Source organism: Streptomyces sp. NPDC001415 (genome assembly GCF_053597395.1).
On sequence record NZ_JBSFIE010000013.1, the window covers coordinates 111,247 to 167,637 of the forward strand.

49 protein-coding genes and 2 pseudogenes (2 of these 51 cut by a window edge) are annotated in these 56,391 nt (G+C 70.6%); 26 read left to right on the forward strand and 25 right to left on the reverse strand.

What is annotated here, in order from left to right; genetic code table 11:
- From ACWC2B_RS19625 to ACWC2B_RS19645, 5 genes are all read right to left on the reverse strand, one after another.
- Positions 1-1,272 carry the 5' portion of an alpha-L-fucosidase gene (locus ACWC2B_RS19625; protein ID WP_450718163.1) on the reverse strand. The gene continues 708 nt to the left of window position 1, outside the view, so 1,272 of the gene's 1,980 nt are visible here — the first part of the coding sequence; the start codon lies at positions 1,270-1,272; its stop codon lies beyond the left edge, outside the window.
- Between the two features lie 119 nt (positions 1,273-1,391).
- The gene (locus tag ACWC2B_RS19630) at positions 1,392-2,507 is read right to left on the reverse strand and encodes a ricin-type beta-trefoil lectin domain protein (protein WP_450718165.1); all 1,116 of its coding nucleotides are present in this window, start codon (positions 2,505-2,507) and stop codon (positions 1,392-1,394) included.
- Between the two features lie 84 nt (positions 2,508-2,591).
- On the reverse strand, positions 2,592-4,748 hold the full coding sequence (locus ACWC2B_RS19635) for a right-handed parallel beta-helix repeat-containing protein (protein WP_450718167.1): 2,157 nt from the start codon (positions 4,746-4,748) through the stop codon (positions 2,592-2,594).
- A 162-nt stretch (positions 4,749-4,910) separates the two neighbouring features.
- On the reverse strand, positions 4,911-6,356 hold the full coding sequence (locus ACWC2B_RS19640; RefSeq protein ID WP_450718169.1) for an arabinofuranosidase catalytic domain-containing protein: 1,446 nt from the start codon (positions 6,354-6,356) through the stop codon (positions 4,911-4,913).
- Positions 6,357-7,126: 770 nt separating this feature from the next.
- Positions 7,127-7,882 (reverse strand): FadR/GntR family transcriptional regulator, encoded by a 756-nt coding sequence (locus ACWC2B_RS19645; RefSeq protein WP_450718171.1) that lies wholly within the window; start codon positions 7,880-7,882, stop codon positions 7,127-7,129.
- 426 nt (positions 7,883-8,308) lie between these two features.
- Between ACWC2B_RS19645 and ACWC2B_RS19650 the strand changes: the two genes are divergently transcribed.
- From ACWC2B_RS19650 to ACWC2B_RS19670, 5 genes are all read left to right on the forward strand, one after another.
- Entirely contained in the window at positions 8,309-9,694 is a 1,386-nt protein-coding gene (locus ACWC2B_RS19650) for an ABC transporter substrate-binding protein (RefSeq protein WP_450718173.1), read from the forward strand.
- 14 nt (positions 9,695-9,708) lie between these two features.
- A complete protein-coding gene (locus ACWC2B_RS19655) occupies positions 9,709-10,605 on the forward strand; it encodes a carbohydrate ABC transporter permease (RefSeq protein WP_450718292.1) in 897 nt (298 codons plus the stop codon).
- Positions 10,595-11,563 carry a carbohydrate ABC transporter permease gene (locus ACWC2B_RS19660; RefSeq protein WP_450718175.1) on the forward strand — a complete coding sequence of 323 codons (969 nt, stop codon included), beginning with the start codon at positions 10,595-10,597 and terminating at the stop codon, positions 11,561-11,563. The genes ACWC2B_RS19655 and ACWC2B_RS19660 overlap by 11 nt, the downstream gene beginning before the upstream one ends.
- A gap of 121 nt (positions 11,564-11,684) precedes the next feature.
- Positions 11,685-13,676 carry a hypothetical protein gene (locus tag ACWC2B_RS19665; RefSeq protein ID WP_450718177.1) on the forward strand — a complete coding sequence of 664 codons (1,992 nt, stop codon included), beginning with the start codon at positions 11,685-11,687 and terminating at the stop codon, positions 13,674-13,676.
- 26 nt (positions 13,677-13,702) lie between these two features.
- The gene (locus ACWC2B_RS19670; RefSeq protein WP_450718179.1) at positions 13,703-14,464 is read left to right on the forward strand and encodes a class I SAM-dependent methyltransferase; all 762 of its coding nucleotides are present in this window, start codon (positions 13,703-13,705) and stop codon (positions 14,462-14,464) included.
- A gap of 125 nt (positions 14,465-14,589) precedes the next feature.
- On the opposite strand, the gene ACWC2B_RS19675 is transcribed toward ACWC2B_RS19670, so the two are convergent.
- Complete coding sequence (locus ACWC2B_RS19675; RefSeq protein ID WP_450718181.1) at positions 14,590-15,282, reverse strand: maleylpyruvate isomerase family mycothiol-dependent enzyme; 693 nt, start codon at positions 15,280-15,282, stop codon at positions 14,590-14,592.
- Between the two features lie 153 nt (positions 15,283-15,435).
- Here ACWC2B_RS19675 and ACWC2B_RS19680 point away from each other — a divergent pair, with 153 nt between their 5' ends.
- The 4 genes and pseudogenes from ACWC2B_RS19680 (at position 15,436) to ACWC2B_RS19695 (ending at position 17,836) form a co-directional block, all read left to right on the forward strand.
- Positions 15,436-16,020 (forward strand): DUF2975 domain-containing protein, encoded by a 585-nt coding sequence (locus tag ACWC2B_RS19680; protein ID WP_450718183.1) that lies wholly within the window; start codon positions 15,436-15,438, stop codon positions 16,018-16,020.
- Positions 16,020-16,244: a helix-turn-helix domain-containing protein gene (locus tag ACWC2B_RS19685; protein ID WP_450718185.1), complete on the forward strand. Its 225-nt coding sequence runs from the start codon at positions 16,020-16,022 to the stop codon at positions 16,242-16,244. The genes ACWC2B_RS19680 and ACWC2B_RS19685 overlap by 1 nt, the downstream gene beginning before the upstream one ends.
- Before the next feature lie 274 nt (positions 16,245-16,518).
- Positions 16,519-17,406: pseudogene (locus ACWC2B_RS19690) on the forward strand (AMP-binding protein); the annotation flags it as partial.
- Positions 17,407-17,509: 103 nt separating this feature from the next.
- Positions 17,510-17,836, forward strand: a complete 327-nt coding sequence (locus ACWC2B_RS19695) for an AMP-binding protein (RefSeq protein WP_450718187.1) — start codon at positions 17,510-17,512, stop codon at positions 17,834-17,836.
- Between the two features lie 23 nt (positions 17,837-17,859).
- Here ACWC2B_RS19695 and ACWC2B_RS19700 read toward each other — a convergent pair whose 3' ends face one another.
- Positions 17,860-18,795, reverse strand: a complete 936-nt coding sequence (locus tag ACWC2B_RS19700; RefSeq protein ID WP_450718294.1) for an eCIS core domain-containing protein — start codon at positions 18,793-18,795, stop codon at positions 17,860-17,862.
- 327 nt (positions 18,796-19,122) lie between these two features.
- Complete coding sequence (locus ACWC2B_RS19705) at positions 19,123-20,169, reverse strand: glycosyl hydrolase family 18 protein (protein ID WP_450718189.1); 1,047 nt, start codon at positions 20,167-20,169, stop codon at positions 19,123-19,125.
- Between the two features lie 71 nt (positions 20,170-20,240).
- Between ACWC2B_RS19705 and ACWC2B_RS19710 the strand changes: the two genes are divergently transcribed.
- The gene (locus ACWC2B_RS19710) at positions 20,241-20,702 is read left to right on the forward strand and encodes a type II toxin-antitoxin system PemK/MazF family toxin (protein ID WP_450718191.1); all 462 of its coding nucleotides are present in this window, start codon (positions 20,241-20,243) and stop codon (positions 20,700-20,702) included.
- 10 nt (positions 20,703-20,712) lie between these two features.
- Here ACWC2B_RS19710 and ACWC2B_RS19715 read toward each other — a convergent pair whose 3' ends face one another.
- Positions 20,713-21,564, reverse strand: coding sequence for a TIGR02452 family protein (locus tag ACWC2B_RS19715; protein ID WP_450718193.1), 852 nt, complete (start codon positions 21,562-21,564; stop codon positions 20,713-20,715).
- Between the two features lie 136 nt (positions 21,565-21,700).
- Between ACWC2B_RS19715 and egtA the strand changes: the two genes are divergently transcribed.
- Genes egtA through egtD form a run of 4 tightly spaced genes read left to right on the forward strand, consistent with a single transcriptional unit; the run spans position 21,701 to position 25,963 of the window.
- Positions 21,701-22,954 carry an ergothioneine biosynthesis glutamate--cysteine ligase EgtA gene (gene egtA, locus ACWC2B_RS19720; RefSeq protein WP_450718195.1) on the forward strand — a complete coding sequence of 418 codons (1,254 nt, stop codon included), beginning with the start codon at positions 21,701-21,703 and terminating at the stop codon, positions 22,952-22,954.
- Entirely contained in the window at positions 22,951-24,249 is a 1,299-nt protein-coding gene (gene egtB / locus ACWC2B_RS19725; RefSeq protein WP_450718197.1) for an ergothioneine biosynthesis protein EgtB, read from the forward strand. The genes egtA and egtB overlap by 4 nt, the downstream gene beginning before the upstream one ends.
- Positions 24,249-25,001, forward strand: coding sequence for an ergothioneine biosynthesis protein EgtC (egtC, locus tag ACWC2B_RS19730; protein WP_450718199.1), 753 nt, complete (start codon positions 24,249-24,251; stop codon positions 24,999-25,001). Before egtB ends, egtC begins: the two co-directional genes overlap by 1 nt.
- Positions 25,001-25,963 carry an L-histidine N(alpha)-methyltransferase gene (gene egtD / locus ACWC2B_RS19735; protein WP_450718201.1) on the forward strand — a complete coding sequence of 321 codons (963 nt, stop codon included), beginning with the start codon at positions 25,001-25,003 and terminating at the stop codon, positions 25,961-25,963. The genes egtC and egtD overlap by 1 nt, the downstream gene beginning before the upstream one ends.
- A 53-nt stretch (positions 25,964-26,016) precedes the next feature.
- On the opposite strand, the gene ACWC2B_RS19740 is transcribed toward egtD, so the two are convergent.
- Positions 26,017-26,463 (reverse strand): nitroreductase family deazaflavin-dependent oxidoreductase, encoded by a 447-nt coding sequence (locus tag ACWC2B_RS19740; protein ID WP_450718203.1) that lies wholly within the window; start codon positions 26,461-26,463, stop codon positions 26,017-26,019.
- A gap of 253 nt (positions 26,464-26,716) precedes the next feature.
- Between ACWC2B_RS19740 and ACWC2B_RS19745 the strand changes: the two genes are divergently transcribed.
- Together ACWC2B_RS19745 and ACWC2B_RS19750 are read left to right on the forward strand one after the other, a co-directional pair.
- Positions 26,717-27,205 carry a DUF2243 domain-containing protein gene (locus ACWC2B_RS19745; RefSeq protein ID WP_450718205.1) on the forward strand — a complete coding sequence of 163 codons (489 nt, stop codon included), beginning with the start codon at positions 26,717-26,719 and terminating at the stop codon, positions 27,203-27,205.
- 17 nt (positions 27,206-27,222) lie between these two features.
- Positions 27,223-28,047, forward strand: a complete 825-nt coding sequence (locus ACWC2B_RS19750) for a cytochrome c oxidase assembly protein (protein ID WP_450718296.1) — start codon at positions 27,223-27,225, stop codon at positions 28,045-28,047.
- Here ACWC2B_RS19750 and ACWC2B_RS19755 read toward each other — a convergent pair.
- The 3 genes from ACWC2B_RS19755 to ACWC2B_RS19765 form a co-directional block, all read right to left on the reverse strand.
- Complete coding sequence (locus tag ACWC2B_RS19755; protein ID WP_450718207.1) at positions 28,027-29,388, reverse strand: NAD(P)/FAD-dependent oxidoreductase; 1,362 nt, start codon at positions 29,386-29,388, stop codon at positions 28,027-28,029. The two genes, ACWC2B_RS19750 and ACWC2B_RS19755, sit on opposite strands and share 21 nt — an antisense overlap.
- Positions 29,389-29,600: 212 nt before the next feature.
- A complete protein-coding gene (locus ACWC2B_RS19760; RefSeq protein WP_450718209.1) occupies positions 29,601-30,092 on the reverse strand; it encodes a peptidylprolyl isomerase in 492 nt (163 codons plus the stop codon).
- A gap of 84 nt (positions 30,093-30,176) precedes the next feature.
- Positions 30,177-31,430 (reverse strand): extracellular solute-binding protein, encoded by a 1,254-nt coding sequence (locus ACWC2B_RS19765; RefSeq protein ID WP_450718211.1) that lies wholly within the window; start codon positions 31,428-31,430, stop codon positions 30,177-30,179.
- Between the two features lie 242 nt (positions 31,431-31,672).
- Between ACWC2B_RS19765 and ACWC2B_RS19770 the strand changes: the two genes are divergently transcribed.
- Entirely contained in the window at positions 31,673-31,894 is a 222-nt protein-coding gene (locus tag ACWC2B_RS19770) for a dodecin (RefSeq protein ID WP_450718212.1), read from the forward strand.
- Between the two features lie 8 nt (positions 31,895-31,902).
- Here the strand turns inward: ACWC2B_RS19770 and ACWC2B_RS19775 are convergent, their stop codons facing one another.
- Positions 31,903-32,391, reverse strand: a complete 489-nt coding sequence (locus tag ACWC2B_RS19775) for a phosphatase domain-containing protein (RefSeq protein ID WP_450718213.1) — start codon at positions 32,389-32,391, stop codon at positions 31,903-31,905.
- 80 nt (positions 32,392-32,471) lie between these two features.
- On the opposite strand from ACWC2B_RS19775, the gene ACWC2B_RS19780 reads away from it, so the two are divergent.
- From ACWC2B_RS19780 to ACWC2B_RS19795, 4 genes are all read left to right on the forward strand, one after another.
- Complete coding sequence (locus tag ACWC2B_RS19780) at positions 32,472-33,494, forward strand: LLM class flavin-dependent oxidoreductase (protein ID WP_450718214.1); 1,023 nt, start codon at positions 32,472-32,474, stop codon at positions 33,492-33,494.
- Positions 33,495-33,549: 55 nt separating this feature from the next.
- Positions 33,550-35,892, forward strand: coding sequence for an ATP-binding cassette domain-containing protein (locus tag ACWC2B_RS19785; protein ID WP_450718215.1), 2,343 nt, complete (start codon positions 33,550-33,552; stop codon positions 35,890-35,892).
- Positions 35,893-36,048: 156 nt separating this feature from the next.
- Positions 36,049-37,797: a carbohydrate binding domain-containing protein gene (locus ACWC2B_RS19790; protein ID WP_450718216.1), complete on the forward strand. Its 1,749-nt coding sequence runs from the start codon at positions 36,049-36,051 to the stop codon at positions 37,795-37,797.
- A gap of 250 nt (positions 37,798-38,047) precedes the next feature.
- The gene (locus ACWC2B_RS19795; RefSeq protein WP_450718217.1) at positions 38,048-38,728 is read left to right on the forward strand and encodes a hypothetical protein; all 681 of its coding nucleotides are present in this window, start codon (positions 38,048-38,050) and stop codon (positions 38,726-38,728) included.
- 75 nt (positions 38,729-38,803) lie between these two features.
- On the opposite strand, the gene ACWC2B_RS19800 is transcribed toward ACWC2B_RS19795, so the two are convergent.
- The 3 genes from ACWC2B_RS19800 to ACWC2B_RS19810 are packed head-to-tail and all read right to left on the reverse strand — an operon-like array spanning position 38,804 to position 42,247.
- Complete coding sequence (locus ACWC2B_RS19800) at positions 38,804-39,559, reverse strand: succinate dehydrogenase/fumarate reductase iron-sulfur subunit (protein ID WP_450718218.1); 756 nt, start codon at positions 39,557-39,559, stop codon at positions 38,804-38,806.
- Positions 39,556-41,541, reverse strand: coding sequence for a fumarate reductase/succinate dehydrogenase flavoprotein subunit (locus ACWC2B_RS19805; protein WP_450718219.1), 1,986 nt, complete (start codon positions 41,539-41,541; stop codon positions 39,556-39,558). Before ACWC2B_RS19805 ends, ACWC2B_RS19800 begins: the two co-directional genes overlap by 4 nt.
- Before the next feature lies 1 nt (position 41,542).
- Positions 41,543-42,247, reverse strand: coding sequence for a succinate dehydrogenase (locus tag ACWC2B_RS19810; protein WP_450718220.1), 705 nt, complete (start codon positions 42,245-42,247; stop codon positions 41,543-41,545).
- An 83-nt stretch (positions 42,248-42,330) separates the two neighbouring features.
- Between ACWC2B_RS19810 and ACWC2B_RS19815 the strand changes: the two genes are divergently transcribed.
- Positions 42,331-43,233: a LysR family transcriptional regulator gene (locus tag ACWC2B_RS19815; protein ID WP_450718221.1), complete on the forward strand. Its 903-nt coding sequence runs from the start codon at positions 42,331-42,333 to the stop codon at positions 43,231-43,233.
- A gap of 69 nt (positions 43,234-43,302) precedes the next feature.
- Here ACWC2B_RS19815 and ACWC2B_RS19820 read toward each other — a convergent pair whose 3' ends face one another.
- From ACWC2B_RS19820 to ACWC2B_RS19840, 5 genes and pseudogenes are all read right to left on the reverse strand, one after another.
- A complete protein-coding gene (locus ACWC2B_RS19820) occupies positions 43,303-43,686 on the reverse strand; it encodes a hypothetical protein (protein ID WP_450718300.1) in 384 nt (127 codons plus the stop codon).
- A 73-nt stretch (positions 43,687-43,759) separates the two neighbouring features.
- Positions 43,760-45,142, reverse strand: a pseudogene (locus tag ACWC2B_RS19825) (peptidoglycan DD-metalloendopeptidase family protein); the annotation flags it as partial.
- 361 nt (positions 45,143-45,503) lie between these two features.
- Entirely contained in the window at positions 45,504-47,678 is a 2,175-nt protein-coding gene (locus ACWC2B_RS19830) for a putative bifunctional diguanylate cyclase/phosphodiesterase (protein ID WP_450718223.1), read from the reverse strand.
- A complete protein-coding gene (locus ACWC2B_RS19835) occupies positions 47,675-48,487 on the reverse strand; it encodes an SAM-dependent methyltransferase (RefSeq protein WP_450718225.1) in 813 nt (270 codons plus the stop codon). The genes ACWC2B_RS19830 and ACWC2B_RS19835 overlap by 4 nt, the downstream gene beginning before the upstream one ends.
- Before the next feature lie 256 nt (positions 48,488-48,743).
- Positions 48,744-49,700 (reverse strand): SCO0930 family lipoprotein, encoded by a 957-nt coding sequence (locus tag ACWC2B_RS19840; protein ID WP_450718227.1) that lies wholly within the window; start codon positions 49,698-49,700, stop codon positions 48,744-48,746.
- A gap of 227 nt (positions 49,701-49,927) precedes the next feature.
- Between ACWC2B_RS19840 and ACWC2B_RS19845 the strand changes: the two genes are divergently transcribed.
- The 3 genes from ACWC2B_RS19845 (at position 49,928) to ACWC2B_RS19855 (ending at position 52,012) form a co-directional block, all read left to right on the forward strand.
- Positions 49,928-50,476 carry a hypothetical protein gene (locus ACWC2B_RS19845; protein WP_450718229.1) on the forward strand — a complete coding sequence of 183 codons (549 nt, stop codon included), beginning with the start codon at positions 49,928-49,930 and terminating at the stop codon, positions 50,474-50,476.
- A gap of 24 nt (positions 50,477-50,500) precedes the next feature.
- Positions 50,501-51,262, forward strand: coding sequence for a bestrophin-like domain (locus ACWC2B_RS19850; protein WP_450718231.1), 762 nt, complete (start codon positions 50,501-50,503; stop codon positions 51,260-51,262).
- A 195-nt stretch (positions 51,263-51,457) separates the two neighbouring features.
- The gene (locus tag ACWC2B_RS19855; RefSeq protein WP_450718233.1) at positions 51,458-52,012 is read left to right on the forward strand and encodes a hypothetical protein; all 555 of its coding nucleotides are present in this window, start codon (positions 51,458-51,460) and stop codon (positions 52,010-52,012) included.
- A 148-nt stretch (positions 52,013-52,160) separates the two neighbouring features.
- Here ACWC2B_RS19855 and ACWC2B_RS19860 read toward each other — a convergent pair whose 3' ends face one another.
- Positions 52,161-52,643: a hypothetical protein gene (locus ACWC2B_RS19860; RefSeq protein WP_450718235.1), complete on the reverse strand. Its 483-nt coding sequence runs from the start codon at positions 52,641-52,643 to the stop codon at positions 52,161-52,163.
- Positions 52,644-52,975: 332 nt separating this feature from the next.
- Here ACWC2B_RS19860 and ACWC2B_RS19865 point away from each other — a divergent pair, with 332 nt between their 5' ends.
- On the forward strand, positions 52,976-53,635 hold the full coding sequence (locus ACWC2B_RS19865) for a class F sortase (protein ID WP_450718237.1): 660 nt from the start codon (positions 52,976-52,978) through the stop codon (positions 53,633-53,635).
- 12 nt (positions 53,636-53,647) lie between these two features.
- Here ACWC2B_RS19865 and ACWC2B_RS19870 read toward each other — a convergent pair whose 3' ends face one another.
- Together ACWC2B_RS19870 and lysX are read right to left on the reverse strand one after the other, a co-directional pair.
- A complete protein-coding gene (locus tag ACWC2B_RS19870; RefSeq protein WP_450718239.1) occupies positions 53,648-54,493 on the reverse strand; it encodes a polysaccharide deacetylase family protein in 846 nt (281 codons plus the stop codon).
- A gap of 128 nt (positions 54,494-54,621) precedes the next feature.
- Positions 54,622-56,391, reverse strand: the 3' portion of a protein-coding gene (gene lysX / locus ACWC2B_RS19875; protein ID WP_450718241.1) for a bifunctional lysylphosphatidylglycerol synthetase/lysine--tRNA ligase LysX. 1,497 nt of this gene lie beyond the right edge of the window; 1,770 of the gene's 3,267 nt are visible here — the last part of the coding sequence; its start codon lies off the right edge, out of view; the stop codon is at positions 54,622-54,624.

Below are 56,391 nucleotides of genomic sequence, written 5' to 3' on the forward strand. Positions count from 1 at the left end.
CCGGACGTCCTGCGGTTTGCCTGCCACCGGTCCGCTGAACGCGCCTCCGCCCATCTTGGTGGGGCCCTCGCCATAACTGGCCCAGGAGCGGGTCGCGTAGACCGCCTCTCCGAAGCGGCCGAGCCAGTCGCCCATGGCGAGCAGGATGGACTGCTGCCCTGAGGGGATGGTGCCGTCGGCCATCGGGGCTATGTTCAGCAGCATGCTGCCGCCCTTGCTGACCCGGTCGATCAGCGAGTGGAGCAGTGCCTGCGTCGAGTAGTAGCCGATGCCCACCGTGTAACACCAGCTGGACGAGGAGATGCTGTCGTCGGTCAGCCAGTACGGGGTGAGCAGGCCCGCCGGGCCGCCGCGTTCGAAGTCGAAGACCTCGCCCTTGTTGTCGAGGCCGTCCTTGTAGGTGGCGACCACGTCCTTGTTCCACGCGATGGCCTGGTTGTAGTAGTGCGCGAGGAACTGGAGCCGGTCGGACTCCTGCACCCGGCCCAGGTCGAAGTCCTGCCACACCAGGTCCGGCCGGTAGCCGTCGATGACCTCGACCAGCTTGTCGTACCAGAGCTTGTTCTCCGCGGCCGAGCCCTGCTGGCCGAAGAGGATGCGCAGAGCCGGGTCCGACTGGTTGGGCACATGGTCGTAGAAGCCGTTGAAGTGGTAGGCGTGGTGCAGCGAGGCCATGAACTTCAGGCCCTGCCCACGGATGGCCTGCGCGTGCAGCCCCACCAGGTCGAGTCGGGGTCCGCGCTGGACCGAGTTCCACGGATTGGCGCGACTGTTCCACATGGAGAAGCCGTCGTGGTGCTCGGCGACCGGGCCGGCGAACTTCGCGCCCGCGGCCTTGAACAGCCGCGCCCACGCGTCCGGATCCCACCTGCCGCCCCGGGACGCCAACTTGGGGGCGAACTGCACGTAGTTGCCGGCCTTGTCGCGGGCGCCGTCGATGAAGTTGTTGTACGGCCATGCCGAGGGGTCGCCGTAGGTGGCGATGTGATGCTTGTTCTCGTTCGAGCCGCCGATGTACATGTTGCGCGGATACCACTCGTTCCCGAACGCGGGAACGCTGAAGACGCCCCAGTGGTAGTAGATGCCGAACTTGGCGTCCTGGAACCAGGCCGGGGCCGGTGGGTGCTGGTCCACGGAGGGCCAGCTCGCGGTGTAGCTTCCGGGGCCGTCGGTCGCGGCGGCCTCAGGGGCGAAGCGCAGTAGGCCGAAGGCGGTGGCCGCGCCGGCCGCAGCGAGCAGCCCGCGCCGGCTGAGCGGCAGGGAGGAGGACATGTGGGAACCTCTCGGGAGAGACCTGTGGGGCTCATCGGGGGGAGACACGTGGGGGCCCTATCGGGGGAACTGGCGGCGGTGATACGGGAGTTGGTGGTGGCCAGCCCGTCACCACCGGATCAGTCGCGCGTCCACTTCTGGTTGCTGCCGCCGTTGCAGTCCCACAGGACCAGTCGCGTACCGTCGGTGGTGGAGCCACCGGGGTCGTCGAGGCAGCGGCCGGAGACCGGATTGCGGTAGCCGCCGTTGTACGCCTGCCACTGCTGGTTGGCGCCGCCGTTGCAGTCCCAGATCTCGATCTTGGTGCCGTTGGCGGTGCCGCGGGCGGAGGCGTCGAGGCACTTCCCGAGCGCCCGCAGCGTGCCGTCGGAAGGCGCGGACCACACCTGCGCGTCGGAGCCGTTGCACGACCAGATCCCCGCGGCGTTCCCGTTGGCGCTGCTGCCGCCGTTGACGTCCAGGCACTTCCCCGCGACGCCGGCGCGCACCTGCCCGCCCGCGGACACCGGCGGCTTGATCCAGCCTGCCGCGTCCGCGGCCTGGATCCCCGCGTTGAAGGCGTCCGCCATCTTGCTGAAGCCGCTGTCGTTGGGATGGAGGGCGTCGGAAAGGTCCGCGACGGTCAGAGCGCTCATGTCCACCAGGCGTACGTGCTTGCCGGCGGCCTGCTCGGCCTGGACGATCGCGGGCAACTTGGCGTTGAACGCGGGCCGGCTGGCCTCCTCGGAACCGCTGGTGGAGATGATCAGGGTGCCGACCAGGATGGTCGCGTCGGGCGCGGCTCTGGTGATCTGGTCGATGAGCGCATGGAGCCGGTCGGTTGCGGTCGGGACCTGGTAGCCGCCGTTCAGATCGTTGGTACCGATCTCCAGGGTGACCACGTTCGGCCGGTAGCGGGCCAGTACTGAGTCCGCGATGCCGGCTATCTGGTCGATCCGCCAGCCGGAGTGGCCTTCGTTGTCCGGGTCGGACATGGTGCCGCCCCGGCCCGAGCCGACAAAGTCCAGGGCGTGTCCCTCGGCCGCCAGTTGGTTCCACAGGAAGCCCCGGTAGCTGTTCCCGGACGCGCTGCCGACGCCCCAGGTGATCGAGTCGCCCAAGGGCATCAGCCGCAACGCGGCGGGCGCGGCCGCGGACGGTGCCTTGCCGCCCGTGGCGGCCGCCGCGGGCAGCGCACCGCTCAGGCCGAGCGCGGCCGTCAGCACCGCGGTCAGGGGTGCCCAGTACTTCTTCATCAGTGTTCCTCACTGGTGGGGGGCAGTGGGTGTGGTGAACGAACCGCCGGTCGGCGGTGCGGGCGCGTGGGACGCACGAGCCGGTCAGCGCGGGGTGAAGTCCTGGTTGGTGCCGGCGGTGTTCTTGCGGGGCCGTTGGTCGAGCTGCCGGCCGAGGTTGCCGCCCGCGCCGTACACGTCCAGACAGAGGCTGTCGCTGCCGGTCACCAGTCGGTGGTGGCCGGTGGGGAAGCCACCACCGCCCGACGACCGGAGGCCTGCCCGCTGGATGACCTCCTTGGCGCCCTGGGGCCAGTTGGTGCCGCTGACCTGGACGTTGCCGGTGAGGGCGTTGTTGTGCGGAGGCCCGGTGGCCACGTATGTGTTGCCGCCGTTGTACCAGTTGTCGGAGAAGGTGCTGTCGTCGGTGTGGTTGTTCGCGTTGGCATTGGTGAGCGCCCAGTTGCCGGCGCCCTGCACCACGTTGTGCGACACGGTCAGGTACCGGGAGCCCTCGTCGAGGTACAGCGCGGTGGTGTGACGGTTGTCGTACATGTAGTTGTCGGAGATCACCGAGCCGGGGGCCGCGGACAGGCTGTAGATGCTGCCGCCGTCGAACATCGAGTTCTTGGTGTTGAAGACCAGGTTGGAGGAGACGGTGTTGTTCTTCAGCGTCGTGGGAGTGCTGTAGACGGGCTGGTAGTTGTACGTGCCCCGGTTGACGTAGTCCTGGCTGCCGCCCGGGTCGTTGGCGCCCCAGCCGATGTCGATGCCGTCGTAGGGAAGGTGGTCGCACTGGTTGTGGGTGATCGTCGCGTTCGTGACGTAGGTGGACAGGATGGCCGCGGTCTCTTTGTAGTCCGTGCCCACGCCGCTGACCCGGTTGTTGCTGATGACGATGTTCTGGTTGGTCATCCGCGGGTTGCCGGGGTGGTGCGCGTCCGGCTGGATCCCGCCGACCTGGATGCCGCTGCCGGCGTCGTCGGTGAACGTGTTGCCGGTGATGGTGATGCCGTTGGCGCCGAGTCCGGTGCGGGAGGCCGTGGCGGCGCCGTCGTTGCCCACGCCCAGTCCGGCCTGGCCGAGTTCGGAGAACGTGTCGCCCGAGAAAGTGATGTTGGTGGCGGCGGAGACCTGTACGGCCGCGGGCATCTGCGTCCAGCGGTTACGGGTGGCCTCGAACTGCGGGCATCCCGACTTGCAGTTGGTCAGCCAGTCCGCCGGCATCGCGTAGGCACCGGTGATGTGCGCGCCGCTCTGCTGGTCCGCGTAGCCGTCGGATCCGCTCGGGCCGAGCCAGGAGGTTCCGGTGAACCGGAAGCCGGTGAACCGCAGACCGGTCGCGGGCGAGCCGTAGCTGCCGCTGATGCCCAACAGGCTTTGCAGCCGCGGCAGTTCGATGTCGAGGCTGCTCGGATTCTGCCCCGGCTGGGCCCGGTAGTACAGGTCGCCGGTGGAGGAGTTGAGGTACCACTGACCGGCCTGCCGCAGGAACGCGTAGTTGTTCTCCAGGTACATCGTGCCGCCTGCGAACGGCGCGTTGATGGTGTCGTATCCCCAGGAGTTGTTGTTCCACGCGGGCTGCTGCATGGTGATGGTGCTGCCGCTGATCGACCGGACCGGCGCGTAGCGGTCGGTGAAGGAGTTGAGGCTCTCGACTTCCATGTGGTTCTGGTCCGAAAGGCCGGCCAGGTAGTTGAGAGCGGGGTTGGTGATGGTCAGGCCGGACCGGGTGAAGGTGAAGTCGGAGCGGGACACCTGGATCGCCGCCCGGGGTGCCTCCTTGCCGTTCACGTACAACTGGCGGGTGTTCACACCCGTGCCGACGTGGACCGACCAGACGTTGTTCGTCTGATCCTGTACCTGCCAACCAGTCACCTGCTTGGCGCCGGTCACGACCGGCCGCTGCCCGGGCATGGCCTGGTAGGAGATGGTGTGGCCGTTCTGGCCGCCGTCGCCGGAGCCGAAGGTGAGCGGCTTGGACTGCCGGTAGGTGCCACCGGCCAGGTGGACCACGACGTCCGCATCGGCCGAGAGCCGGTGCGCGGGCTGCTGCGCCTGGGCGATGGTGGCGAACGGTTTCCGGGCGCTGCCGTTCCCGCCCGGCGCCGCACCCGGAGCCACGTACAGGGTGGCGGCCGCTGCCTGGCGTTCAGCCGGTACGGCGCTCGCGGCCCCGGCCGTGGCGACACTTCCGGCCAGCAGCGCGAACAGGGCCACCGGGACGGCCCAGCGGCCGCGGAGCACTCTGGGTCTGGACATCGTCATCCTTCAGTAGTGGCGCGAGAGGTCCGGTGGCCGGGCATGCGGGTGCCCTCGGCCGGTGGCGAGTGTGGCCGGTGGCCGGGCGTGCGGGTGCGCGCATCCGTGGCGGGTGCGGCCCGTGGCCGGCGGTGGGCCGGCCACGGACTGGAGCCGGTCAGGTCAGTTGAGGCGCCATTGCTGGTTGGACCCGCCGTTGCACGGCCAGAGTTGAGCCAGGGCTCCGTTGGCCGTGGAGGCGCCGGTGACGTCGAGGCAGAGTCCGGACTGGATGCCGGTGACGGTGCCGTCGGAGTTCAGCTGCCATTGCTGGTTGGTCTGGCCGTTGCACGGCCAGGTCACCACCTTCGTGCCGGCCGTGGTCTGGTTGTCGTACGCGTCCAGACACATCTGGCTGCCGCCGCTGTAGACGGTCAACTGGTTGGCGGAAGTGCGGGACCAGGTCTGGTTGGCGCTGCCGCTGCAGCCCCAGATCTGCACCTGTGTGCCGGCCGTGGTGGACGCGCCCGGGACGTCCAGGCACTTGCCCGCGCCCACCGCGTGCAGCGCACCGGTGCTCGTCCCGCCGGAGGAATTGCTGTATCCGGCCGCGGTGATGTTGGCCTGGACCGCGTTCTCGGTGGTGTCCGACGGGTAGCCGGTGGTCATGACGCCTTCGTAGAAGGTGCCTTGTGCGCCCTTGCTGTTGTCGCCGCCGATGCCCAGGATGATGGCGCCCTGTTTGCGCATCGGGTTGTAGCCGGCGGCGTTGGGACGCGGCCCGTCGTAGAAGGTGGACAGGCCGCCCGACTGCGCGTTGCCGCCGCGGATCGCCCAGTGGTTCGCGCCGCCCTTGATGATGGCGGTCGTGTACCGGTGGCTGATGGTCGGGTCGCCCGCGTTGTAGCGCTGGTTCACCCCGGAGAACAGGCCGTTCTCCAGGTCGGCCATGATCCAGGGACCGTTGCCCGAACCGTAGCCCCAGACCTTGATGTTGCCGAAGTAGATGGCTTCCATGGTGCCGTTGCCGTCGTCGTGGCTGTCCGTCTCGGCGTTGCCGTAGTCGAAGCAGCAGCCACCGTTGTAGTGCGTGCCGTCGAGGATCGCGTACATGCCCTCGGGGTTGTCCCCGGTCGCGACGCCGTTGGTGTGGTTGTTCCGGTATCCCGTGCCGGGCGCCACGAAGACGCCGTACGCCTTGTGACCGCCCACCACGGTGGGCGCGGCGGTCGCGTTCGCGAGGTTGTCGGGACCACCCGCGGCACCGCCCCCCGGCGCCTGGGTGAGGTGGTTACCCCGGCCCGACTGGTCGTAGATGATCGTGATCAGGCAGGACGTCCCCGCGCAGAACGAGTCCTGCGCGGCGGCGTCGGCATACCCGCCCGCGCTCAGGACACCGATGTTCCGGGTGGTGTTGTCCGAGGAGCGCCGGACCTGGTAGAGCGGCCCGTTGTACGAGGCGTACAACGCGCGCGTCGTGCTGTGCGCCGCGACGCAGGGCGTACTGCCGGCCGCGTAGATGTCGCACGGCCCGGACGTGGCCGCCCGCGCCGTGCCGGACGTGGCCGTGGCGCCGGCCAGCGCGCCCACGACAAGCGCGGTCGCGGCCCCTGCCCGGGCGAACGTCATCAGCCGAGAACGCGGCGAGCGCACCGGGGAAGGGACATGTGCCGGATCCGGCACCTCGCCCGGCCCGCCACGGCGCCGTAACGCAGCGAACAGCCGTTGGAGGCCACCGCGCCCGGACAGCATGTGGCCTCTTGTACGTGGGGTTTCCATCCCATCTCCCTACCGTGCCGGCGTAACCCAGTCAGTTTGTGCTGGCGGCGCCCTTGGTGCGGAAGCGCTTGAACGTTCCGTGATTGCAGTGGGATTGCAGAGAGGTTTCGGGAGGAGACGGTGCTCCCGATTCCGCAGGTCTGTCAAGGGTTGGGAGCCTACTGTTGCGATCCCTCGCGGAATCGGTTCGACGGCCGATTCCCCCGGAACGGGGGCAATCGCCGCGCCCGGCCGACCCGGCGCGGCGGCGGCGAAGTGGCGGGGGGATGGGTTGCGCGGGGTGCGTTTCGAGGGCCGGGTGCCGGCCCCCCGGGTGCCCTGCCACCATGCCGTTGAGCTGGCACGCAGCCGCCAACTCGCGTCATCCGGGGGCCGGTTCGGAACGCACTCGCCGAATCGGCGGGCCTCAGTCCGCGCGTCGGCGGCGCCTTCGCCTCACGGGCACGTCATTGACCCCGCGCTCCCCCGGTCTCGGCATACAATCGAAGCGCTTGCACGGAATCGGTTCGTCTCATGCCTTCCGGTCGTGCGTGAGACTCGGAATTCGCGATTCCTCCCCCTCCTGAAGAGGGTGACCGCAGCCCGGCGCCGTTTCCCGCGCACTCATGACGCTCGGGGCATCAACCGAAGACGCGCTGCTGGATCTTCTTGCGGTAGTCCTCAAGGGTGTTGTCGATGTGGGTGGCGGCCGCGCGCGCGGCGTCCTCGGGGCGGCCGTCCCTGATGGCGTGGAAGATCGCGTCGTGTTCCTCGATGGCGGCCGCCCCGTGCCCGCCCAGCGTGCCGCGCAGCGCGATGACGCCCGACTGGCTCTGCAGTCGCCGTGCCTCCTGCACGGCCACGGCCAGGAAGGCGTTGTGAGCCGCGGCGGCGATGCCGGCGTGGAAGGCGTCGTCACCCTGCTCGAACAGCTCGACGTCACCGGACTCGAAGGCACGGCGGCAGGTGTCGGCGGCCTTCTCGATGGCGCGCAGCTCGACGGGGGTTGCCCGGACCGAGGCCAGTCGGCTCGCCTCGGTCTCCTGGACTCTGCGGAATTCGAAGAGCATGAAGAGATGGTCGAGGTTGGTCGGCAGGAAGAACCCGCCGAACCGGCCGGAGCCCAGCATGCCGGGGTCGTCCGCGACGTAGAGCCCCCGGCCCTTCTGCGCGCGGACCCGGCCGAGCGCGGAAAGAATCTTGATGCCTTCGCGGACCACGGTGCGACTCATTCCGAGCCGTCCGGCAAGGTCCAGCTCTGTGGGCAGACGGTCGCCCGGACGCAGATCCATGGACGCGATGAGTTCGAGCAGTTGCTCCGCGGCCACCTCGTATCCGGGCCGGTACGGAGCCTCCTCCTCGTTGCCGCCCGCCGTTCCTCTCGCTGTGCCCGTCACGGAAGCCTCGCTTCTCGCTAGTCCTCGCCGACCATGGATCTGATACATCCTCTCGCCGAGTCCGACAACGAACAAGGAACGGACAAGGGTTGAGGAAATAAGCCTATACATCTCCAGGATGAGGATGCCTTTGTCGTCCAGCAGCGAAGGGGCTTGAGCTCGGCATTTGCTTGACGCCCAGCCTCATGGAGTGGAGAAATGGGGTGAAATGGCGGTCGGGATGGCCCGGATGCCGACGAAAATAGGTGTGCCCATGCCCTTGACCCGGCCCGTGGACTGGGAGCCTAATTGCCGCCGGGAGGCCCGTACTTCCGTCGTCGGCCCAGGCGGCAACGGGTGAGGTGAGGTGATGTGTATGACTCATCCCCGGCTTCCCCTCCTTTGCTGCCCCTGCCCATGGACACCCCGACGGAGCGGAGAAGGCTCATGATCAGAGCGGTTGGCACCGGTGGCGGCCCGAACAGACAGGGCGGTCGCCGTCTCCGGGGCACTGTGGCGGTCTCCTGCGCGGTGCTGCTGGCCCTAGTGAGCGCCGCCGCCTGTTCGAGCGGCAACGCGAGCAGGGGAAGGACGACCACGAAGGACGGATTCAAGCAGGTCGCCCAGGACAGCGGCGGCGCGCTGACGGTGTGGGTGGACTCGACCCGGCTGGCCGCGGCGAAGCTGTACCAGAAGCAGAACCCCGGGGTGAAGATGGACATCGTCACCTTCGACGGTGACGCCAACGGGTCCAACTATCTGCAGACCAAGGTCCAGTTGTTCAACCGCACCGGCAAGGGCTGGCCCGATGTGGTCTTCAGCTCGCAGAACAACGAAGTCACCTGGGCCGTCCAGGCCGGCTTCACGGCCCCGCTCGACAAGGGCCTCATCCCCGCCTCGACGCTGGACAAGTTCGCCGCCGGCTCCAACGACGTGTGCACCGTGGGCGGCACGCTCTACTGCCTGCGCAACGATCTCTCGCAAGGCGTCCTCTGGTACAACAAGAAGCTGCTCGACACGTTCGGCTACCACGTGCCGACCACCTGGGAACAGTACGCCGACCTGGGCAAGAAGGTCGCGTCCGAACACCCCGGCTATCTGGTGGGCGACGCGGGCGACGCCTTCGCCCCGGAGATCTACCTGTGGGCGAGCAAATGCGGTGCCAACCGGATCACCGGCCCGAAGGCCGTCTCGGTGAACACCGCCGGCACCGAATGCACCAGGATGGCCGAGCTCATGGACGGCCTGATCGCGGACAAGTCGATATCGACCAGCGGCGTCTTCAGTACCGACTTCGGCAAGAACAAGGCGGACAAGGTACTGCTGATGCCCGGCCCGGCCTGGTTCGGCGGCGCCCTGTTCAAAGGCACCTTCAAGACTCCCGCCGGCCGGATCGCCGCGGCCCCGCCGCCACAGTGGAAGGGCGACTCAAGTCCGGCCACCGGCAACGTGGGCGGCGGTACCTGGCTGCTGTCCGCGCACTCGGCGCACATCAAGGCCGCCACCGACTTCCTGACCTGGGTCACCACCTCCGACGACTACCAGGGCAAGGTCGCCCCCGGCTATCCCGCCTACGCCCCGGCCGCCGCCACCTGGCTGGCCGCGCAGAAGTCCGGCGGCTACTACGCCGACGACATCACCAAGCCCCTCCAGGACGCCGCCACACAGGTCTGGTCCGGCTGGGGCTCCGGCCAGTTCAGTCAGGAAGCCATCTGGGCGGCCACCGTCAAGCCCGGCCTGACCGCCGGAAAGTCGATCGTCTCTCTGCTCCCGGCCTGGCAGGACGCGATCGAGAAATACGCCCGGTCCGACGGATACCAGGTCTCCAAGTGACAGCGCCCGCCCGCGTGATCGGCTTTGCCGGGGCCCGTGCGGGCCGCGCTCCCCGACGAAGCCGGACCACTTACCTCTTCGTCGCGGGATACGTCATCCTGCTGGCCGCCTTCGGGATCGTGCCCACCGGTTATGCCATCTACTTCGCCTTCACCACCAGCGACGGCGCCTTCACCGGATTCGACAACTTCGCCGCCTCCGCGCGGGACTTCCGCTTCCTGCCGGCTGTCGGACACATCGCCCTCTACCTGGTGTTCTGGCTCGCCCTGCTCGTGATCCTGGTCGTCGCCCTGGCACTGCTGCTGCACCGGCTGGCCTCACACGGCGCCAGCAGGGCGCTGCGGTTCCTCTTCTACATTCCCGGCGCCCTGGCGGGCGCGGCGAGCGTGATGATCTGGCTGTTCATGCTCGACCCCACCGTGAGCCCGGTCAGCTTCCTGCTGAGCCGCCTCGGCTACGCCACCTTCGGCGAAGTCATCGCACCGGGCCATCTTCCCCTGCTCTTCGCCCTCATCGCGTTCTGGACGGGAGCGGGCGGCTGGATCGTGGTCATGTACGGGGCACTGAACAACATTCCCACCGAGGTACTGGAGGCCGCCCGGATCGACGGCGCCGGCGCGTGGCACACCGCCTGGCACATCCAAGTGCCCATGCTGCGCAAGTGGATCGTCTACATGGTGATCCTGTGCTTCGCGGGCGGCACCCAGTTGTTCGTCGAGCCACAACTGCTGTCCCAGGCCAGCGTGGGCGTGGCAGGGCGGGACTACTCGCCCAACCAGCTCTCGTACGACTTCGCCTTCCAGATGGACAACATCAACGGCGCCGCCGCCATCTCCGTCGAGCTCCTGGTCGTCGGGCTCGTAGTCGCCACGGCCTTCGTCGCACGGTCGGGGTTCTTCGATGCCGAATGACATCAGGCCGTACGCCACCGCCCGGCCCTCCGCCGCCCCGCCACCGGCACCTGACGCGGCGGCTCCGCGGACCCGCCGTCGTCCACGCCCGGTCCGGGGACCGACGGTACCCCGGCTGCTCACCGCTGTGGTGCTCGGGCTGTTCCTGCTGTTCTTCGTTCTGCCGTTGCTGTGGCTGGTGCTGGCCGCCACCAAGACGGACGAGCAGCTGGTCCACGGCAGTCCGCTGTCCTTCGGCTCCTGGCACGCGCTGCGCACCAACTGGGAGGCACTGACCGGCTTCCAGGACAACGCGCTCCTGCTGTGGCTGCGCAACTCCGCGCTCTACTCCGGCCTCGCCCTGGTCATCACCCTGTGCGTCGCCGTGCCCGCCGGTTACGCCCTGGCGATGACCGAGTTCCGGGGCCGGCGCACGCTGCTGATCGCCACGCTCATCGTGATGCTGATGCCCAACGCCACCCTGGTCGTGCCGCTCTTCCTCGAAGTCAACGCGGTCCACCTGATCGGGTCCATGTGGTCGGTCGTCCTGCCGTACTCCTTCTACCCGTTCGGCGTCTATCTGACCTACATCTATTTCAGCACCGCCGTGCCCAGGGACCTGCTGGACGCGGCGCGCATCGACGGGTGCTCGGAATTCGGGGTCTTCCGGCACATCGCCCTGCCGCTCGCCACCCCGGTCGTGGCGCTGGTCGGCTTCTTCAGCTTCGTCGCCAACTGGACCGACTACTTCCTGCCGTACGTGATGCTCCCCGAGAGCGGCCAGATGCCCGTGCAGGTCGGTCTCGGCACCCTCCTCGACAGCGTGCCCTCCTTCAACCCGACCGTCGGCGCGCTCGCGGTCGAGCGTCCACAACTGGCCCTGGCCACACTGGTGGCGATCATCCCGGTCCTGGTGGTGTTCCTCTTCTCCCAGCGCTTCCTGATCGCCGGAATGCTCGCCGGATCCACGAAGTCCTGATCCGCCAAGTCGTGGCCTGCTGTGGCGTCTTGGACCACCAAGTCCTGGTCCGCCACGGTCTCGTACCCGCCCCGCCGCCGGCCGTTCTTCCCTGTCGCAGTGCCCACGAAGGAGACCCCGTATGTCCATCACCTCTGCCGGAACCGGGCCGTCACCGTCGATACCCGGCGTCACGGCCTCGGTTCCGCTGCTTGAGCCACCGGGCTGGGCCATCGCGCAGCGAGACCTCTTCAGCCTCCTCGACCACGCTTGGCGGCGGTTCGCGAAGGACTTCACCGGCGAGGACGGCCGACTGAACTACACCGGTGCGCTGTCCTCGCGTGACGGCGTCGACGACTTCTACGAGGTCTTCTTCAACTGGCCGCAGCTCTACCTGCTCGGCGGCGCGGACGATCTGCTGGCGGCCGCCGAACTCCACTGGGAAGGCGTCACCCGGCAGTTGACCGAACTGGGCATGCTCCACGACGAGTACGAACGGGGTTACGACTGGTTCCACCAGAGCGAGAGCCTGCTGCTTCTCTACTTCCTGTCGATGGCCGCCCCCGAGCGCTGGTCGGAGCGCGCCCTGCGGTTCGCCGACCTCTACGTCGATCCGGCCAACGGCAACTACGACCCCGAGCACCGCATCATCCGCCGCCCCCACAACGGAAGCGACCCCCGGCGGGAGGGACTTTCCGAGGGCGGCGCCTATCCGTGGCTGCCCGAGGAAGCCCGGATGTACGGCTTTCCGCTCGACTGGATGCTCCCGGACGGCGCGCCCGAACCCGAACTGTCCCAGGACCCGCGCCTCGGCGAGGAGATGCGCCGCAGGATCGGCAGCGGCGACACCGCGGTCAACCTCGCCGCCGCCGGGCTCGTCCTCAACGCCTGGATCCTGTCCGGCGAGGAGCGCTACCGCACCTGGATCAGCGACTACGTCGGCGCGTGGCGGGAGCGTGCGGCGGCCAACGACGGGATCGTTCCGGACAACGTCGGCACCGACGGCGAAGTCGGCAGCCAGTTGGACGGCCGCTGGTACGGCGGCCACTACGGCTGGACCTGGCCCCACGGCTGGTACAGCGTTGGCCAAGCCGCCCTGGTGGCGGCCCTGGCAGCCGCCGCGGCGACCGGCGACGACGGCTTCCTCGACCTGGTCCGCCCGGCCCTGGACACTGTCATCGCCCAGGGCAGGACCATGACGTTCAACGAATCCGACTCCAGCCTGCGCTCACGATGGACCGCCCAGCTCGCCGACGACGTGGACACCCCCACCCTGCACGTGCCGTTCCGGCACAGCGACCGCGGCTGGTTCGACTTCAACCCGCTGCTGAGCGCCGTCCCAACGGCCCTGTGGCACCACAGCGCGGCCGCCTCCGACCAGCGGCGCCTGGAACGGCTGCGGGAGGCCGGCGGCGTCGACTGGCGCACGGTGCGCCCGTTCCGTACGAAGGAGGAGGCGGGGCACGAGGAGCCCTGGTTCGCCTTCCTGTCCGGCGACAACCCCGGCTACCCGGAACGGATCCTGGCCGTCGCCCAGGCCCAGGTGCGCCACCGCCTTGCGCGCATGGATCGCTACCGCGACCTGGACGTCCCCGAGGAGGACATCCACCTGTGGCAGCAGTCCAACCCGGTCGTCACCGAGGCCCTGGTACAGCTCACTTGGGGCGGACCGCAGGTCGTCTACAACGGCGGCCTCCAGCAGGCCCGCGTCCGCCACTACGACGCCCACACCCGCCGCCCCGGCCTCCCGCCCTCGGTGGCCGCACTGGTCACCGCCATCGATCCCGCCGCGACCACCGTCGAACTGGTCAACCTCGACCCCGAGAGCACGCGCACCGTCGTCGTGCAGGCCGGTGCCTGCGCCGAACACACCATCCGGGCCGTGCGGCACACCGCATGCCAGGACCCCTCCTGGATCGGCGGCCTGTACGACTACGGCCACCGCGAACCGACCGTAACCGAGACGACGGTGGCCGTCGACGGCACCTGGATCAGCGTCGCACTGCCGCCCTCCACCAGAATCCGGCTGACCCTGGAACTGCTACTCCGCACCCGCGCCCCCTCCTACCGCACCCCCTTCGACGCCGCCGAGGGCGATACGTCATCCGGAATCGATCACCGGGGTGGGCGGTAAGCGGGGCACGGGGCGATGATGTGGGGATGACTGCCAGCTCACGCGCCCATTCGTTCAACGCGGCCGCTGACCAGTACGCGGCCAGCCGGCCTTCGTACCCGCCCGCGCTCTTCACTTCCGTCGAACAGTTCACGAGCCGTTCCCTGGCGGGATCCCGCGTCGCCGATGTCGGGGCGGGCACCGGAATCGCCACCGCTCTGCTGCGTGCGCACGGCGCTGACGTGATCGGCGTCGAGCCGGGCGACGCCATGGCCGCCCAGTTCCACACCGCGCTCCCGGATGTGCCGATCGTGAGGGGCGACGGCAACGCCCTCCCCCTTGCGGACGCCTCCCTCGATCTCATCACCTACGCGCAGTCCTGGCAGTGGACCGACACCGCCCGCTCGGTCCCGGAAGCGCTGCGGGTCCTGCGGCCGGGCGGTTCGCTCGCGATCTGGTGGAACACCACCGCCTTCGACGTGCCCTGGATCCGAGAGCAGCACCAGCGGATCGCGTGTCACTGCGGAGTGAAGCCGACGTCTCGGGAACGTCCCGACGACAGCGACGCCATCCGGCTCGCGGGCCTCTCTGGGCTCCGGGTCGCCCGCCGCCAAGTGCGGTGGAGTCGTACGGTCTCCCTCGACATGCACCTCGCCAACATCGGCAGCCGGTCCGCGTTCCTTGTCCTCGCCGAGGAGGACAAGCGTGCCTTTCTCCGCGAAGAGCGCGGGCGCCTGCGCGAGATGTTCCCCAACGAGGAGGTGGAAGAGGCCTACGTGGTTGATCTGCTGGTGGCCTCACGTCCGTGACCTGATGTGTGCGCCGCGGCGCTGGAGTTCGGGGAGGAACCGCACGGTGGAAGCCGTGTTGCCGACAACAGCGATGCGGCGGCCCGTCAGTTCGGCTCCGTGCGCCCAGCGGGCCGAGTGGACGGTCAAGGCGTCAGCGGGCCCGCAAGAGCCGCTGCTCCCGCCCCGCGGTCTCCGGACCACGAGATTGACGCATCGTCAGGGGACAGTCGGCCCCAGAGCATGAGCAGGAGCCGCTCCGCCGTCCCGGAGATCTCAGCCACCGGCTCGCCTGGACCGTAAGTCCAGGACTGGCCGGTGTCCGTGGCCCTCAGCCGGAGTGCACTGCACAGCGGTTCGGCTCGTCCGAGCTTGACCTGACGCGGCGCCATGGTGTCGAAGACCTCCGCCACGCCGTCTGCCGCGAACTCCGGGTTGAAAGGGGCAGCATCTCCGAGGGCGTTCTGTGCGTCCCAACGGTGGATCAGCATCTCCTGAGCGCGTCGCCGCTGCCAGAAGCCCACGGTGTGTGGCGGGTAGAAGGTCCATGCCTCGATGGCCGGATCAGTGTTCAGCACGGTCAGCAACTCGTCTGCCGAAGCGTCGAACCAGCCCCTCACTTCGGCGTCCACTCGCGGCGCGGGCGGCGCCTCGTAGTCGCCTCGCTTTTCAGTGACCGCAGCGGCGGCCCAGCGGTTGCCGTGGCCCATGTGCTCGGCGAGATCGCGCAGCGACCAGTCTCCACAGTGGGGTACCGGCAGACTCAGGTCCTGCGCGAGGCAGGCGCTGAACGCAGCGGACTCCTGGCGCAGCAGCTGGAGGTACGGAAGCGAAGTCATGGCGCTGACCCTACTCAGCCCCAACCCCTGGCCCCGCGCCCACCCCCGCCGACGCCTTCACCCCTACCCGACCTCGTCGACGGCCGCGGACTTGTCGAATATCGATATGCTCCGCTAGCTTGGGCATATCGAAAAACGATAGGGAGATGCACGGTGAACACACGGCTCACGAGGACCCTGGCCTCGGTGACCTTTGCGCTGGCGGTGCTCTGCGGGCTCGCCTTCGTCGGCACTGGGGTCACGCACATGCTGGACGACGGGGCGGTCTGCGTGCAGACGGAGTTCTGGCGCAATGCCTCACTGGCGGACCCTCTGCCGGTGGGCACGGGCGTGAAGGCGTCCAGCAGTGCCGCGCGCCTCTGCCAGGACAATCCCTCCACGGGACAGCGCGCCGCCGACCTCGGGGGTGAGCTGCCCTGGCTGCTGTTCGCCTCCCTCGCGCTGCTGCTCTTCTCCCGGATGCTCAAGTCCGTGGTGCGGGAAGGGCCGTTCACCGACGCGGTGTCGCGACGGCTCTCCGTTCTCGGCTGGTTCGTCACCGTGGGTACGCCGCTGGCCGGCCTCGCCGTCGGCTGGTCGCAGTCGTGGCTCGTCGGGAGCATGGCGCCCATCGTGGGTTCCGGGCCGACGGTCTCCGGGCCGCAGGCGCTCGTCCTCGCCGGCCTCGCCGCGGTGATCATGGGGAAGATCATGCGTGAGGGCGTGCACATGCGAGAGGACCTCGAAGGGACCATCTGATGCCCGAAGAGGAACCGCACGCGATCCGGATCCACCTCGACCGCCTCCTCTCCGAGCGCGGTATGACACTCACCGAGCTGTCCGCGCAGGTCGGCATCACCGTCGTCAACCTGTCCGTGCTCAAGAACGGGCGAGCCAAGGCCATCCGCTTCTCGACCCTGTCGAGGATCTGCGAGGTCCTTCAGTGCCAGCCGGGAGACCTGATCACCCACGATCCGGCCTAGCCAGCCATCCCCGACGGGGCAGAGTTCATGAAGTTCCCGCTGGTCAGCGGCGCCCGTTGGATCTTCTGCTGAGCGAATCCGGCGTCCCTGGTCGGGAAAGCGCATTGAGTGCAGGGGCGTCCGAAGGTTGGATTGCCGAGGTCGAGGCGGCCGGGCCGCTCCCCTGCGTCGAGTGGCCCGGCACCCGCCCACCGGGCCGTACAGAAGGAAGCGAGTGACATCCATGCTCAGCGGTTGCACGCCCTGGCCCGAGGAGTTCGTCGACCGCTACTGGATGGCCGGGCACTGGCGCGGCTACACGCTCGACAGCCTGCTGCGTGACCGGGCCCTGCGGTACGGGCCCCGGACCGCACTCGTGCACGGCGACACCCGCGTCACGTACGCGCAGCTGAACCGGCGCGTGGACCGCATGGCCGCCGGGTTCCGGCTGCGCGGCATGCGGCCCGGGCAGCGGGTCGTCGTGCAACTGCCGAACGTTCCCGAGTTCGTCAGCACCGTCTTCGCGCTGATGCGCGTCGGCGCGGTCCCCGTGTTCTGCCCGCTCTCGTACCGCGCACCCGAGGTGTCGCACCTCGTGCGGCTCACCGAGGCCGTCGGCTATGTCGCCCCCTCGACGTACGAGGGCTTCGACCATACGGCGATGGCTGCGGACATCGCGGCTCAAGGGCCCTTCCTGCGGCGGGTGTTCACCTATGAGCCGCCCGGCACCGCGTCCCCGTACGGCGGGTTTTCGACCGATGTGTCGAGCTGCCACTACTTCCCGCTGGCCTCCGTCGACTCACCGCCCGGCCCGGCGCCCGCGCAGAGCGCCGGCGAGGTGGCGCTCTTCCTGCTCCGCGGCACCACCGCCGAGACGCTCAAGATCGTTCCGCGCACTCACAACGACTACGCCTACCAGGCGCGGGCCGCCGCCGAGCTGGTGTCGCTCACCGAGAGCGACGTGTATCTCGCCGCGCTGCCCGCCGAGGCCGACTTCACCTTCGGCTGCCCCGGCATCCTCGGTACCCTCTCCGTCGGCGGCACCGTGGTCCTGGCCGACTCCCCGGAACCCGCCGAATGCCTGTCGCTCATCGAGCGGGAGCGGGTCACCATCACATCGCTCGAACCCGCCACCGCCGACCTCTGGATCGATCAACTACCCGCGTTCCAGGCCGACTTGAGCAGTCTGCGCCTTGTGCAGGTCGGCGGCGCGACGCCCTTGGCCCGGGCGAGCGCCGAACGGATCGGCTCCGAACTGGGCTGGCCGGCTCCAGCGGGTCCACGGCATGGCCGAGGGGCTGCTCATCCTCACCCGGCCCGACGGTCCGGACGAGAGCGTGCTCACCACGCGGGGCCGCCCGCTCTCCCCCGACGACGAGATCCGCATCGTCGACGGCGACGGCGAGGACGTGCCCGCCGGGGAGCCCGGTGAACTCCTCGCCCGGGGTCCGTACACCGTGCGGGGCTACTACCGGGCTCCCGACCACAACGCGCGGGCCTTCACCGCCGACGGCTACTTCCGGACCGGCGACGTCGTGCGGCGCACCCCGGACGGCGACCTGGTGGTGACCGGCCGCCTCGCGGAACGACCGGCCGGCCGGGAAGGCCTGTGACGGGCGGCCACCCGGCCAGTGGGTCACCTCGTCAGCGTGCCGTCCGGGACCTCGCGGACGGTGACCTTGTTGCGTTGCCTGTTCAGCGCGGCGGCCACGACGTCGCCGACGCCGACCGGGTCGTACAACTGCGGGGCAGGCGATTCGGAACGCTCGATGGCCTTCGTCAGGTACTCCGGGTTCCATGCCGAGACGGCTCCGCTGACCTCGACGGACTCCACCCGGCGCTTGCCGATGCGAGCCTTGATCACGGGCAGGATCTGGTCCGAGTACAGCTTCCCGTCCATCCGGAACAGGCTGGCGTGGCCGCCCACCTTGCCGCCGTCGCGCAGGTACGCGGTGATGACCAGGCAGCTGGTGACGCTCGGGTACGTGATCGTGCCGCCCGGGCCGACTTCGTCGACCTCTCCCTCGGCGATCGACACGGCGGTGTCACCTTCGGCGCGCTGTATCGCGACGTCCCCGGCCGCTTCCTCCGTGCGGCCCACATCGGCCCGCTGCACAGGCGCGCCGGACATCGCCCGCCTCGCGTTGGCCTCCGCCTCATGCTCGAAGCGGTCGGACGGGTCGGAGACCTTGAGTCCCGAGCCGTTGTCCGTACCGGCCACCGGGCCCTGGCGCTGCTGGATGACATGAGTCAACTCATGGGCCAGGGTGTGCTTGTCGGCCCCGCCCTCGCCGATGACGACATGACTGCCCGACGTGTACGCACGCGCTCCCACCTCCGCCGCCGAGGCCTTCGCGGCGCTGTCGTCGTGGATGCGTACGTCCGAGAAGTCCGCGCCAAGGCGGGACTCCATGTCACCCCGGGTCGCGTCGTCGAGCGGCTTGCCGCCCGAGCGGAGCACGTCATGGACCGCTGACCGCTGCACCTGGGGCTCCTCGGCCTGCTGATGGCCGCACCCGGCACCGTGCTGATGCCGCTCCTGCGCCCAGGGGTGTCCGGACTGACGGAGCATCTGAACCACGGCCGCGTTCCCTGCCGTGCCCTGCAGAGCGAGGTGCGGCCCACTCTCAGCTTCGGGCTTTTGGGTCGGCGTGCGCCCGTTCTTCTCCGCGGCGTTCTCTTTGGCGTTGTCTCGGTCGTGCAAGGGGGGCCTCTTCCCGCGCAGGAATCCAACTCCAACTCACCCTGGATACGCCCGGCTTGATCCGTCGGCCAGGTACCAGAGGGCAGTACGCGACTGGCCGAAGGGGCAGTCGGCAGGCTCGGAGCCTGTGCCGCGGACGCGGGCGGGGTCGAGACACACGCTCTCAGCCGGGCTCACGTCATATTCCAGCCATCTTCAGGCCTTCCCCAGGACCGGCCAGACCCCCGGATCCTCGAAGTTCAGGGCCCAGACCGTCGTATTGCGGATGCCGTAGCGGCGCAGCACCGGCAGGTCCGCGGTGATGCCCGCGGCGTCCTGGTACCAGACCTCGCGGACGTTCTCGTCCTCCTCGTACGTGAAGTGCGGGGTCTGGGAGTCCGGGTCGAGGCGGTAGGGGACGCCCTTCTCGACGCGCAGCGCCTCGGCCTCCCGCCAGGTGACGTGGCGGGTCTTGCCGCCGGGTACCCAGTCCCAGCCGTAGGCGGGCAGGCCCATCTCCAGCTTGGCGGCGGGGATCAGCGCGGTGGCCCGGCGCAGGATGTCGTCGTACCACTGCGGGCTGGCCAGCGGGCCCGCGTCGCCGCCCTGCCAGTGCAGGTCGTATCCCATGATGCGGATCTTGTCGGCGGCCTTGCCGAGCGCCTGGTAGTCCCAGATCCGGCCGGTGTTCGCGGTCTGCGGGGACACCGTGAGCACGCACTGCTTGCCCAACGCGTGGAGGCGTCCGCACAGTTCCCCGGCGAAGGCCGCGTAGGCGGCGCGCACCGTCGGGTAGTCCGCATCACCCGTCGGGGCGATTGACTCGTAGTCGATGTCGATGCCGTCGTACGACCGGCTGCGGACAAGGGCAAGCAGCGTCTCGACGTGAGTGGCGCGAAGCTGAGGGTCCGTGAGGATCGCCGCGAGCCCGCCGGACGTCATCGTCTCCATGACCGTCGGCACGACCTTGATGCCGGCCTGGTGCAGCCCGTCGATGATGCGGGTCTGGCCCGCGCCCGGGTGGCCGTCGATCTTGTCCGCCGCCTTCGCCTGGTACCAGAACGGGCTGACGGTGTGCAGTTGGGCGGCGTGCCGCAGCGCGTCCGCGTACGCGCCTTCCTGGTCCCAGTACGGGAGCCAGCCGGAGACGGTGCGCGGGAGCGGCTCGTCGGCGGATGCCGGGGGCTGGACGAGGGTGGTGAGCAGCGTGGCAGCCGCGCACAGGACGGCGAGGCGCAGACGTGCGCCGGAGCGAAGAGTCATGTGCCCGAGCCTGCGGCCCGCTCGGCGTACCCGCCCCGCGGGTTGGGCCGTACAGGCCCTACGGTGTCCGGATGACTGCGTATCTCGACGACCACACCGAACGTCCCCCGCTCCCGGGCCAGAGCGGTCCGACCGCCACCACCGAGGCCGATCCCCACGACGTGGGGGCGGTGCGCATGGGCTACGCCCCGGACCGCGACGGCGACCCCGATCCCGGCGAGATCGTCTGGACGTGGGTGCCTTTCGAAGAGCGCGACGGGCGCGGCAAGGACCGTCCGGTGCTTGTGGTGGCCCGCGAGGCGGCCGGCACGCTGCTCGCGGTGCAGCTGTCCAGCAAGCGGCACGACCACGACCGCGAATGGGTGCCGATCGGCGTCGGGCCCTGGGACCGGGAGGGCCGCGAGTCCTGGGTGGACCTCGACCGGGTGCTGCGGCTGCACGACCGGGGCATGCGGCGCGAGGCCTGCGCCCTGGACCTGCCCCGCTTCACCCTGGTCGCGGACCGGCTGCGCGAGCGGTACGGCTGGCGCTGAGAGCCTGCCGTCACGCGCGCCGGCAGCTCGGCGCCGCGCTACGGCTGAACGCCTCCTCGAAGGCGCTCAGGGTGCTCTGACCCTTCGTCCGGTCCAGGACCGCGAAGACGACCTCGTCGAAGTGGCCCGCGAACCGGCCGTCCCCGGTGAGGTGGTCGCGGAAGGCCGCGGCCACCCGCCCCGGGGCGTTGCGGAACACGCCGCAGCCCCAGGCCCCGAGCACCAGCCGCCGGTAGCCGTGCAGGACCGCCGTCTCCAGTACGCGTCCGGCACGCGCGTCGAGCACGGGCCCGATGCGGTGCTCGGCGTCGGGCGTACGGGCCCTGATCACCCCGGCGTTCGGGGCGGGCGAGGTCAGGAACCCGGCGAGGTAGGGAGCGTCGAGGAGGCGGCCCCGGTCGTCGCGGAACACCGGGACGCCGGGTGAGTGGATGACCCGGTCGGTGTAGAAGACGTCGCGGTCGCCGCGGTGCTGGGCGTAGAAGTCCGGGGCGCGCAGCAGGGTCGCGTACAGCGCGGACGAACGGCAGAGTGCTTCCTCCTGGGCCTGGGCGCCATTGAGGAAGCCGCCGCCGGGGTTGCGAGCGGAGGCGAAGGTCAGGACGGCGACCGCCCCGGCCTCCCCCTCGCTCACCATCCGCCGCGCGGCGTCCAGGCTGCTCTCCCCCGTCACCTCGATGCGCGTCACGCGGTCACGGTCCGGGGTGACGGCCAGCGGTTCCGGGCCGTGCAGGGTCGTGCCCGCGAGGGCGGCGGCCAGCGGCTGGGCGATCGACACGGTACGGCCGTTCTCGCTCTGGTACCGGCCGGTGTCGGTGATCTCCACCGTGTGGCGCGCGATCCCGCGCAGTCGTGCACTCATGAGGGGCATCGTGAACGTCCGCGGAAGATTGTCGCAATCGAATATCTGCCCGAGCAGGCGCTCTTGTGCGATGCGGCGGCGAAGACTTAGGTAGGACGGCATGTGTATTCGAGCCCCGGAAGGGGGGCAAGCGTCCATGAACATCCATGAGTTGACCGAGACAGAGGCCGACGACCTGCTGCGATGTATCTGTTTCAAGACGGGTCCGCCACGCACGGTCGGCGTGGAGCTGGAATGGCTCGTCCACGATCTGCACCACCCCCGGCTTCCCGTCCGGCACGAGCGTCTGGAAGCCGCATACGCCGCCTTACGCACTCTGCCGCTGCGGTCGCCGCTCACCGTCGAACCCGGCGGCCAGCTTGAGCTCAGCTCGCTGCCCGCCGCATCCCTCATGGAGTGCATCTCCACCGTCTCCGCCGATCTGACAGCGGTTCGCGCTGCCCTCGCGGAGCGCGGTCTCGCGCTCGTCGGCCTCGGTCAGGACCCCTGGCATCCGCCGCGCCGCATGCTGCGCCAGGCGCGGTACGACGCCATGGAAGCCCATCTCGACCGTACGGGTCCGGCCGGCCGGACCATGATGTGCTCCTCGGCCTCCGTCCAGGTCTGCGTCGACGCCGGGTACGAGGAGCCCGGTCCGCTCGGCTTCGGGCGGCGCTGGCTGATGGCCCATCTGCTGGGCGCGGTCCTGGTCGCCGCGTTCGCCAACTCCCCTTTAAAAAACGCAGAGTTGACCGGGTGGCGCTCCACCCGGCAGGCCAACTGGAGCGACATCGACCCGGTGTGTGCGCTCGCCCCGCCCCTCGACATCCCGCCGCGTGACGCCTGGGCCACGCACGTCCTGGACGCCCCGGTCATGTGCGTACGGTCCGAAGAGGGCCCGTGGTCGGCGCCGCCGGGACTCACCTTCCGGCAGTGGCTGCGCACCGGCCTGCCGCGGCCGCCCACCCGTACCGATCTCGACTACCACCTGACCACCCTGTTCCCGCCGGTGCGGCCGCGCGGCCATCTGGAACTGCGCATGATCGACGCGCAGCCCGGCGACGACGGGTGGACCGTGCCGCTCGCCGTGACCAGCGCGCTGTTCGACGACCCGGAGGCGGCCGAGATCGCCTACCGGACCGTCAAACCCCTTGCCGAGCGCGCCGGTTCACTGCCGGCACCTCGCAATCCGCTCTGGCGGGCGGCCGCCCACGACGGGCTCGCCGACCCCGAGCTGCGCGAGGCCGCCACCGCCTGCTTCGCTGCGGCGCTCGACGCCCTCCCCCGCCTCGGCGCCTCCCCGGAACTCCAGGACCGGGTCGCCGCCTTCACCGACCGCTATGTCGTACGGGGCCGATGTCCGGCCGACGACATCCCCTCGCCCGTCCCACCGAAGGACATCCGCATATGACCGACCCGGAGCTGCTCAGGGATCGCGCCCTGGCAGCACTCACCGCTGCGCGCGCCCGCACCGGCGTGCTCACCTCCAGCGTCGACGACCGCGAACTGACCGCGCAGCACTCGCCGTTGATGTCTCCGCTCGTCTGGGACCTGGCGCACATCGGCAACCAGGAGGAGCAGTGGCTGCTGCGTGCCGTCGGCGGGCAGGACGCGATCCGGCCCGAGATCGACTCGCTGTACGACGCCTTCGAGCACCCGCGTGCCGCGCGCCCTTCCCTTCCGCTGCTTGCCCCCGCCGAGGCGCGCCGGTACGCCGCCGATGTGCGGGGCCGGGCGCTCGACGTCCTGGAGCGCACCCCGCTGCGCGGCGGACCGCTCACCGATGCCGCGTTCGCCTTCGGGATGATCGCCCAGCATGAACAGCAGCACGACGAGACCATGCTGATCACCCATCAGCTGCGCAAGGGGCCGGCCGCGCTCACCGCGCCCGAGCCGCCGCCCGGCATCGAGGGTCTGCCCGCCGAAGTCCTCGTCCCCGGCGGCCCGTTCACCATGGGCACCTCCACCGAGCCATGGGCGCTGGACAACGAGCGCCCCGCGCACCACCGCATCGTGCCCGGCTTCCACCTGGATACGACCCCGGTGACGTGCGGGGCCTACCTCCGCTTCATCGAGGACGGCGGCTACCGCGACGAGCGCTGGTGGGAGCCGGCGGGCTGGGCGATGGTCCGCGAGCACGAGCTGGGCGCGCCGCTGTTCTGGCGCCGCGAGGGCGGCGAGTGGCTGCGCAGGCGGTTCGGGGTGACCGAGCCGGTACCGGTCAACGAGCCTGTTCTGCACGTCAGTTGGTACGAGGCCGACGCCTATGCCCGCTGGGCCGGGCGACGGCTTCCGACCGAGGCGGAGTGGGAGAAGGCCGCCCGCCACGACCCGGTCTCGGGCCGCTCGCGCCGCTACCCCTGGGGGGACGCCGACCCCACCCCGGCGCACGCCAACCTCGGCCAGCGGCATCTTCGCCCCGCGCCCGCCGGGGCGTATCCGGAAGGCCAATCACCGCTGCGCATACGCCAGTTGATCGGCGATGTGTGGGAGTGGACGTCGAGCGACTTCCTGCCCTACCCGGGCTTCGTGGCGTTCCCCTACCGCGAGTACTCGGAGGTCTTCTTCGGGCCGGGGCACAAGGTGCTGCGCGGCGGGGCGTTCTCCGTGGACGAGGTGGCCTGCCGGGGCACCTTCCGCAACTGGGACCTGCCGGTGCGGCGCCAGATCTTCGCGGGCTTCCGCACCGCGCGGGACGCCACCTGATGTGCCGTCATATTGCTTATACAGGTCCACTGTTGGGCCTGGGAGAGCTTCTCGTGGAGCCGCCGCACGGCCTCTACCGGCAGTCGTGGGCGCCGCGCCGCCAGCGCCACGGCACGGTCAACGCCGACGGCTTCGGAGTCGGCTGGTACGCGGACGGCGATCCGGTGCCCGCCCGCTACCGCCGGACCGGGCCCATCTGGGCCGACCAGAACTTCGCGGACCTGGCCCGGGTGGTGCGGAGCGGAGCGATGCTCGCGGCGGTCAGGGACGCCACCGAGGCGGGCGCGGACGGTGAGGCGGCGGCCGCGCCGTTCGCCTCAGGACGCCGGCTGTTCAGCCACAACGGCGCCGTGCGGGACTGGCCGCGCAGTGCGGCACCGCTCGCCGCCACGCTGCCCACCCAGGCCCTGCTCGGCCTGGAGGCCCGCTGCGACGCGGCGTTCGTCTGGGCGCTGGTGCTCAACCGGCTGAACAGCGGCGACGAGGCGGGGCAGGCGATGGCCGACACGGTCACCGAACTGGCCGCCGCGGCTCCCGGCTCGCGCCTGAACCTGCTGCTCACCGACGGCGAGACGATCACCGCGACCGCCTGGGGCGACACCCTCTGGTATCTGCACGCGCCCGGCCGTTCCACCGTCGTCGCCTCCGAGCCCTACGACGACGATCCGTACTGGCGCGAGGTGCCCGACCGCACCCTGCTCGCCGCCAACCGCACCGATGTCCTGCTCACCCCCCTCAAGGAGCCCCAGTAGTGCGCCCGTTCCAGCTGACCCGCACCCTGCCCGAGGACGCCACCGGGGCCGCACTGCGCGCCGATGTGCTGCACGGCCTGAACCGGACCCCCAAAACCCTGCCGCCCAAGTGGTTCTACGACGCGCGCGGCAGCGAGCTGTTCGAGGAGATCACCCGGCTTCCCGACTACTACCCGACGCGGGCCGAACGCGAGATCCTCACCGACCGCGCCGCCGAGATAGCCGCCGCGACCGGCGCGCACACCCTGGTCGAACTCGGATCGGGATCCTCCGAGAAGACCCGGTTGCTCCTGGACGCGCTGCCCGCGCCACTGACGTACCTGCCGGTCGACGTGAGCGAGAGCGCCCTCGCCGGGGCGGCCGAGGGGCTGCTCGCCGACCATCCGGGCCTGCGGGTCCACGCGCTGATCGCGGACTTCACCCAGGTCCTCGAACTGCCCGAGGCTCCGGGCCCCCGCCTGGTGGCGTTCCTCGGCGGCACGATCGGCAATCTGCTGCCCGCCGAGCGCGCCGAATTCCTCACCTCGGTACGGAAGTTGATGGAGCCGGGCGACTCCCTCCTCATCGGGACCGACCTGGTGAAGGAGGAGTCCGTCCTGGTCCGCGCGTACGACGACCCGACGGGGGTGACGGCGGCCTTCAACAAGAACGTGCTCAGCGTCATCGACCGTGAACTCGGCGCGGACTTCGACCCCGACGACTTCGACCATGTCGCACTGTGGAACCGCGAGGAGGAGTGGATCGAGATGCGGCTGCGGGCCCGCCGCGACGTGACCGTGAAGATCCCCGAGCTGGATCTGGTGGTCCCCTTCGCGGCGGGCGAGGAGCTGCGCACCGAGGTGTCCGCGAAGTTCCGCGAGGCAGGCGTACGGGCCGAGTTGACGTCCGCCGGGTTCGTGCCGTCACGCTGGTGGACGGATGCCGCCGGCCGGTTCGCGCTCTCGCTGGCGACCGCGGGCTGAGCGACCGTGCGGGCCCCGTGGCGCTCATGCCACGGGGCCCGCACGAGGGCCGGTCAGTGGCCGCCCGGCGCTTCTTCCAGGACGAAGACGGGGATCTCACGGTCCGTCTTCTTCTGGTAGTCCGCGTAGTTGGGGAACGCCGCTACGGCCCGCTCCCACCACTCGGTCTTCTCCTCGCCCGTCACCTCACGGGCCGTCATGTCCTTGCGTACGGTGCCGTCCTGGAGCTCCACCCTGGGGTCGGCGACGACGTTGTAGTACCAGAGGGGATTGTTGGGAGCACCGCCCAGCGAGGCGACCGCCGCGTACCGGCCCTCGTGCTCGACCCTCATCACCGGGGACTTGCGCAGCTTGCCGCTCTTGGCGCCGCGCGTCGTGAGCAGCACCACGGACATGCCGTGCATCGTCATGCCCTCGGTGCCGCCGGACCGCTCGATGAGTTCGACCTGTTCGCGCACCCACTGGGCGGTGCTCGGCTCGTACTCGCCGTCGAGAGGCATGGTGGGGTCCCTTCGTCGTTGAACCTGCGGACCGGCCCGCTTCGGCCGACTCGTCTACAACAACGATGCCCCCTCCCGTCTTCCCTGCGGCGCGGCGACACCGGCGGGGCCGGGGGAAGGCCGGATCGGGACGTACGGGGCGGAAAGGCTGGATCCGGACGCTTGTTCGTGCCGGGGGGCGGGAAGCGGGACCGGGTGTGCTTGTTCCGCGTCGGACGATCTTCCGCAGACCCCTACCGAGGACGTGCCGCCGATGGCGACTCCATCCGCTTCCAGGACCACCCCGCAGCAGCCCAAAGGACTTCGCCTACCTGCCCGTTCGGCCTGGTCCGGCGTGCTCATCGGCGTGGGCATCGCCGCGTTCGTCGATGAGACGGTCTTCCACCAACTGCTCCACTGGCACCACTTCTACGACCGCTCGACACCGGACGTCGGCCTGGTGTCGGACGGGCTCTTCCACGCCTTCGGCTGGTTCGCCGTGGTCATCGGACTGTTCATGGTCGCCGACCTGCGCCACCGGGCGGGCCTGGTGGGGCGCGCGCTGGCCGGGGGCATCCTGACCGGCGCGGGCGCGTTCCAGCTGTACGACGGCACCGTCCAGCACAAGCTGATGGGGCTGCACCAGATCAGGTACCACGTCGACCTCACGCCGTACGACCTGACGTGGAACATCCTCGCCGTGGTGTTCCTCGCGATCGGGGTCCTGCTGCTGCGCGCGGCCTGGCGGCCCAACCACCGTTAGGAGTACAAGAGTTGACGGTGCATCACCATGACAGCGGGCAGCCGGGCGGGGTCGCTCTGCTCGCGGCCGGGTTCGCGCTGGGCGGCGGGGTCGCGTATCTGGTCGCGGCGGCCCGACTGCGGCGCCGCGGGGATCGCTGGCCTCCGGTGCGGGACCTCTGTTTCGCCGCGGGCGCCGCGGTCCTCGTGGCGGCGGCCCTCGTCACGCCGCCGGGCGGCCCGTTCACGGCCCACATGGCCCAGCACGTGGCCACGGGGATGGCGGCGCCGCTGCTGCTCGTCCTGGCCCGCCCCATCACACTCACCCTGCGCTCCCTGCCGCCGGGCGGGCGGCGCCGGCTTCTCGCCGTCCTGCACTCGCGGCCGGCCGGGGTCCTCGCGAACCCGCCGGTGGCCGCGCTGCTCGACCTGGGCGGGCTGTGGATCCTCTACCGCACCCCGCTGTTCGCCGCCGCACACGAACGGCCGTGGCTCGCGGTCCTGGTCCACCTCCATGTCTTCGCGGCCGGGCTGCTGTTCTCGGCCGCCGTGTGCTCGCTCGATCCGCTGCCGCGCCGCCATGGCATGGTCCTGCGGTCGGCCGCGCTGGTCGGAGCGGGCGGCGCGCACGCCGTCCTCGCCAAGACGCTGTACGCGACCGCTCCGCCCGGCACCGGGTTCGCACCGGGCGACCTCTCGGCCGCCGCCGAGCTCATGTACTACGGCGGCGACCTCGTCGAGATCGCCCTCGCGGCCGTCGTGGGGCTCCAGTGGTACGCGGCCGGCGGCCGGCGCCTCGCACGCGAGGGCCGCCGCACCGCCGGGACCGGGGAGCCGTCGGCTTCACCCTCCTACGGTCAGTGAAGCCGTGTGCGCGCGGACCTGCTCCGGGGTCAGATAGGCGTCGGTGTACTCGAAGTCCTTGAGCGTGGCGGGCTTCTGCGCCTGGAAGCCCGTGCGGACGAAGTCGTCGCCCGCGACCGCGTTCAGCAGCCAGTTGGTCAGGACCCTGGTCTTGGCGACATTGGTGCGCAGCGCCGACCAGTGGTAGCCGCGGGCCACCGCCTGGGCGGGCAGGCCGCGCAGTTCGATGCCGAGCGGCTTGGAGACGGCGTCGTGGCCGCCGAGGTCGACGACGAGGCCGAGGTCCTTGTGGACGTACGGCTTCAGCGGCTGGTTGCGCAGCGAGGCGATGATGTTGTCGGCGAGCCTGGGGCCCTGGCGCATGGCGTGCTGCGCGGTGGGCGGGCAGAAGGCGCCCTCGCCCTTGGCGAGGTCGGGCACGGCGGCGGCGTCGCCGAGCGCGAACACCCCGTCGAGGCCGGGCACGGTCATCTCGGGGGTGACCAGGAGCCGGCCGCGTTCCGTCTCCGCGTCCAGCGTGCCCACCAGCGGGCTGGCGGCGACGCCCGCCGTCCAGATGAGGGTGCGGCAGGGCAGGACGCGGCCGTCGGTGAAGGTGACCTTGTCCGCACCGGCCTCGGCGACGGACACCCCGAGCGACACCTCGATGCCGCGCTTCTGAAGGATCTCCAGGGCCGCCCTGCCGAGCTTGTCGCCGAGTTCCGGCATGAGCTTGGGCGCGATGTCGATGAGGTGCCACTTGATCTGGCGCGGGTCCAGGCGCGGGTACTTCCTGACCGCGTGCTGGGTGATCCGCTGAAGGCAGGCGGCGGTCTCGGTGCCCGCGTAGCCGCCGCCGACCACGACGAAGCGCAGCCGGGAGGCCCGCTCGTCCTCGTCGTCGCTCGCGTCGGCCAGGTCGAGCTGGGAGATGACGTGGTCGCGGATGTACGCGGCCTCCGCGAGGGTCTTCATGCCGCGGGCGTGGTCGAGCAGCCCGGGGATGTCGAAGGTGCGGGTCACGCTGCCGGGGGCCAGAACGATGTGGTCGTACGGCTGGTCGAGTGTCTCGCCGGTGATCTTGCGGATGACGCAGATCTTGGCCTTGGGGTCCACGCCGATGGCGCCGCCCGGGATGATCCGGGTGCGGTGCTTGGCGCTGCGCCGAAGCGACACGGCCACCGACTGCGGAGTCAGCACCCCGGCCGCCACCTGCGGAAGCAGGGGCAGATAGAGCTGGTAGGAGAACGGGGTGACCAGGGAGATCTCCGCTTCTCCCGGTTGGAGGCGGCGTTCCAGGCGGCGTACGCATTCGACTCCTGCGAAGCCGGCGCCTACGACGAGAATCCTCGGTCGTGCCACGGTGTGCGTCCTTTCCCTGGGACCTGCGAACGGGGACGAGAACTGGGCCGTCCACTGCCCGAGTGCCCCTGACCGGCGTTCGCCAACACCCCCATAGTGATCAACGCGGCGCGGCGGCACCACCGAATGCACGAACCCGGCGACAGGAAACGGCGCCGCCCGCCCGGGGTGGACCCGGTCGGACGGCGCCGTTCATGTGGGTGGGGCAGGCGTCAGGCGACGGTGCCGCTCTCGCTGATGACGACGTCGGCGCGCGGGGCGCCGCTGGGGGTGCCGAGCGCCTCGATCTGCTTGACGAGGTCCTGGCCCTCGACGACCTCGCCGAAGACGACGTGCTTGCCGTCGAGCCACGGCGTGACGACGGTCGTCACGAAGAACTGGGAGCCGTTGGTGTTGGGGCCGCGGTTGGCCATCGACAGCAGGAACGGCCGGTCGTGCTTGAGCGAGAAGTTCTCGTCCTTGAACGTGGCGCCGAAGATGCTCTTGCCGCCGGTGCCGTTGCCGTGCGTGAAGTCGCCGCCCTGGAGCATGAACTCGGGGATGACGCGGTGGAAGGCGGAGCCGGCGTAGCCGTAGCCGTTCTGGCCGGTGGCGAGCTCGCGGAAGTTGCGGGCCGTCTCCGGGACGACGTCGTCGAAGAGCCGGAAAACGATGCGGCCGGCCTTCTCGCCGCCGATGGTGATGTCGAAATAAACGTTCTGCATGGGCCCCATCCTGACATCAGCAGCCCCATGACCCAATCCCGGCTCACCCCGTCGGCTCCGCCGTGACGCGAAACCGGGCCCGGTTCAGGGGAACAGCAGGGTCGTGATCCGGTCGGACGCGGCCTTCGCGGCCTTCTTCGGATCGGCTCCGTTCAGGACGGCCGTCATGTACGGCTTGATGGGGTTGTCGGCCTCGACGGCCGCCCACTGGGGCGAGTTGGGTGTGGCCCGCCCCTGCGCCGCGCCCTTGGCCATGGCGGCGGTACCCGCCTGACCCTCGACCGCGCGGGCGAGCGTGGACTTGTTGGGTACGTAGTTCATCGTCGTGGCGAGATCCGTCTGCCACTTCTCGCCGGTCAGCGCCGCGACGACCTGGACCGCTTCGGCTCTGTGCCTGGTCTTCCGCGGAACGATCAGGTCCGAGCCGCCGGTGAAGACCGCGCCCGGCCTGGCCTCGGTGGGCCCCGGGATCGGGAAGTAGCCCAGCTTGTCGGCGAGGCGGGGGTTGGCCTTCTGGATGGCCTTGGCGGCGCCGGGCACCGCGATCAGCTGGGCGACCTTGCCCTTGGCGAAGACCTCGGCCTGCGGCGGGGTGGCCTCGTCGGCGTTCCTGGGGCCTCCGCCGAGCGCCTGGAGCTGCTTGTAGAACCCCATGCCGCGCAGCGCGGCCGGGCTGTCGAGCACGCCCTTCCAGTCACCGGTGTCCTCCTGCGCGAACTCCCCGCCCTCGTCCCAGACGAAGCCGGCCAGGGTGTACCAGTCCTGGCCCGCGAGGTAAATGCCTTGCGTGGAGCCGGAGTTGAGCTTCGCGGTGTCGGCGAGCCACTGGGCGCGGCTCTTGGGCGGCTCGGTGATTCCGGCGGCGCCGAACAGGTCCTTGTTGTAGATGACGACGCGGTTGGCGGCGTACCACGGGATGCCGTACTGCATCCCGTCGACATTGCCGGGCTGGGCGAGGCCCGGTAGCCAGTCGCCGCTGCCCCAGTCGCGCAGCGACTCCAGGGTCATGTCGAGCAGGCCGCCGCTCGCCGCGTACTGGGGCACCTGGGTGTTGCCGACCTCGATGACGTCCGGCGCGTCGCCGCCCTTCAGGGCGGCCGCGATCTTCTCGCCGATTCCGGTCCACTCCTGGATCCGGACATCGAGCTCGACGCCCTTGTGCTCCTTCTCGAAGCCCTGCTTGAAGCGCTGTACGAAGTCGTCGGAGGCGCTGTCCTTCATCAGCCAGACGGTGACCTCGGTGGTGCCGTCGCCGAACCCCGGAATCGCTGCGCAACCGCTCAGGGCGCATACCGAGACAAGGGCTGCGGAGCAGGCGAGAGCACGACGGATCTTCACGAAAGGTCACCTTCTGCGTGTGGGCAAGCAGTCATGACCCGACGTGGGGGCAAGCCCGATGTGGCTTGTTCGGGTGTGGCTCGTGAGTTTGGTATGGACCAATGGGGCGGTCAAGCCCCGGAGGGGACCGAACTTTTCCGGCCACCGCCGGACCGGCGCGTCCCGGGGCGCGGGGCCGCTGTCTCGCGGAGTGCGGCCGGGTGGGGCACCGTGGAGTAACGCGACGAGAGGAGAGCACCTCCATGTCCAACCACACGTACCGCGTCAGCGAGATCGTCGGCACCTCCCCCGAGGGCGTGGACCAGGCCATCCGCAACGGGATCGCCCGCGCGGCGCAGACCCTGCGCAACCTGGACTGGTTCGAGGTGACGCAGGTCCGCGGCCAGATCGAGAACGGCGTGATCGAGCACTACCAGGTCGGCCTCAAGGTCGGCTTCCGGCTGGACGACGACGCGGAGGTCTGAGCGGTCCCTCAGGTGCGCCCTTCGCGCTCCTGGGCGTCCTTCAGCGCCTCGCTGGCGGCGGTCCACCGGGCCCGTACGACGCGGAAGCCGGCCTGCTCGGCGGCGTCGCACACCAGCTCGTCGTCGTCGACCAGCATGCGGATCTCGCGGCTCCGGCCGAGCCCGCGCAGGATCTGCAGCTTGGTGACGCGGGCCGGGCGCCGGTCGTCGTTGCGCCGCATGTGCAGGGCGCCGGCCGGAAGCGCCTGCTCGGCGAGCCAGGCCAGGGTGTCCTCGCGGCAGCGTTCGGGCCGCCCGGTGAGATAGACCACCTCGCACTCCCCGGCGGCTTCCCGGCACAGCGCGACGCCCTCGGCCAGCGGGGGGTCGGCGGGCGCCGCCGCGAAGAACGCGTCCCAGTCGCGGGGCCTCCGGTCGAGGAAGCGCTGGCGGTGGGAGCTGTCCGCGAGCGTGCCGTCCAGGTCGAAGACGGCCAGGGGCCGGGTGTTGTCGATCACGCCCCCAGGCTAGAACCGGCCATCCGAACAGCGGTCGGCGGGGCGGGGAATCATGGCGCGTCCCAGACGTTGAACCCTGTGTGACCTCAGTGATCGCGACGACCCGTTTCTCCGTGCTCGACCGCTCGCGCATCCGCGCGGGGCACGACGGACCGCAGGCCCTGCGGGACACCGTGGCCCTGGCCCGCGAGGCCGAGCGGCTCGGATACCACCGCTTCTGGGTCTCCGAGCACCATTCGGTGCCCGGCGTCGCGGGCTCCGCGCCCACCGTCCTGGTGGCGGCCGTGGCGTCGGCCACCTCCGCGATCCGGGTCGGCACCGGCGGTGTGATGCTGCCGAATCATCAACCCCTGGTCGTGGCCGAGGAGTTCGGGGTTCTGGAGTCGCTCTTCCCGGGGCGGATCGACATGGGGCTCGGCCGTTCGGTGGGCTTCACGGACGGGATCCGCAGGGCGCTGGGCCGCGACAAGAAGGACGCCGACGACTTCGGCGCGCAGCTGGCCGAACTGCTCGGCTATTTCGACGGGACCCAGACCGCGCACCCCCAGGTCCACGCCCGCCCCGCCGAGGGCCTCGCCGTCCCCGCGTTCGTCCTTGCCACCGGGCAGGGCGCCCTCGTCGCCGCCGAGGCCGGGCTCCCGCTGGTCATCGCGAACGTGCGTGGTGAGGACGCGATGCTGCGGGCCATCGACGCCTACCGCGAAGCCTTCCGTCCCTCCGCGCACGCCGAGCGTCCGTACGTCGTGGTGTCGGGCACGGTCGCCGTCGCGGACACCACGGAGGCCGCCCACCGGATCCTGGTCCCGGAGGCCTGGTCGACGGCGTACTCCCGTACCCGCGGCGAGTTCCCGGCGCTGTCCCCGGCCGAGGACATCCTCGCGCGGGACATGACCGACGGCGAGCGGACCCTGTTCGCGGACGCGCTGCGCAGGCAGGTGTACGGGACCGAGGAGGAGGTGGCCGAAGCCCTGGAGAAGCTGATCGAGCACAGCGGCGCGGACGAGTTCCTCGTCACGACCAGCACGTACGACCGCGAGGCGCTGCTCGGCTCCTACCGGCGCCTGGCCCGGATCGCGGACCTGGCCGCCCGTCGGGACGCCTGACCGCGGACTCCCGGCCGAAGATCGCACGCCGTCACCCGAACCGTAGAATTCCGGTATGCAAACCCCCTCTGACCCGTACGTCCGTGTCCGCGGCGCCCGCGAGCACAATCTGCGCGGGGTGGACGTCGACATTCCGCGTGACTGCATCGCCGTGTTCACCGGTGTCTCCGGGTCGGGGAAGTCCTCGCTCGCGTTCGGCACGATCTATGCCGAGGCGCAGCGCCGCTACTTCGAGTCGGTCGCGCCGTACGCGCGCCGGCTGATCCATCAGGTGGGTGCGCCGAAGGTCGGCGAGATCTCGGGGCTTCCGCCCGCCGTCTCCCTGGAGCAGCGCCGCTCGGCACCCTCGTCGCGTTCGTCGGTCGGCACGGTGACCACGCTCTCCAACTCGCTGCGGATGCTGTTCTCGCGGGCCGGCGACTATCCGGCGGGCGCCGAGCGCCTCGACTCGGACGCCTTCTCGCCCAACACGGCCGCCGGCGCCTGCCCCGAGTGCCAGGGCCTCGGCCGCATCCACCGCACCAGCGAGGAACTGCTCGTTCCCGACCCCTCGCTGTCCGTCCGCGAGGGTGCGATCGCCGCCTGGCCGGGTGCCTGGCAGGGCAAGAACCTCCGCGACGTACTCGACACGCTGGGCTACGACGTGGACCGCCCGTGGCGCGAGCTCGATCAGAAGGACCGGGACTGGATCCTGTTCACCGACGAGCAGCCGGTGGTCACGGTGCACCCGGTGCGCGAGGCGGGCCGCATCCAACGCCCTTATCAGGGAACGTACTTCAGCGCCCGGCGCTATGTGATGAAGACGTTCGCGGAGAGCAAGAGCCAGACCCTGCGGGCGAAGGCCGAGCGGTTCCTGACCGCGGCCGACTGCCCGGTGTGCGACGGCAGCCGACTGCGTCCCGAGGCGCTCGCCGTCACCTTCGCGGGCCGCACGATCGCCGAGCTCGTCGCCCTTCCGCTCACGGCGCTGGCCTCGTTGCTCGCCGAGGCGGACGGCGGCCCGACGGCAACGGCGCTCACCACCGACCTGCTCTCCCGCATCGGCCCCGTGCGGGAACTGGGCCTCGGCTATCTGAGCCTGGACCGGACCGCGCCCACCCTCTCGGCGGGCGAGCTCCAGCGCCTGCGGCTCGCCACCCAGCTGCGCTCCGGGCTCTTCGGCGTCGTGTACGTCCTGGACGAGCCCTCGGCGGGGCTGCACCCGGCCGACACCGAGGCGCTGCTCACGGTCCTCGACCGGTTGAAGGCGGCGGGCAATTCGGTGTTCGTCGTGGAGCACCATCTGGATGTGGTGCGGCACGCGGACTGGCTGGTCGACGTGGGTCCGCTGGCCGGTGAGCACGGCGGCCGGGTGCTGCACAGCGGCCCGTTGGCGGAGCTCGCCCGCGTCGAGGAGTCGGCGACGCGCCGGTTCCTCTTCGACCACTCCCCCGCGCCGCGCCGCGCGGTCCGCGAGCCGCGCGGCTGGCTGGAGCTGACCGGCGTGACCCGGCACAATCTGCGCGGCGTGGACGCGGCGTTCCCGCTCGGCGTGTTCACGGCGGTGACCGGCGTCTCCGGTTCCGGCAAGTCCACCCTGGTCGATGCGCTGAGCGAGCAACTCCCGGGCGTAGGACGGCTTGTGAGGGTGGATCAGAAACCGATCGGCCGCACCCCGCGTTCCAATCTGGCGACGTACACCGGGCTCTTCGACGTCGTACGGAAGCTCTTCACCGCCACCGACGAGGCGAAGGCGCGCGGCTACAAGGCGGGCCGGTTCTCCTTCAATGTGGCGGGCGGCCGCTGCGAGACCTGCCAGGGCGAGGGCTTCGTGTCGGTGGAGCTGCTCTTCCTGCCGAGCACATACGCGCCCTGCCCGGACTGTCACGGCGCGCGCTACAACCCCGAGACCCTCGAAGTCACCCACCGGGGGCGCAACATCGCCGAGGTCCTCGACCTCACCGTGGAGGCGGCGGCCGAGGTCTTCGCGGACACCCCGTCGGCCACCCGCAGTCTGGACGCGCTGCTCGACGTCGGCCTCGGCTATCTGCGGCTCGGCCAGCCCGCCACCGAACTGTCGGGCGGCGAGGCCCAACGCATCAAGCTGGCCTCGGAGTTGCAACGGGTGCGCCGCGAGCACACGCTGTACGTCCTCGACGAGCCGACGACGGGACTGCACCCGGCTGACGTGGAGATCCTGCTGCGCCAGTTGCACGGCCTGGTCGACGCGGGCCATTCGGTGGTGGTCGTCGAGCACGACATGAGCGTCGTCGCGGGCGCGGACTGGATGCTCGACCTCGGCCCGGGCGGCGGCGACGAGGGCGGCCGCATCGTGGCCGCGGGCCCGCCGGCCGAGGTCGCCGGCTCGGGTTCGGGCCGCACGGCGCCGTATCTGGCGAAGGCCCTGGCCGAGAACTGACCCACCCCGGGCACCGTGAACTCGCCGTCGCCGCAGACCAGTTGAGCGTCGAGGCAAACAGCGGGGAATGAATTGGCCTAGACCCTTGACCGACTGTTGGTCCAGACCAATCATGGGGCGTCCGCACCCTTCTCTCACCCCCGTCGGAGAGCCCCGATGAGACGTCCGAGATCCGTCCGCGCCCTGCTCGCCACGCTCAGCACCGTCGCCGCGTCCGCCGGCATCGTCATCGGGGCCGGCGGCGCCGCGCACGCCGCCACTCCGCTCCCCGCCCACGTCTTCGCGCCGTACTTCGAGGCGTACTCCTCCGACAGCCCCGCCGATCTGGCGCAGAAGTCGGGCGCCAAGTACCTCACGATGGCGTTCGTGCAGGCCGACGCGAAGGGCTCCTGCACCCCGTACTGGAACGGCTCGACCAGCCGGCCGATCTCGCCCTCCGTGTTCGGCGCCGACATCTCCACCATCCGCTCACGCGGCGGCGACGTCATCCCGTCCTTCGGCGGGTACGCGGCCGACAACGGCGGCACCGAGATCGCCGACAGCTGCACCGACGTGGACTCGATCGCGGCCGCGTACGAGAAGGTCGTCACGACCTACGACCTCTCCCGGCTCGACATGGACATCGAGGACAACTCGCTGACCAACAGGGCGGGCATCGACCGCCGCAACCAGGCGATCAGGAAGGTGCAGGACTGGGCGGCTGCCAACGGGCGCTCCGTGCAGATCTCGTACACCCTGCCCACCACCACGGGCGGGCTCGCCGACAGCGGGCTCGCGGTGCTGAACAGCGCGGTGAAGTACGGCGCGAAGGTCGACGTCGTGAACATCATGACCTTCGACTACTACGACGGCGCCACGCACAACATGGCGAACGACACCCAGACCGCCGCCACCGGCCTCTACAACCAGTTGGCCTCCCTGTACCCCGGCAAGTCGGCCGCCCAGTTGTGGGGCATGGTCGGCGTCACCGAGATGCCCGGCATCGACGACTACGGCCCGGCCGAGACGTTCACCACCGCCGATGCCACCGCCGTCTACAACTGGGCCACCTCCAAGGGCATCAACACCCTCTCGTTCTGGGCCCTCCAGCGCGACAACGGCGGCTGCCCCGGAACCGGCGGCCAGGACACCTGCTCCGGCATCGCCCAGGACCCGTGGTACTTCAGCCACACCTTCGAGCCGTTCACCGGGGGCGGCGGGCCCGTCCGGGACGACTTCTCGGTGGCCGTCGCGCCGGGCTCCGCCTCCGTCGCGCCCGGCGGCTCCACCACCGCCACGGTGAGTACGGCGGTGACGTCCGGCAGCGCCAAGTCCCTCGCGCTGACCGCCACCGGCGCCCCGGCCGGAGTGACGGCGACGCTCAGCCCGGCCTCGGTCACCGCGGGGGCCTCGGCCCGGCTCACGGTCAGCGCGTCCGCCGCGGCCGCGCCCGGAACGTACCCCATCACCGTCACGGGCACGGCCGGCACGCTCGCCCACTCGACGACCTTCACGCTCACCGTGTCAGGCTCCGGCGGCAACCCCGGCGCGCTCGTCAACGGCGGCTTCGAGAGCGGCTCGCTCGCGCCGTGGACCTGCGACAGCGGTGCCGGTGTGGTGTCGAGCCCGGTGCACGGCGGCTCGTACGCCCTGAAGACCGCGCCCACCTCCGCGCAGACCGGCGAGTGCGCACAGACACTCACGCTGACCCCCAACACCACGTACACGCTGAGCGGTTGGGTGCAGGGCAGCTACGCCTACCTCGGGGTGCGCGGGGGCGCGACCGGCAGCACCTGGACGAGCTCCAGCGGCTGGTCCAAGCTGACGGTGCCGTTCACGACCGGCACCTCGGGCACCGTCACCGTGTACCTGCACGGCTGGTACGGACAGGGAGCGGTGTACGGGGACGACCTCTCGGTCAGCTAGGTCAGCCAGGAACCGCCGCTCTCGCGTCAGAGGCCAAGCCCCGGTGCCATCGCCGCGGCGGCACCGGGTGGGCGTCGGCGCCTTGCTGACGATCTGTAGCACGGCAGCGGCCGCCGGCAACCTGATACTTCGTCAACTTACTGGCGGGCAGCCGCCTTTCGGCCCCTCCGCCCCCGGCCCTACTCTCAAGTCACCCGAGTTCCTCCTCGCACCCCCACTCATCGAATCCGTTCGACCGAGGAGTCCCCCCATGGCAATACGCACCTCACGCGCGCTCGCTCTGCTCGCTCCGGCCGCGGCGGCCACCCTCGTACTCGGCGGCACGACGGGCGCGAGCGCCCTGTCGGACGCCGGGCCGACCACCGTGACACCGGCCGGCCACTCCTTCGCGGCCCAGCTGACCGGTCAGGCCACCTTCAAGGCCGGGTCCACCACCATGACCTGTACGATCTCGGCGTCCGTCCCCACCACGGGCGCCAACAACCAGATCCCGGCCGCGCCCGGCAACCACAACGACGCGGGCGCGGTGTCCGTACCCATCAACCCGCCCGGTTTCAGCGGGTGTTCGACCAGCATCGGCGGGGTGAGTGTCACCGTCAGCAGCAACGCCGACAACGGTTCGTGGAGCATCTCGGCCCAGAACGGTACGCCCGTCGCGGCCGGACTGACCATGCCCAAGGGCGGCTTCGTCCTCAAGACCAGCGGCCTGGCCGCCTGCACGATCACCGCGTCACCCACCGGGTCCACCACCGTCCCCGGCACCTGGACGAACGGCGCGCCCTCCTCGCTGGCCATCGCCGACGCACCCGTACCGGCGACGGTGACCGGCGGCTTCCTGTGTCCGACAGGCGACCAGACGGCCACCTTCTCGGCGACGTACAACATCACCGACACGACCGACCCGGCCCAGCAGATCACCGTAACGGGCTGATTTTCAGGGGTGGTTGAGAACGCGGGACGCGCCCCCGGTTCGTAGGACCAGGGGCGCGTTTTCGGGCGGGGTGCGTCAGCGGCCCACCTTCTTCGCCTTCCTCGCCGCCCGCAGCCACTCCTTGTTCATGGCCGCGATCGACGGGAGCGGGATGCCCTTGGGGCAGGCCGTCGCGCACTCCCCCGTCAGGGTGCAGCCGCCGAAGCCCTCGTCGTCCATCTGCCCGACCATGTCGAGGACCCGCGTCTCGCGCTCGGGCGCGCCCTGCGGCAGCACATTCAGGTGGTTGATCTTCGCCGAGGTGAACAGCATCGCAGAGCCGTTGGGGCAGGCGGCAACGCACGCACCGCAGCCGATGCACTCGGCGTGCTCGAAGGCGGAGTCGGCGTCCGGCTTGGGCACCGGGGTCGCGTGCGCCTCGGGGGCGGCGCCGGTCGGCACGCTGATGTAGCCGCCCGCCTGGATGATCCGGTCGAAGGCCGAGCGGTCCACCACCAGGTCCTTGACCACGGGAAACGCCGAGGCGCGCCACGGCTCGACGTCGATGGTGTCGCCGTCGCTGAACGAACGCATGTGGAGCTGGCACGTGGTGGTCCGCTCGGGGCCGTGCGCGTCGCCGTTGATGACGAGCGAGCAGGCGCCGCAGATGCCCTCGCGGCAGTCGTGGTCGAAGGCGACCGGCTCCTCGCCCTTGAGGATGAGCTCCTCGTTGAGCGTGTCGAGCATTTCGAGGAACGACATGTCCGTCGAGATGGCGTCGACGTCGTAAGTTGCCATGGCGCCGGGCGAGTTGGCGTTCTTCTGGCGCCAGACGCGCAGGGTGAGCTTCATGCGTAGCTCCGCTGAGTGGGGTGGACGTACTCGAAGACGAGGTCTTCCTTGTGCAGGACGGGGGCCTCGCCGGCGGCCTCGCCGCGGTCCCCCGGGGGACGGCTCCCGGACCCCCGGAATTCCCAGGCGGCCGCGTACGAGAATTCCTCGTCGCGGCGTTCGGCCTCGCCGTCCGGGGTCTGGGACTCCTCGCGGAAGTGGCCGCCGCAGGACTCGGCGCGGTGCAGCGCGTCGAGGCACATGAGCTCGGCGAGTTCCAGGTAGTCGACTATGCGGTTGGCCTTCTCCAGGGACTGGTTGAACTCCTCGCCGGTGCCGGGCACCTTGATGCGGCGCCAGAACTCCTCGCGGATCTGCGGGATCCGCTCCAGCGCCTTGCGCAGGCCCGACTCGGTGCGGGCCATCCCGCAGTACTCCCACATGAGTTCGCCGATCTCGCGGTGGAAGGAGTCGGGGGTGCGGTCGCCGTCGACGGAGAGGAGCAGGTTCAGACGGTCCTCGGTCTCGGCCACCGCGTCGGCAACTGCCGGGTGTTCAGCGGTAATTGACTCAAGACGCGGGTTGCGCGCGAGGTAGTCGTTGATGGTGGAGGGCAGGACGAAGTAGCCGTCGGCGAGGCCCTGCATGAGGGCGGACGCGCCGAGGCGGTTGGCGCCGTGGTCGGAGAAGTTGGCCTCGCCGATCGCGAAAAGACCGGGCACTGTGGTCTGGAGGTCGTAGTCGACCCACAGGCCGCCCATCGTGTAGTGCACGGCGGGGTAGATCCGCATCGGGGTCTCGTACGGGTCCTCGGCGGTGATCCGCGCGTACATGTCGAAGAGGTTGCCGTACTTGGCCTCGACGGCCGCGCGGCCCATCCGCCCGATGGCGTCGGCGAAGTCGAGGTAGACGCCCTGGCCGCCGGGGCCGACGCCGCGCCCCTCGTCGCAGACGTTCTTGGCGGCGCGCGAGGCGATGTCGCGCGGGACCAGGTTGCCGAAGGAGGGGTAGATGCGCTCCAGGTAGTAGTCGCGCTCGTCCTCGGGGATCTCGGCCGCCGGGCGTGTGTCGCCCTTGGCCTTGGGCACCCAGATGCGGCCGTCGTTGCGCAGCGACTCGCTCATCAGCGTGAGCTTGGACTGGTGCTCGCCGGTGCGTGGGATGCACGTCGGGTGGATCTGCGTGAAGCAGGGGTTCGCGAAGTACGCGCCGCGCCGGTGCGCCCGCCAGATCGCGGTCGCATTGGAGTTCAGGGCGTTGGTGGAGAGGTAGAAGACGTTGCCGTAGCCGCCGCTGGCGAGGACCACCGCGTCCGCGAAGTACGTGTCGATCTTCCCGGTGACGAGGTCGCGGGCCACGATGCCGCGCGCCTTGCCGTCCACCACGATCAGGTCGAGCATCTCGGTGCGGGCGTGCAACTCGACGTTCCCCGCGGCGATTTGACGAGAAAGCGCCTGGTAGGCGCCGAGCAGCAGCTGCTGGCCCGTCTGGCCGCGGGCGTAGAACGTGCGCGACACCTGGACGCCGCCGAAGGAGCGCGTGTCGAGCAGTCCGCCGTACTCGCGGGCGAAGGGCACGCCCTGCGCCACGCACTGGTCGATGATCTCGACGGAGATCTGGGCGAGCCGGTGGACGTTGGACTCGCGGGCGCGGAAGTCGCCGCCCTTGACGGTGTCGTAGAAGAGCCGGTGGACGGAGTCGCCGTCGTTGCGGTAGTTCTTCGCGGCGTTGATGCCGCCCTGGGCGGCGATGGAGTGGGCGCGGCGCGGCGAGTCCTGGAAGCAGAACTGGACGACGTGGTAGCCCTGTTCGGCGAGCGTGGCACCGGCCGAGCCGCCCGCGAGCCCCGTCCCGACCACGATGACGGTGTGCTTGCGGCGGTTGGCCGGGTTGACGAGCTTGGCCTCGAAGCGGCGGGTGTCCCACCGCTCGGCGATCGGCCCCTGAGGCGCGCGGCCGTCGGCGACCGGTTCGCCGAGCGTGTAGTTGGTGTACGAGGTCATGTCAGCTCACCACTTCGGTCATGACGGCGACGGGTACGGAGACGAATCCGGCGAACAGCACCACCGCGAGGACGTTGGCGAGCGTCTTGAGCACCCGGTCCCGGGTCGCGTTGCCCACCCCGAGGGTCTGCGCGGCGCTCCAGAAACCGTGCTGGATGTGCAGGGCGAGGGCGCCCGTCGCCACGATGTAGATGACGTTCCCGTACCAGGTGGAGAAGGTGTCCACGACGTTCTGGTAGGGGTGGCCGGGCCGGAAGCCGGAGTGCACGGTGCCGGTCGTCAGGTCCAGGATGTGCCAGACGATGAACAGGGCGAGGATGATGCCGCCCCAGCGCATCGTGCGGGTCGCGTAACTGGCGCGGGCCCGCTTGTGGACGTAACCGCTCGGCCGCGCTCTGATGTCGCGGCGGCTGAGCTGGTACGCGGAGACGGCGTGCCCGACGACGGCGGCGACGAGGACGACGCGAATGATCCACAGCGCCCATTCGTAGTGCAGGAAGGGCTCGCCGATGGTGCGCAGCCAGTGCGCGTACGAGTCGAACTGGCCGGCCCCGAAGAAGATCTTCAGGTTGCCCATCATGTGGACGACCAGGTAGAGCAGCATGATGAGACCGCTCACGGCCATGACCGTCTTCTTGCCGACGGTCGAGTCCCAGAGTGTGCGCGTCATGGACGGCCGTTTGTCCGTCCGCGTTGCCAGAGCCATGCCATCGACGCTAGAGGCGGAAGACCTGAGAGGTCCAAGACATGGTTTGGCTCATCTCCATAGAGATGACCTATCGTAGCCGTATGCAGTTCCAGCAACTCCTCTACTTCGTGGCGGTCGCCGAGACCCGGCACTTCACCCGGGCCGCCGAGCGCGTCCACGTCTCGCAGCCTTCGCTCTCCCAGCAGATCAAGGCGCTGGAGAACGAGCTGGGCGCCGAGCTGTTCAGCCGCGCCCGCGGCAACATCGCGCTCACCGACGCGGGCGAGGCGCTGCTTCCGCTGGCCCGGCGCATCCTGGCGGACGCGGACACCGCGCGCATCGAGGTCCAGGAGCTGGCCCAGCTGCGGCGCGGCCGGGTGCGCCTGGGCGCGACGCCGAGTCTGTGCACGGGGCTTCTGCCGGATGTGCTGCGCGCCTTCCACGACCGCCATCCCGGCATCCAGCTCCTCATCGAGGAGGGCGGCTCGCACGATCTCGTACGCGAACTGGCGCGCGGCGCACTGGACTTGGCGCTCATCGTGCTGCCGCTCCCGGCCGGCTCCCCCGCCCTGACCACGATCGAGCTGCTCCAGGAGGACCTGGTGGTCGTCTCATCGGCCGCCGAAGTGCCGCCCGGCTCGGGCTCGTCGGTGCGCGTCGCCGATCTGCGCGACGCACCCCTGGTGATGTTCCGGCACGGCTACGACCTGCGCGAGCTGACCGTGGCCGCCTGCCGAGCGGAGGGCTTCGAGCCCGTGTTCACGGTGGAGGGCGGCGAGATGGACGCGGTGCTCGGTTTCGTGCGGGCCGGGCTCGGGGTGGCCGTCGTGCCGAGCATGGTGGCGGCGCGGGCCAGGGACCTGCGGGTGACCCCGCTGGCCCGCCCCGGCCTGCGCCGCACGATCGCCCTGGCCCACCGCAGCGACGTGGACCCGCCGCGCGCGGCACGGGAGTTGCAGCGCGTGCTGCTCAGCATCGGGACGGGCCAGGGCTCCGCCCGCTGACGGGGAGGCCGACGGTGCGAGGCCTCCCGAGCCGGACGAGCGGAGGGCCGGCTCCGGGGCCGGCTCGGGTCAGGGAGCGACGGCGCGGGTGCCGAAGGCGGTCCAGGGGAGCCAGCCGCCGCTGGGCCGTTCCTGTACGCGGGTGCGTACCCGGCCGTCGGCGGTGACCGCGAAGAGGTGCAGGCGGCCGGTGGAGTCGGCCGCTGCCGACGGGGTGCCGACCAGCGTGACGCCGGACTCGGTGACGTCCTCGCCGGGGTCCCAGGCTCCGCCCGGGGAGAGCTGCCAACGGTGGGTGAGCCGCTCGCCTCCGGGCGCGAGCGTGAAGCCTTCCAAGCGGCCGTCGGCACTGGGGACGAGCAGCGGAGCGGCGGTCGACCAGCCGAACAGGGGCTGCCAGTCGGCCCATCCGCCGCTCGGCACCGACTGGCGCCGCTGGAAGGCGGCCCACACCGGAAGGGGCGATCGCTGCGACGGTGAGCCGGCCGCTCCCGTCGCGGGCCACGCGCGGGGCGGCACCGGCCGCGGTGCCGAAGCGCTCCCACGCGGACCAGGTGCCGCCCGGTGTCTGCTGCCAGCGGTGCAGGATCGCCGTACCGCCGGGTGTCAGGGCGAACACCTCCACGCGGCCGTCGGGCGAGCGCTCGCTGGTGAGCTGGGAGTCGGCGGGACCGCCGGTGGGCTCCCACCCGGACCAACTGGTGGAATTCGTCTGGTACTTGTGGAAGACACCCTTCGGACCCGAGGCGAAGACTTCGAGACGCCCGTCCTGATTGTGATCCACCGTCACATCGTGACCGCCACCGCCGAAGTCCTCCCACACCGACCAACCACCATTGACGGCCGTCTGGTACTGGTGCTGGAACACATCACCGTTGATGGCAAAGACTTCGAGGCGACCATCAGATGCCTTCTCCATCTCGATCTGACTGTTGGCAGGACCACCACCCGCCGACTCCCAACCCGACCAACCACCATTCGCTGCGGTCTGATACCGGTGGAACACCCCCGCCGGACCGGAAGCGAACACCTCCATACGCCCATCACCATTCGCACCCACCGCGATGTCCCGACCACCACCACCAAAGTCCTCCCAGCCCGACCAACCACCCGACGGCGCAAGCTGATACCGGTGCTGGAACACACTCCCGTTGATCGCGAACACTTCGAGCCGACCGTCCGCATTCGGAGAAATCGCCAACTCCGCACCACCCGGCCCACCCAAGAGCTCCCACTCCGACCAGGCACCGTTCACCCCCACCTGCCACGCATGATGAACACCGTCCGCCCCCGCCACGAACACCTCAAGCCGACCATCCGCCGAACGACCCGACACCACCCGCCCCGACTCCGCCGGATACACCAGCGGTTTGGGGTGGGGGCCGGTGCCGGGCGTACAGGGCATGTCGATGCCGCGGTCCGCCAGGTACGGGATGGGGTCGGTGCGTACGCTCGCGGCCGCGTCCGCCCAGACCCGCAGGTGCAGGTGCGGGCCGGTGGCCTGGCCCTCGGCGCCCATGAGGGCGATCCGTTGACCGGCCACGACGTGGTCGCCGACCTGGACGTCCCGCTGGTACATGTGGCCGTACTCGGTGATGGTCCCGTCGGGGTGCAGGACGCGGATCCACTGGCCGTAGCCGGATTCGTACCCGGAGACGGTCACCTCGCCGTCGCCCACGGCGTAGATCGGGGTACCGCGCTCGTTGGCGATGTCGATGCCGTTGTGTTCCTGGCTGTAGTACTGCGAGATGAATCCGGTGGTCGGACAGGAGCCGACGAAGCCGGCGGCCCGGCCCGGGACCTGGGCGGCGGCCGGGGAAGGGGCCGTCACCAGCAGGACCGGCAGCAGGGCCAGGACCGCCGTGAGCAGGAGGCGCAGCGCGCGCCGTGGTGCGATTCCGTACGGCATCCGGCGTCCTCCCGTCCCGGCTCGGCCGAGCGGTCCCCGCGAAGAGGTGGGGTGGCGCGCGGTCAACGGGACCTCCTGGGAAGCGCGGTAACGGTTCGTCAAACCGTCGTGTGACAGGCGCTTCGGAAGGTAGCGACGCGCTGCGCGGGCCGAGAATCCGGAACCTTACGGACTGACGGGGCCGGTCCGCATGGGCTACGGGAGTCAGCCGCCTCTCGCCCCCGGTACGCGGGCACGCTCAGGTGCCGCAAGCCCCGCCCGCGCACCGTTTCCCACGGTGGTCGGGCGGGGCTTGCGCACGCGTCGAAGGGCCGGCCGCGCCCGTCCTCCGGGTGTCCCCGAGGGGGCCGGGTCTCCGCGCTTACACCGCGTCCACGAGGGCCAGCGAATGGATCCGGTCCGGCGCTCCGGGCCGCGCGTAGTACCAGCCCTGGGCCGTGTCGCAGCCGAGCTCCTTGAGCTGTTCGGCCTGGGCGCCCGTTTCCACGCCCTCGACGGTGACCGCGAGCGAGAGGCTGTGCGCGAGTGACACGATGCCTTCGACGATCTTGATGTCGACGGGGTCGGCCGGCAGCTGCTGCATGGACTGGGTGAAGGACCGGTCCAGCTTGAGCACGCTCACCGGGAGGCGGCGCAGGTTGGCGAGGTTCGAGTAGCCCGTGCCGAAGTCGTCGAGGGCTATGTCGACGCCCATCTCGGCGAGCTGGCGCAGCGGCTTGAGGAGGTCGTCGTCGGCGCCGATGAGCGCGGACTCGGTGACCTCCAGGCAGAGCGCGCCCGGCGCGAGCCCGGTGCGCTCCAGCATCTCGACGGTGTCGGCGACCAGGCCCGGGTGGTAGAGCTGGGTCGGCGACAGGTTGACGTTGATGCGCAGCGGGCCGCCGTCGGTGGCCCCGGGGTGCGCCCCCTGCCAGGCCCGGGCCTGGCGTACCGACTCCTGCATCACCCAGCGGCCGAGCGGCACGATGAGCCCGGTGTGCTCGGCGAGCGGGATGAACCGGTCGGGCCCCAGCACCCCGTGCTGCGGGTGCGACCAGCGGACCAGGGCCTCGGCGCCGTGAACGCTGCCGTCGCCGAGGTGGACCAGGGGCTGGTACTCGATGAAGAACTCGCCGCGTTCCAGGGCCGCGGGCAGCGCGTTGGTGAGCCCGTGCCGGGTGATCGCGCGGGCGTCGGCCTCGGCGTCGGCGAACTCGAAGCGGTTGCCTCCGGCCGACTTGGCCCGGTACATCGTGATGTCGGCGCTGCGCAGCACCTCGGCGGGGCTGCGCTCGCCCGCCGGGCCCTCGACGACGCCGATCGAGCCGCGCACGGTCAGCTCGCGACCCTCGATCCGGATCGGGGTGGCGAGGGTGTGCAGGATCCGCGAGGCGAGTTCGTCGGCCTCGTACTCGCTGTCGGGTCCGGTGGTCAGCGCCACGAACTCGTCGCCGCCGAGCCGTGCCACCATCTCGCCGGGCCCGGTCGCGCAGCTCTGCAGCCGGTCGGCGACCTCCACCAGGAGCCGGTCGCCCGCCGAGTGGCCGAGGCTGTCGTTGACCGCCTTGAACCCGTCGAGGTCGAGGTAGCAGAGCCCGAAGCGTTTGCCGTCGCCCGGTGCGAGGGCCTTCTCCAGGCGCTCGAAGAACAGGGTGCGGTTGGGCAGTCCGGTGAGCGCGTCGTGGGTGGCCTCGTAGCGCAGCCGCAGGTTGAGCAGCCGGCGCTCGGTGGTGTCCTCCATGAGCGCGAGCTGGTACTGCGGCCGGCCCTCCGCGTCGCGAAGGAGCGAGACGGTGAGGTTGGTCCACAGGACGGTGCCGTCGCCGCGGTAGTAGGGCTTCTCGACCCGGTAGTGGTCGCGTTCGCCCCGCACGAGTTCCTCGTACAGCTTCCAGACCTGCGGGGCGTCCTCGGGGTGCACCCACTCGCTGACGTTGCGGCTGCGGATCTGGCCCTCTATGCCGCCGAACATCCGGGTGAGGGTCTCGTTGACCTCCAGGACCCGGCCTTCGAGGTCGGCGATGCCGATGCCGATCGCGGCGCCTTCGAAGACCGCGCGGAACCGGGTCTCGGTGGCGTGCAGGGCGTCCAGGGCCGCGCTGCGTGCCGACATCGCGGAGCGGGCGATGGCCTCCTGCTCGGAGCGGGTGCGTTCGCGCAGGGCCGCCGCGAAGCCCGCCGCGAGCGCGTGCTGGAGCCGGGCGCAGCGGGCCCGCGCCTCTTCGGCGGGCAGTTCGTCGCCCGCGCCGCAGTACAGGACGAGGTAGGACTCGACCACGCCGAGGGTGCGGCTCAGCGCGTCCGGGTCGGTGCAGTGCACGGCGACCAGGGCGGCGCCGATCTCGTGGGCGGGCGACGGGTCGAAGTGCCGCCCGTGCAGGGCGTCGATGAGGCGGCGGGCGAGCGGCACGAGGTGCTGCTCGAACTCGGGCCGGGTCAGCGAGGTCGCCGTCACCGGGAAGATGGCCCGGCTCCAGATCGTCGCGAACCGTCTGAGCCGGTCCTCGGGGCTGTCCGGCGCCAGGTCCGGAACCTGCGCCTGGGGCGGGTTGTTCACGCTGTGCGCCCCACACCGGCGTAGCCCGAGAAGGCGTACGGATCTTCCTGGTCGGCGTCGTTATCCGGCCGCCACAGCGGCATCGAGACGAGGCCGGGGTCGACCATGGTGTATCCGTCGAAGAACCCGGCGATCTCCTCGCGCGAGCGCATGACCAGCGGGTTCTTGATGTTGCGGTAGACGCCCACGGTGCCTCCGGCCTCTTCCTCGCTGAGCGGAATGCCTTCGTAGGAGGCGTGGGTGAGGACGAGGAGGCTGCCGGGGGCGAGCGCGTCGCGCAGCTCGGCGACGGCCGCGTACGGGTCGTCCTGGTCCTCGACGAAGTGCAGTACGGCGACCAGGAGGAGCGCCACCGGCTTGGACAGGTCGAGGAGTTGGGCGGTCTCGGGGGCGTTCAGGATGTCCTGCGGCTTGCGCAGGTCGGCCGCGGCTATCCCGGCCAGCTCGTTGCCCTCCAGGACGGCGCGGCTGTGGGCGACGGCGACCGAGTCGTGGTCGACGTACAGGACACGGGCCTCGGGGCTTGCCGCCTGGGCGACTTCGTGAACGTTTCCGAAGGTCGGGATTCCGGATCCGATGTCCAGGAATTGCGTGACGCCCTCGGAGACCGCGAATCGCACGGCGCGGCGCATGAACGCCCGGTTCGCCTGCATGATCTTGGGGAGTCCCGGTATGAACCGCATGGCCTCGCGGGCCGCTTCCCGGTCGACCTCGAAATTGTGCGAACCGCCCAGGTAGTAGTCGTAGATGCGGGACACGCTCGGCACCGAGATGTCGATGCCCTGAGGGGCCCAGGCGGGACGCTCCATCAATGTCTCCAACAAGTCGCCGCAGGACGGCCATGACCATGACCATTGTTTGCGCCTGAGGCTACTGATCGTCCGCCGGGAGAGCGAGTAAAAACGGAAATTGCTCGTCCGTTATTGGTCACACGCCCATGGCATGTGCGCCGGATCGTACGGGCGGGAGCGGGAGCGTGCGCCATCGTATCGGGGGTTGGACACGCGCGTCGGCCCGTCGCCGCACGGGGGACGCGGTGACGGGCCGACAGGGTTGGGCCCTGGGTTACTTGGGTGCGCCGATGAGCTTGCCCTCGGGGGATACGGCGTACCACGTGCCGCCCACGCCCTGGCCATTGGTGTCGCCCGGCTTGGTGTCGCCGGAGAACGTGTAGACCGGCCAACAGGTGATCGACTGCTGCTTCACGCCGTCCGGCCGGTCGAAGGTGACGAAGCCCTTGAGGGCGATGCCCTTGGTGTTGGTCTTGTCGACCGGCGCCACCACCGGCCACTTCTCCAGACAGGCCCCGGTGCAGGCGGACTTCATGGGCCAGGCCGAGTCCTTCTTGAACCGGTAGACGGTCATACCGCGCGCGTCCACGATGACGTCGCCGAGCTTGGGGTCCTTGCGGACGGAGAGGCCCGGCATCGCCTCGGCGGGGGCCTGGGCCGCGGCCGCGGCCTTCTTGCCGTCGGGCGCGGCCGCGTGCCAAGTGCCGCCCACGTTCTGCCCGTTGGTGTCCCCGGGGTTGGTGTCCTTGGCGTAGCGGTACATCGGCCAGCCGCCGATGGTGAGCTGCTTGGTGCCGTCGGCGCGGGTGACCGAGCCGAGCGCCGACTGGTCGGTTCCCGCGGCCGCCTTCACGCCGTCGGCGGGCACGGCGGGCCATGCCTTCGCGCAGTCGCCCTCGCAATTGGACTTGGGCGGACTCGCGGTGTCCTTGTCGAAGCGGTAGAGCGTGAAGCCCGCGTTGTCGGTGACGACCTTGCCGAGTTCCTTGCTGTCGCTGACGGCCAGTTGCCCGGCCTGCTTGGCGGACGATTCGGCGCCGCCCGCCTGACCGTAGCCGCCGCTCGACCCGTAGGCGTTGTCGCCGGGCTGCTGGGCCGTACTGGCGTTGCCCACCGGCTGGCCGTTGCCGCTGCTGTAGCCGCTGCTCTTGTCCTGGCCGCAGCCCGTCGCGGTCACTGCCAGTACTGCTGCCGCCGCTGCCGCGAGCGATGCGCTGCGCCAGGTGACCATGTCAACTCCCGTTGTCCGTAAGGCTGTTGCGGCGTCCGATGCGCCGGGTGATGGCCCTAAGTACGGGCGGCGGGCGGGGGTGCGTTCAACGCGGGCCGAGGATTTTTTCCGAACGGCCCCGAACAGCTGGTCAACGTGCCGAACTCAAATCGCCGGGATCCAACCCCTTCAGGCGAATCGCTTCGCCTCCCGCCGACGCGGCCGCGCGACGGCTCGATGATCACCCTGTGCACCGACGACACCTAGCCGGGCGGCTGCTCGCCGCCACGGCCTTCACCGCGCTGCTCGCCGTACCGGCACCGGCCGCGCAGGCCGACGCCTGTGCGTACGCCTCCGTCTCGCAGGGCAGCAGCGGCTCGCCCTGGGCGGTGGCGAGCGCCGGCCATGCCCGGTGCCCCTGGCCGCCCCGGCCGAGCCCGACGCCCACGCCCACCCGGGTGCCGCCCACCCCGCGGCCGCCCGCTCCGGCGCCCCCACCACCGGCGAAGCCGACACCCCGGCCCACGCCGCCGCCCGCGCCGCCGGTGGCGCACCGGCCCGTCGAGCCGCCCGCGCCGGCCGTGCCCCCCGCGGCGCCGCCCGTGGTTCCGCCCACGCCGCGCGCCACGGCGCACCCGGGGCCGCCGCCCGCGCACCGGATCACCCTGCACAACTACCGGATGCCGCCGCGCAAGAAGCCCGCGCCGCGGCTCTCCCCCGTCACGCTCACCCTGCTCATCACCGCGCCCGCCGTGCTCGGCGCCGCGCTGCTCCGCTCGCGCTCCGGCTCCCGCTGAGCCCCACCGACTTGAGAGGTCCCCTTGTCCGACTGGCTCGTCCTGCTCATCGCGATGGCCGCCGCCTGCGCGGTCGTCCTCACCATCACCCTGTTCAGCAACCGTCGCGTCAACCCCGACGACGATCCTTCCGGAACGCCGGACGTCATCGAATACATGACGATGATGATCGGCGTGGTGTACGCCATCGTGCTCGGCCTCGCCATCGCGGGCGTCTGGGAGGGCCGCGGGGCCGCCCAGGAGGACGTACGCCAGGAGGCCCAGGCGCTGCACGAGATCGACCGGCGGGTCCAGGTGTACCCGGCCGAGGTGCGCGACCGGACCCGGGCCGACGTCGAGGCGTACGCCTCCTACGTGGTGCACACCGAGTGGAGCTACATGGCCGACCACGGCGAGCTCACCGACGAGGGCACCCAGAAGCTGGAGAAGATCCGCCGCGACGTCACGGACTACCACCCGGCCAACGACTACGAGACGCAGGCCTACCAGCCGCTGCTCGACCAGGTGGGCGCCGTCGACAACGCCAGGACCGCCCGCGGGCAGGGGGCGGGCGCCACCATGCCCGGGGTCGTCTGGTTCGGCCTGATCACCGGGGCGCTCGTCACGGTCGGGCTGATCTTCACGCTGCAGATCAGGCGCACCTGGCGGGAGCTGCTGCTCGCCGGGCTCTTCAGCGCCCTGATCGCGTTCCTGCTCTTCCTGATCTGGGACTTCGACGCCCCCTTCGGCCGGGGCATCTCGGCGACGGCGGGCCCGTTCCTGGACCTTTTCCCGGGAGTCCGCTGACACCTCCGGCACCCGAAGGCCCCGCCGGACCGGCGGGGCCTTTCGTTCGGCCGGGCGGAGTACGGCATGACCCGTTTGCCGTACCGGAGTCGCGACACGCCGGGCCGCCTCCTAGCGTTTCGGGCATCGAGGTGCATCTACCCCCATATGTGGAATCGGTTCCGCAGCTGCTCCTCGGGGACCGGAGGATCGACCATGGGCGCGATACGCATCGCATCCACCGCACTGCTCGGCGCCGCCGCCCTCTCGCTCGCCGCGCCGATCGCCGCCACGGCGGCCGATGGCAGCACCAACGCGACCAACATCCCGCCGTTCGGCTTCAGCGTGACGCCCTCGGTGATCGCGCCCGGCGGCCAGGTCACGCTGAACGTCACGAACTGCCCCGGCGATGCCACGGTGTCCTCCGGGATCTTCGACACCGTCACGGTCCCCAAGGAGAGTTCGAGAAGCGCGACGGTCGACGCGGACGCCAAACGCGGCGCCTCCTACACCGTGACGTTCACCTGCAACGGCGCGCGGGGCACCGCGCAGCTGACGATCGCCGGCGGCACCCCGACCACCAGCTCCACCGTGCGCCCCACCGTCCGGCCCTCCGCCACCTCCCCGCTCGGCGTCCGAGGCGGGCTCGGCGGCAGCGTGCAGGAGGGCCTGGATCCTGTGGCGATGACGGTCGGTTCCGCGCTGGTCGCGACCGCGATGGGCGGCGCGATCTACTTCCTGCGTCGGCGCCGGGTCGACCGCCGGCACTGAGCGCTCTGCCGGATACGAACCCCTCAAGGCCGGTCCGGCGGATCTCGCCCGGGCCGCGACAGACCCTTGCCGCACCCGTCGCCCCCGAGTCCTGGCCAGGACTCGGGGGCGACCGGCCGTTGGGGCCCTGCCGGGGAGGTTCGGCCCGTCAGACCCGTACGCGTTGGCGCCGGCGGCGGACGACCAGGAGCGCGCCGCCGATCGCGGCCGAACCGACGAGGGCGCCGCCGACCGCCATCTCGGTGTCGCTCGGGCCCGCCGCGCCGCCGAGCCCGCCCTCGGCACCCCGGCCCTCCAGGACGGTGAAGCTGCGCGTCGCCACCCGGTCGTTGTCGCTGCACTTCACCGCCAGGTTGTAGTTCCCGGGGGTGGCGTTGTCGTGGATCCTGGCGGTGGCGAAGTTGGTGCCGTCGCCCGCGGAGAGGGAGACCTCCGAGAAGGCGTTGGACGTGACTCTGCCGCCGTGGCCACAGCCCCGGGCGGTGACCCTCAAGGTGGCTCCCTGATGGACATCGGACGGGCTGACATCCACATCGACGGGACCGTTGGTCGCGGCGGCCATCGGGGCGGCGAGCCCGACCGCGGCACCGGTGGCCAGCACCACCACCGCGAGAGCGCGTGAAGCACGCATCGTTGAACCTCCATGGGAGGACGCCCCAAAGCGGCGCTCCGGGATGATCGACGAGTACGCCTCCCATGACGAACCCTCACCGCCACTCATACAAGCCGCATTTCGACACTGATCCACCCTGGTGAACCGCCGCGTCCCCCGGATGGGCGCGGAACCTGACGGACCCGCAGGTCACAGACCGTCAGATCGGTTTTGCCGGCGCGTTACCCGGATGGGTCAGGGGCGCCCGGCCGCCACCCGTTCGCCACCGCCGGATCGCCGAGCGGGGGCCGCGCACTTACGGTGCTCGGAAGGCGCTCCGAGGGTGGACGAGGAAGAGGATGCGGAGAGACATGGCGCACGAAGAGAGCGGCATGGAGCGTCGCGGGCGCTCCCCGTGGGGGGCTCTGGCCCTGGTCATGCTCACGGGCCTGGCGCTGATGCGCAACGGTGCCGATGTCACGATGGGCCCGCCGCAGCCGGCCGCGGCGGCGGCGTTGAACAGCCGGTCGGCGAACGCTTCCTCGTCGCGTCCGCCGGCCCCGGTCGTGCCGCTCCCCTTCGCCCCCGCCTCCCGGATCCGCATCGACGCGATCAAGGTGGACGCGCCCATCATGGACGTGGGCACGGACGCCCAGGGCTGGGTGAAGGCTCCGCCGCCGCAGGACTCGAACCTGGCGGGCTGGTACCAGAACGGCGTGGCCCCCGGCATGCGCGGCACGGCCGTGGTGGTGGGCCACGTCGACAACGCGACGGGCCCCGCGGTCTTCTACGGCCTCGGCTCGCTGGAGAAGGGCAACCACATCGAGGTGGCCCGCTTCGACGGGCACAGCGCGGTCTTCGAGGTGTACGGCATCGAGGTGTACGACAAGAACGCCTTCCCGGGCACCCGGGTGTACGGCGACACCGGGCACCCGGAGATCCGGGTGATCACCTGCGGGGGCGGCTACTCCAAGGGCCGGGGCTACAACTCGAACGTCGTGGTCTTCGCCCGGCTGGTCGCCACGAAGTAGCGCGCGCCGGGTTCATCTGCGCCGCGGCGGGACCTTCAACTCGTAGCCCCGGGCGAGGAGTTCGGGCAGGTAGCTGCGCAGGGCCGCGACGCTCTGCGAGCGGTCGCCGCCGGCGTCGTGCGAGAGCACCACGACGCCGGGCGCGGCTCCGTCCAGGATCCGGCGGATGATGGTGGCCGTGCCGGGCGTGGTCCAGTCGAGGCTGTCGACGGTCCAGGCGAGCGGTTCCATGCCCATCTCGGCCTGGATCTCGAACACGTTGCGGTTCCATGCCCCGTACGGCGCCCTGAACCACTGGGGCGGCTCGCCGAGGGTCTGCTCGATGACCTCACTGGTGCGGCCGATCTCGGAGCGGATCAGGGCGGGGGCCGTCTTGTTGAGCTGCGGGTGGGTCCAGGTGTGGTTGGCGACGACGTGCCCGTCGTCCCGCATCTCGCGCAGCAGGTCCCGGTTGTCGGTGGCCATCTCGCCACAGAGGAAGAACATGGCGCGCACGTCGTGTTCGCGCAGGGTCTTCAGGATGCCCGGGGTGTAGCGCGGGTCGGGCCCGTCGTCGAAGGTGAGCACCATCGCGTGCTCCCCCAGCTCGGGCATGCTCAGGATCGGCTTGGTCCGCACCGGCGGCGGCGCCGTGTGGTAGCGCGGCGGGGTGTAGGCGGTCATGGGTTCCAGACGGTACGCGCTGGGCCGCAGCCGGGGCGCGGCGGCCTGGGGTCCAGCGGCGGGTGACGCCCGGGGCCCGGGCGCCGGGGTGATGATGTCCTCGGCGGTGAGCACGCGTACCGCGGCGGCGACTCCGAGGCAGGCGGTGACGCGCAGCAGCGTCCGCCGACTGGGGAGCTTCTTATCCCTTTTCATGACATGCAGCTTTTGTTCATCATGGCGGAAGATTAGGACGTACGGGCGCCATGAGGCCGACGCAACGTCAGCACCCGCGTGACACCAGCACTAATGGAGTCATCCGGCGGTACCCGTCCCCGGAGGTTTCAGGTACGGCGGACCAGCGGGAAGGGCAGGGTCTCGCGGATGGTGAGACCGGTGAGGAACATGACGAGCCGGTCCACGCCGATGCCGAGGCCGCCGGTGGGCGGCATGGCGTATTCGAGCGCGTCGAGGAAGTCCTCGTCGATCTCCATCGCCTCCGGATCGCCTCCGGCCGCGAGCAGGGACTGCGCGGTGAGCCTGCGGCGCTGCTCGATCGGGTCGGTCAACTCCGAGTAGGCGGTGCCCAGTTCGGTCCCGAAGGCGACCAGGTCCCAGCGTTCGGCGAGCCGCGGGTCGGTGCGGTGCTGGCGGGTCAGCGGGGAGACCTCGGTGGGGAAGTCCTTGTAGAAGGTGGGCAACTGCGTCTTCTCCTCGACGAGCCGCTCGTACATTTCGAGGACGACGTCGCCGCGCGTGTTGTCCGGGGTGTGCGGAACTCCCACGCGGTCGCAGAGCCTGCGCAGCTTCGTCTCGTCGGTGTCGGCGCCGATCTCCTCGCCGAGCGCATCGGACACCGCCCCGTACAGCGTCTTGACCGGCCAGGGACCGGAGATGTCGTACTCGACGACCGTGCCGTCCGGGCCGGCCTTGCGGGCGATCGGGGAGCCGAAGGCGGCGGTGGCCGCGCCCTGGATCAGCTCGCGGGTGAGGTCGAGCATCACGTCGTAGTCGGCGTACGCCTGGTAGGCCTCCAGCATCGTGAACTCGGGGTTGTGCTTGTAGGAGACGCCCTCGTTGCGGAAGGTGCGGCCCATCTCGAAGACCTTCTCGACGCCGCCGACGCAGAGCCGTTTCAGATACAGCTCGGGGGCGATGCGCAGATACAGGTCGAGGTCGTAGGCGTTGATGTGGGTGGTGAAGGGGCGGGCGTTGGCGCCGCCGTGGATCTGCTGGAGCATCGGCGTCTCGACCTCCAGGTAGCCGCGGTCCAGGAGGCCCTGGCGCAGCGCCTGGACGGCGGTGGAGCGGGCCCGTACGACCTCGCGGGCCTCGGGACTCGCCACCAGGTCAAGGTAGCGGCGGCGCACCCGGGCCTCGGGGTCGGCGAGGCCGCGCCGCTTGTCGGGCAGCGGGCGCAGGCACTTGGCGGTCATCTGCCAGGCGGTGGCGAAGAGCGAGAACTCGCCCTTGTCGCTGGCGCCCGTCACGCCGGCGGCCGTGATGTGGTCACCGAGGTCGACGTCGTGGGTGAACCGGTCGAGGACTGCTGCGCCCGCGCCTTCGCGAGTGAGGGCCAGTTGCAGGTCGCCGGACCAGTCGCGCAGGACGGCAAAGACGACACCGCCGAAGTCGCGTACGGCCATGACCCGGCCGGCCACGGTGGCGCTCACACCCTCGCCCGCGGCCCTGAGCCGGGCCAGGGTGTGGGTGCGGGTGGGGATGACGACGGGGTAGGGCTCGGTTCCGTCCGCGCGCAGCCGGTCCAGTTTGCGGTGGCGTACCCGTACCTGCTCCGGGAGTTGACGCTCCGTCACCTCTGCGGCGGGCCCGGCCAGGCCGAGCGCCTCGATGGAGGGCAGCCCCGCGGTGGTGACGGGTTTGGTGACGCCCTTGGGCCGGCCCTTGCCCCACAGCTTGCGCAGACTCGGTACGGAGACGAAGCCCTCGGCGATGCCGGACGCGAGACCGACCCGGGCGAGCGAGCCGGCGTCGCCGTAGCAGAGGAAGCGGGGGAACCACTGCGGCTGGTACTTCACGTTGGAGCGGTAGAGGGCCTCCAGCTGCCACCACTTGGAGAAGAAGAGCAGCAGTCTGCGCCACAGCCGCAGCAC

Excerpts from the sequence above, each read along its gene's own strand:
- ACWC2B_RS19630 (WP_450718165.1), bottom strand. The coding sequence starts at position 2,507 with ATGAAGAAGTACTGGGCACCCCTGACCGCGGTGCTGACGGCCGCGCTC.
- ACWC2B_RS19635 (WP_450718167.1), bottom strand. The coding sequence starts at position 4,748 with ATGTCCAGACCCAGAGTGCTCCGCGGCCGCTGGGCCGTCCCGGTGGCC.
- ACWC2B_RS19640 (WP_450718169.1), bottom strand. The coding sequence starts at position 6,356 with ATGACGTTCGCCCGGGCAGGGGCCGCGACCGCGCTTGTCGTGGGCGCG.
- ACWC2B_RS19650 (WP_450718173.1), top strand. The coding sequence starts at position 8,309 with ATGATCAGAGCGGTTGGCACCGGTGGCGGCCCGAACAGACAGGGCGGT.
- ACWC2B_RS19660 (WP_450718175.1), top strand. The coding sequence starts at position 10,595 with ATGCCGAATGACATCAGGCCGTACGCCACCGCCCGGCCCTCCGCCGCC.
- ACWC2B_RS19665 (WP_450718177.1), top strand. The coding sequence starts at position 11,685 with ATGTCCATCACCTCTGCCGGAACCGGGCCGTCACCGTCGATACCCGGC.
- ACWC2B_RS19670 (WP_450718179.1), top strand. The coding sequence starts at position 13,703 with ATGACTGCCAGCTCACGCGCCCATTCGTTCAACGCGGCCGCTGACCAG.
- ACWC2B_RS19675 (WP_450718181.1), bottom strand. The coding sequence starts at position 15,282 with ATGACTTCGCTTCCGTACCTCCAGCTGCTGCGCCAGGAGTCCGCTGCG.
- ACWC2B_RS19685 (WP_450718185.1), top strand. The coding sequence starts at position 16,020 with ATGCCCGAAGAGGAACCGCACGCGATCCGGATCCACCTCGACCGCCTC.
- ACWC2B_RS19695 (WP_450718187.1), top strand. The coding sequence starts at position 17,510 with ATGGCCGAGGGGCTGCTCATCCTCACCCGGCCCGACGGTCCGGACGAG.
- ACWC2B_RS19700 (WP_450718294.1), bottom strand. The coding sequence starts at position 18,795 with ATGCTCCGTCAGTCCGGACACCCCTGGGCGCAGGAGCGGCATCAGCAC.
- ACWC2B_RS19705 (WP_450718189.1), bottom strand. The coding sequence starts at position 20,169 with ATGACTCTTCGCTCCGGCGCACGTCTGCGCCTCGCCGTCCTGTGCGCG.
- ACWC2B_RS19710 (WP_450718191.1), top strand. The coding sequence starts at position 20,241 with ATGACTGCGTATCTCGACGACCACACCGAACGTCCCCCGCTCCCGGGC.
- ACWC2B_RS19715 (WP_450718193.1), bottom strand. The coding sequence starts at position 21,564 with ATGAGTGCACGACTGCGCGGGATCGCGCGCCACACGGTGGAGATCACC.
- egtA (WP_450718195.1), top strand. The coding sequence starts at position 21,701 with ATGAACATCCATGAGTTGACCGAGACAGAGGCCGACGACCTGCTGCGA.
- egtB (WP_450718197.1), top strand. The coding sequence starts at position 22,951 with ATGACCGACCCGGAGCTGCTCAGGGATCGCGCCCTGGCAGCACTCACC.
- egtC (WP_450718199.1), top strand. The coding sequence starts at position 24,249 with ATGTGCCGTCATATTGCTTATACAGGTCCACTGTTGGGCCTGGGAGAG.
- ACWC2B_RS19740 (WP_450718203.1), bottom strand. The coding sequence starts at position 26,463 with ATGCCTCTCGACGGCGAGTACGAGCCGAGCACCGCCCAGTGGGTGCGC.
- ACWC2B_RS19745 (WP_450718205.1), top strand. The coding sequence starts at position 26,717 with ATGGCGACTCCATCCGCTTCCAGGACCACCCCGCAGCAGCCCAAAGGA.
- ACWC2B_RS19760 (WP_450718209.1), bottom strand. The coding sequence starts at position 30,092 with ATGCAGAACGTTTATTTCGACATCACCATCGGCGGCGAGAAGGCCGGC.
- ACWC2B_RS19770 (WP_450718212.1), top strand. The coding sequence starts at position 31,673 with ATGTCCAACCACACGTACCGCGTCAGCGAGATCGTCGGCACCTCCCCC.
- ACWC2B_RS19785 (WP_450718215.1), top strand. The coding sequence starts at position 33,550 with ATGCAAACCCCCTCTGACCCGTACGTCCGTGTCCGCGGCGCCCGCGAG.
- ACWC2B_RS19790 (WP_450718216.1), top strand. The coding sequence starts at position 36,049 with ATGAGACGTCCGAGATCCGTCCGCGCCCTGCTCGCCACGCTCAGCACC.
- ACWC2B_RS19795 (WP_450718217.1), top strand. The coding sequence starts at position 38,048 with ATGGCAATACGCACCTCACGCGCGCTCGCTCTGCTCGCTCCGGCCGCG.
- ACWC2B_RS19800 (WP_450718218.1), bottom strand. The coding sequence starts at position 39,559 with ATGAAGCTCACCCTGCGCGTCTGGCGCCAGAAGAACGCCAACTCGCCC.
- ACWC2B_RS19805 (WP_450718219.1), bottom strand. The coding sequence starts at position 41,541 with ATGACCTCGTACACCAACTACACGCTCGGCGAACCGGTCGCCGACGGC.
- ACWC2B_RS19810 (WP_450718220.1), bottom strand. The coding sequence starts at position 42,247 with ATGGCTCTGGCAACGCGGACGGACAAACGGCCGTCCATGACGCGCACA.
- ACWC2B_RS19815 (WP_450718221.1), top strand. The coding sequence starts at position 42,331 with ATGCAGTTCCAGCAACTCCTCTACTTCGTGGCGGTCGCCGAGACCCGG.
- ACWC2B_RS19835 (WP_450718225.1), bottom strand. The coding sequence starts at position 48,487 with ATGGAGCGTCCCGCCTGGGCCCCTCAGGGCATCGACATCTCGGTGCCG.
- ACWC2B_RS19840 (WP_450718227.1), bottom strand. The coding sequence starts at position 49,700 with ATGGTCACCTGGCGCAGCGCATCGCTCGCGGCAGCGGCGGCAGCAGTA.
- ACWC2B_RS19855 (WP_450718233.1), top strand. The coding sequence starts at position 51,458 with ATGGGCGCGATACGCATCGCATCCACCGCACTGCTCGGCGCCGCCGCC.
- ACWC2B_RS19860 (WP_450718235.1), bottom strand. The coding sequence starts at position 52,643 with ATGCGTGCTTCACGCGCTCTCGCGGTGGTGGTGCTGGCCACCGGTGCC.
- ACWC2B_RS19865 (WP_450718237.1), top strand. The coding sequence starts at position 52,976 with ATGGCGCACGAAGAGAGCGGCATGGAGCGTCGCGGGCGCTCCCCGTGG.
- ACWC2B_RS19870 (WP_450718239.1), bottom strand. The coding sequence starts at position 54,493 with ATGAAAAGGGATAAGAAGCTCCCCAGTCGGCGGACGCTGCTGCGCGTC.